The 48,683-nt window shown below is 68.0% G+C and carries 24 protein-coding genes and 2 pseudogenes; 16 read left to right on the top strand and 10 right to left on the bottom strand.

Annotation, left to right across the window (positions count from 1 at the left end):
- Positions 1 to 413: 413 nt before the first annotated feature.
- The 6 genes from AB0M45_RS30945 (at position 414) to AB0M45_RS30920 (ending at position 3,494) form a co-directional block, all read left to right on the top strand.
- Positions 414 to 1,607, top strand: a complete 1,194-nt coding sequence (locus tag AB0M45_RS30945) for a Cmx/CmrA family chloramphenicol efflux MFS transporter (RefSeq protein ID WP_364336464.1) — start codon at positions 414 to 416, stop codon at positions 1,605 to 1,607.
- Complete coding sequence (locus tag AB0M45_RS30940) at positions 1,597 to 2,601, top strand: IS481 family transposase (RefSeq protein WP_364336462.1); 1,005 nt, start codon at positions 1,597 to 1,599, stop codon at positions 2,599 to 2,601. The genes AB0M45_RS30945 and AB0M45_RS30940 overlap by 11 nt, the downstream gene beginning before the upstream one ends.
- Positions 2,602 to 2,639: 38 nt before the next feature.
- Positions 2,640 to 2,765, top strand: coding sequence for a hypothetical protein (locus AB0M45_RS30935; protein ID WP_364336460.1), 126 nt, complete (start codon positions 2,640 to 2,642; stop codon positions 2,763 to 2,765).
- Positions 2,765 to 2,947, top strand: coding sequence for a hypothetical protein (locus AB0M45_RS30930; RefSeq protein ID WP_364336458.1), 183 nt, complete (start codon positions 2,765 to 2,767; stop codon positions 2,945 to 2,947). Before AB0M45_RS30935 ends, AB0M45_RS30930 begins: the two co-directional genes overlap by 1 nt.
- Positions 2,944 to 3,096 (top strand): hypothetical protein, encoded by a 153-nt coding sequence (locus AB0M45_RS30925; protein WP_364336456.1) that lies wholly within the window; start codon positions 2,944 to 2,946, stop codon positions 3,094 to 3,096. Before AB0M45_RS30930 ends, AB0M45_RS30925 begins: the two co-directional genes overlap by 4 nt.
- 116 nt (positions 3,097 to 3,212) lie before the next feature.
- Positions 3,213 to 3,494, top strand: coding sequence for a hypothetical protein (locus AB0M45_RS30920; RefSeq protein WP_364336454.1), 282 nt, complete (start codon positions 3,213 to 3,215; stop codon positions 3,492 to 3,494).
- A gap of 239 nt (positions 3,495 to 3,733) precedes the next feature.
- Here the strand turns inward: AB0M45_RS30920 and AB0M45_RS30915 are convergent, their stop codons facing one another.
- The 4 genes and pseudogenes from AB0M45_RS30915 to AB0M45_RS30900 form a co-directional block, all read right to left on the bottom strand.
- The gene (locus AB0M45_RS30915) at positions 3,734 to 4,528 is read right to left on the bottom strand and encodes an FkbM family methyltransferase (RefSeq protein WP_364336452.1); all 795 of its coding nucleotides are present in this window, start codon (positions 4,526 to 4,528) and stop codon (positions 3,734 to 3,736) included.
- Complete coding sequence (locus AB0M45_RS30910) at positions 4,522 to 28,983, bottom strand: non-ribosomal peptide synthase/polyketide synthase (protein ID WP_364336450.1); 24,462 nt, start codon at positions 28,981 to 28,983, stop codon at positions 4,522 to 4,524. Before AB0M45_RS30910 ends, AB0M45_RS30915 begins: the two co-directional genes overlap by 7 nt.
- A 1,231-nt stretch (positions 28,984 to 30,214) precedes the next feature.
- Positions 30,215 to 31,090 carry a universal stress protein gene (locus tag AB0M45_RS30905; RefSeq protein WP_364336448.1) on the bottom strand — a complete coding sequence of 292 codons (876 nt, stop codon included), beginning with the start codon at positions 31,088 to 31,090 and terminating at the stop codon, positions 30,215 to 30,217.
- 26 nt (positions 31,091 to 31,116) lie between these two features.
- Positions 31,117 to 31,970, bottom strand: a pseudogene (locus AB0M45_RS30900) (SulP family inorganic anion transporter).
- A gap of 192 nt (positions 31,971 to 32,162) precedes the next feature.
- Between AB0M45_RS30900 and AB0M45_RS30895 the strand changes: the two are divergent.
- The 4 genes from AB0M45_RS30895 to AB0M45_RS30880 are packed head-to-tail and all read left to right on the top strand — an operon-like array spanning position 32,163 to position 34,430.
- Positions 32,163 to 32,294, top strand: a complete 132-nt coding sequence (locus AB0M45_RS30895; protein WP_364336446.1) for a hypothetical protein — start codon at positions 32,163 to 32,165, stop codon at positions 32,292 to 32,294.
- On the top strand, positions 32,278 to 33,141 hold the full coding sequence (locus AB0M45_RS30890) for a universal stress protein (RefSeq protein ID WP_364336444.1): 864 nt from the start codon (positions 32,278 to 32,280) through the stop codon (positions 33,139 to 33,141). Before AB0M45_RS30895 ends, AB0M45_RS30890 begins: the two co-directional genes overlap by 17 nt.
- Positions 33,142 to 33,189: 48 nt before the next feature.
- Positions 33,190 to 33,429 (top strand): hypothetical protein, encoded by a 240-nt coding sequence (locus AB0M45_RS30885; protein ID WP_364336442.1) that lies wholly within the window; start codon positions 33,190 to 33,192, stop codon positions 33,427 to 33,429.
- Positions 33,426 to 34,430: a hypothetical protein gene (locus AB0M45_RS30880; protein WP_364336440.1), complete on the top strand. Its 1,005-nt coding sequence runs from the start codon at positions 33,426 to 33,428 to the stop codon at positions 34,428 to 34,430. The genes AB0M45_RS30885 and AB0M45_RS30880 overlap by 4 nt, the downstream gene beginning before the upstream one ends.
- A 134-nt stretch (positions 34,431 to 34,564) precedes the next feature.
- Here AB0M45_RS30880 and AB0M45_RS30875 read toward each other — a convergent pair.
- Positions 34,565 to 34,717 (bottom strand): annotated as a pseudogene (locus AB0M45_RS30875) (ATP-binding cassette domain-containing protein); the annotation flags it as partial.
- 77 nt (positions 34,718 to 34,794) lie between these two features.
- Entirely contained in the window at positions 34,795 to 35,277 is a 483-nt protein-coding gene (locus AB0M45_RS30870) for an adenosine-specific kinase (RefSeq protein ID WP_364336438.1), read from the bottom strand.
- Positions 35,278 to 35,473: 196 nt separating this feature from the next.
- Here AB0M45_RS30870 and AB0M45_RS30865 point away from each other — a divergent pair, with 196 nt between their 5' ends.
- The 3 genes from AB0M45_RS30865 to AB0M45_RS30855 all read left to right on the top strand — a co-directional run bounded on the left by AB0M45_RS30865 (position 35,474) and on the right by AB0M45_RS30855 (position 37,335).
- Positions 35,474 to 36,358 carry a DUF302 domain-containing protein gene (locus AB0M45_RS30865; protein ID WP_364336436.1) on the top strand — a complete coding sequence of 295 codons (885 nt, stop codon included), beginning with the start codon at positions 35,474 to 35,476 and terminating at the stop codon, positions 36,356 to 36,358.
- 126 nt (positions 36,359 to 36,484) lie between these two features.
- Entirely contained in the window at positions 36,485 to 36,670 is a 186-nt protein-coding gene (locus tag AB0M45_RS30860) for a hypothetical protein (protein WP_364336434.1), read from the top strand.
- Positions 36,671 to 36,681: 11 nt separating this feature from the next.
- Complete coding sequence (locus AB0M45_RS30855; RefSeq protein ID WP_364336432.1) at positions 36,682 to 37,335, top strand: DUF2267 domain-containing protein; 654 nt, start codon at positions 36,682 to 36,684, stop codon at positions 37,333 to 37,335.
- Positions 37,336 to 37,360: 25 nt separating this feature from the next.
- Here AB0M45_RS30855 and AB0M45_RS30850 read toward each other — a convergent pair whose 3' ends face one another.
- The 3 genes from AB0M45_RS30850 to AB0M45_RS30840 are packed head-to-tail and all read right to left on the bottom strand — an operon-like array spanning position 37,361 to position 40,375.
- Complete coding sequence (locus tag AB0M45_RS30850) at positions 37,361 to 38,728, bottom strand: wax ester/triacylglycerol synthase family O-acyltransferase (protein ID WP_364336430.1); 1,368 nt, start codon at positions 38,726 to 38,728, stop codon at positions 37,361 to 37,363.
- Positions 38,729 to 38,750: 22 nt separating this feature from the next.
- Entirely contained in the window at positions 38,751 to 39,350 is a 600-nt protein-coding gene (locus AB0M45_RS30845; protein WP_364336428.1) for a hypothetical protein, read from the bottom strand.
- Positions 39,351 to 39,355: 5 nt separating this feature from the next.
- Positions 39,356 to 40,375, bottom strand: coding sequence for an NAD(P)H nitroreductase (locus tag AB0M45_RS30840; protein ID WP_364336426.1), 1,020 nt, complete (start codon positions 40,373 to 40,375; stop codon positions 39,356 to 39,358).
- A 281-nt stretch (positions 40,376 to 40,656) separates the two neighbouring features.
- Here AB0M45_RS30840 and AB0M45_RS30835 point away from each other — a divergent pair, with 281 nt between their 5' ends.
- From AB0M45_RS30835 to AB0M45_RS30825, 3 genes are all read left to right on the top strand, one after another.
- A complete protein-coding gene (locus AB0M45_RS30835; protein WP_364336424.1) occupies positions 40,657 to 41,313 on the top strand; it encodes a response regulator transcription factor in 657 nt (218 codons plus the stop codon).
- Between the two features lie 143 nt (positions 41,314 to 41,456).
- Positions 41,457 to 43,187, top strand: coding sequence for a GAF domain-containing sensor histidine kinase (locus AB0M45_RS30830; RefSeq protein WP_364336422.1), 1,731 nt, complete (start codon positions 41,457 to 41,459; stop codon positions 43,185 to 43,187).
- 75 nt (positions 43,188 to 43,262) lie between these two features.
- Positions 43,263 to 44,399, top strand: a complete 1,137-nt coding sequence (locus AB0M45_RS30825; protein ID WP_364336420.1) for an FAD-dependent oxidoreductase — start codon at positions 43,263 to 43,265, stop codon at positions 44,397 to 44,399.
- On the opposite strand, the gene AB0M45_RS30820 is transcribed toward AB0M45_RS30825, so the two are convergent.
- On the bottom strand, positions 44,389 to 48,683 hold a 4,295-nt coding region (locus AB0M45_RS30820; RefSeq protein ID WP_364336418.1), incomplete at its 5' end, for an amino acid adenylation domain-containing protein. The two genes, AB0M45_RS30825 and AB0M45_RS30820, sit on opposite strands and share 11 nt — an antisense overlap.

Here is a 48,683-nt window from a genome sequence, read left to right as displayed (position 1 = left end):
CACCGAACGAGGTAGAGTCCGAATGGTTCGAACGGAACAAGGCAGCTTGAGGAAACCAAAAACTCGCTGTCCGAAAGCTTTCCGGCTCCTCACTGACAGGCGTTCGGACTTACTCGTCTAGTTGTTGTGGGTCATGACGTTGTAGTCACCGCTTCGGTTTGAGGCGGGTGAGTTGTTAGGGTGGCGGCGTGAGTTCTCCGGAGGCGTCCAGACGGTAGCCGCTCGGCCTGTGTGCCGGGCGGCGTTGTGAGTGTGGTTCCCGCGGGTCGCCTAGCGACCGGTGGTGTTTGGGTATCTCGCAACGCCGGATGATGTCGCTTCTTACTGTCGGGTGATGGATCGCTCGATTCTGCAACCATCTCGGGTGTCGTCGTTGTGACGGTGGCGCCCTTGTTTCCGGGGAGTTTTCTCTTATGCCCGTTGTGGTATTCGTGCTGGCTGTTGCGGTGTTCGCGCAGGGCACGTCCGAATTCATGGTGTCGGGATTGCTGGAGCAGATTCCGGGCGATGTTGGTGTTTCGCTCGGTACTGCAGGTTTGCTGACCTCGCTGTTCGCGGCCGGCATGGTGTTGGGTGCGCCGGTGATGGCGATGGCGGCGGGCCGGTTGCCGGTCAGGTATTCGGTAGCTGCGTTCTTGGGGTTGTTCTGTGCCGCTCATGTCGTTGGCGCTGTCGCGACCGGGTTCGGGGTGTTGCTTGTGACTCGCGTGGTCGCGGCGGTCGCCAATGCCGGGTTCTTGGCGATCGTATTGGCCGCGCTGCCGAGGTTGGTCGGCCCGGCGGTAATCGGTCGTGCGACTTCTGTGGTGGTGTCCGGGGTGACGGTCGCGTGCATCGCCGGTGTTCCCGCAGGCACCCTGCTGGGGCAGGTGTGGGGATGGCGTTCGACGTTCTGGGCCGTTGCCGTTATCAGCGCAGCAGTGCTCGTGCCGGTGTGGGTGATGCTCGGTCGCGACGTGCGTGACGGTGATCAGCCGGACGGGCAAGCACCGTCGATGCGGCGTGAATGGTCGGTGGTGCGCCAGCGGCCAGTTCAGGTCGCCGTCGTGGCCGGAGTCCTGGTCAACGCCGCCACATTCGCCGGGTTCACCTACCTCGGCACAATCACGGTCGGCGCCTCCGGAGGTGCCCGGTGGGTTCCGCTCGTGCTGGCCTTGTTCGGTATCGGATCGTTCGCCGGTGTCACGCTCACCGGCCGCTACAGCGACAGCCATCGCCGAAGGATCATCACAGCCGGAACGGTTGTGTTCGTAGGGGTCTGGCTTCTGGCCGCGCTGACCGCGCACACGCTGATCGCGGTGATGGTCATGTCGGTGGTGGCCGGTGCGGTCGCGTTTGGTGTCGGGTCGACGTTGATCGCGACGATTGTGCAGACCGCCGCGCCGACCGCACCGCGCATCGCTGGCGCCTTGGCGACCACCGCCTTCAACATAGGGGCGGTTCTCGGGCCAGTCACCGCCGGTCTGGCCGTCGATTACACCGATCACCCTGCCACGGCGTGGTGGTGCAGCGCCGTCTTCACGACCGCTGCGGTAGGCGTAGTTATGACGGGGCACCGTCGGCGCATCGCGAGCCCGGTCGAGCAGATGCGCGCCGATGCACGCTAACGCACCGCTGTCGGTGGAAGGTCGGCGGCGATTGGTCGAGCGATGCCGGGCTCGCCCAATCGCTCACGTCGCCGCCGAGATGGGTATCTCTCGCCAGTGTGCGAGCAAGTGGGTCAACCGATTTCGCAGGTATGGGGAGCTCGGTTTGCTCGATCGGTCGTCGGTGCCGCAGCGCCAGCCCACCGCGATCACCGCACAGGCCATCGTTCGAATCGAGCAGTTGCGGCGGGAACGCAAATGGTCCGCGCAGCGCATCTCCACCGAACTCGCCGCCGAGGGGTTGTCGGTGTCGGTGTCGGTGCGTACCGTCAGCCGGCACTTGGCCCGGCTCGGGCTGAACCGGCGCCGATTCCTCGATCCCAACGGTGAATCCAACCGGCAGCCACGCCGCATCATCGCTCGTCGACCAGGACACATGGTCCACGTGGACATCAAGAAGGTGGGCCGCATCCCCGATGGCGGCGGCTGGCGAACCCACGGCAGAGGATCCGATCACGCCAAAGCGGTTGCCCGCACCAAAACCCGCGGCAGCCGCCTCGGGTACGTGTTCCTGCACACCGCGGTCGACGGCTTCTCACGTTTGGCCTACACCGAAGCGCTACCCGATGAGAAAGCCGCCACCGCTATCGGGTTCGTATTCCGGGCCAGAGCGTTCTTCGCCGCGCACGGCATCGACCGGATCGACCGGATCGTCACGGACAACGGATCATGTTACCGGGCACGAGATTTCGCGAAGGTGCTCCTCGGCGCCCGGCATCAGCGAATCACTCCTTACACGCCTCGCCACAACGGCAAGGTCGAGCGCTACAACAGGATCCTGGCCGAGGAATTTCTCTACGCCCGCCAATGGACCAGCGAAACCCACCGCACCCAGGCACTCGGGATCTGGAACATCCACTACAACTACCATCGACCACATTCGGCCGCCGAAAACCGGCCACCAGCCAGCCGCCTCCCGACCGGCGTCACCAACGTCACGGCCTCCTACACCTAGTCCATGATCCACACGCCGCCCCGGCACGCCCCTATCCGGTGGACGAGGCGCACTGGATCACGCAGGAGCACATCGACTGTGACGCGATTTCCTGCGCCGCGAAGAGCGCCGCGATCCGCGTGCTGACCGAGGCCGGACGCATGAAGCCTGCGAGGGACGTCTGATGATCGCCGTAGCAACAGCAGAAACGCGGGCCCGCTGGGAGATCACCATTGCCGACTGCACCTCGACCCCAGCCGTCGAAGGTATGGAGCATGCCCGCTACATCCTGACCGCGCACTCCGGCCACGGTGAATGCGAGCAGTACATGACTGCTCTCGCCTACGGGTCGGTGGTGTGCGCATGACCGACGACCACCACCTGGGTTTCCTGCAATCCGACGACGGCACATGGTCTGTCGTCGGCCCGGACGGATGGCCGGTCGAAATCCGCTCCTACGGCACCGTGACCACCGGCGACGGACGGGCGATCACAGCCGGGCCCCTCGCGGCCTGATCCGAAGCCCACCTAGGCCACCCGCGAACGGTGACAACGGGAAGCGACAGACGGAGAATCCATCCGAGACGCAGCTGCACGACATCCTCGCGGACATGAACCTGAGCGTGCCGTTCGTGATCGTCGACCGGTTCGACAGCCCCCAACCCGGCGACTACTACATCCAGGTTCACCTCGACGAACAAGTGGATCCGAATCAAAGGCACGGCTATATCGTCGAATTCCGGGACGGCGGACCAGATGCCCATTTTCGCGCCACCATCAGCGACGACACGCCATGTGACAGCGTGTTCTCGCCCGCATTCGACACCGTGGTGAATGCCGTCCAGGACTGGGCATTCCGGCGCGAAGGCTGGCGAACAGCGCTGGCCTGGGAACAGCTCGAGTTCGACGGTTGACCAGGCTCATCTCGACACCTACGAACTCGCCGACCCCAGAACAAGCAAACCTGGTGGCGAGATCGACCGACCCGCGTTCGCACGGCACTCGACAACGTCAACGCACCCAGCTGACCCGCCGCCGAAACAACTTGCTCCGCATGTCTTCCGCCTGAAACGACGGCCAGATTTGGTGAGTGGCGTTGCCCTGGCAGTGCAACGCCACTCAGCTGTGGGCCGGGCCCCGTGATCGGAACGAGTCAGTTGTCCGTCGACCTGACCGCATAGACCTCGTGCAGTTCGGTTCCGGCCAGGCTCGGGTCCTGCCGCGTTCGCGCGAGCAGCCCGTGCCGGCGCAACAGTTCGCAGAACTGTGCGAGACGGCCGTCCCGGTCGTGGACCTCGGCGACGACGGCGCGAATTCGTGGCCAGTCCGCTTCGGCAATACCACGCAGCACGTCCAATTCCGCCCGCTCGACATCGACCTTGAGCAATCCGATCTCGCCCGTCGGACCGTGCTCGTCCAATATCGCCGAAACAGTGGTGATCTCGACGTCCATTTGCTCACCCTCGTGCAGGCCGTCGGTGATGAGCGCGATCGCCTCGTCGTTCAGGCCGCTGTTGCGCAGATAGATCGCGGTGGCCTCGTCGTCGGCTTCGCGGTCGGCGTACAGACCCGAATTCGCCGACGCCCGCGGGTACCAGGTGAACGGCGCGAGCCCTGGCGCCGCTCCGACGGCAACCTGCAGCGGTACGCCATCAGAGACATAGGCGCCCATATTGCGCTCCAGGCAATCGAACGTCATCGGAGCCGGCTCGGCGGCGATCACCCGAACGCCAGGACAGGTGTCGGCGAACATCATCGCGCTCAGTCCGATATTCGCGCCGATATCTAGTGCGACATCCCCGGGTCGCAACCGCGCGGCGGCACGCCGATAGAACCCGTCCGTCGACATCTCGCCCCACAGCATCCGCGCCTCGGCCGGACTCGTGCAGGCTACCGTCCTGCCGTCGTCGAGCCGGAGTTGCTGGAATTGCTGGAGAGTCGTCAGCATTCGTTCATAAACCTTTCGAGGACGGGGCCAATGACGGCCAGTGCGTACGGGTGGGTCAACTCGAGATGACGTGCTTCGACGACCGTGTTGTGCAGGTCGCCGGTAATGAACGGTCGCCACGTCTGCACGACGGCGTCGTGGTCGGCGCGGTCTTTTCCTGCGGTGAAGAAGACCAGGTCTCCGTCGAAGATTTCCGGCCGGTAGTCCTGGACGATGCCGCTCGCGGTTTCGAAGCTCTCCATGACCCGATCGGCCTGGTCGGCGGTGAACATCCCGGTCGCGGTCACCTGATCGCGGATGACGGCCCACGCCTGCTCGTTGGTGTCGACTGTCACGTCGGCGCCGAGGTCGAACAGCTCGCGCCACCCGCCGAGCAGGTCTGCCATCAGTTCGCCCGGCGCTGCCTCGTCCGCGGTGGTGCTCATCGCCGCGGCCAGGGCCTCCGGTGCGCCGACGGCGCTGTCCATCATGGCCAGCGTGCCGACCTGCTCACCATCGCGCTGGAGCCGCACCGCGATGGCGTGTGCGATCGTACCGCCCAATGACCAGCCGAGCAGGTGGTACGGCCCGGTGGGTTGTACTCGGCGAATCTCCGCCACATAGCGTTCCGCCAGTTCGGCTACGGATCGCGCACGGGGTTCGCCCGCCACCACGTGGGGATCCTGCAAACCGTAGATCGGCCGATCCTTGTGCAGGTGTTCGACCAGTCCGCCGTAGAACCAGGCCAGACCGCCCGCGGGGTGCACGGCGAATACCGCGCGCCTCGGTCCGTTCGCACGCAACGGAAGCAACACTTGCAGACCGGAGCCGCCCTCCGCGCCGTCCGCTCGGCTCGCGAGCGCCATCGGCGTCGCGTCGTCGAACATCCACGGCAACGCGATCGTCACGCCGCGGGCGCGCAACTCGGTCACCACCATCGTCGCCAGCAGCGAATTGCCACCCAGGTCGAAGAATCCATCCGACGCTCCGACCCGCTGGATTCCCAGAACCTGCGCATAAACGTCGCAGATCGCTTTCTCCGTATGGGTCCGCGGCGCGGTGAACACGCTCGCCGATTCGTCGAAATCGGGCGCGGGCAGTCCTTTCCGGTCGAGCTTGCCGTTGACCGTCAACGGCAGCTCGGGCAACACCATGATCGCCGACGGCACCATGTAGCTCGTCAGGACCTGAGCGGCGGCTACCCGGACCTCGCCCGGATCGATCCGCTGTCCTTCGGCGCCCACGACGTATCCGATCAGCTGATCCACGCCGCGGTCGTGACGATGCACCGCGGCCGCGGCCTGGGCGACGTGCGGGTGGCGCAGCAGCGCCGACTCCACCTCACCCAGCTCGATCCGGAAGCCGCGCAACTGTACCTGTGCGTCGGCGCGGCCCACGTACAGCAACTCCAGTCCGTTCGCGGACTTGCGCCACCGGCCGACATCTCCCGATCTATACAACCGGGTGCCGCGCGGATCGAACGGGTTCGCCACGAAGCGTCCCGCGGTCGGCGCGGGAGCTCCGAGATAACCCCGCGAGAGTTGCCCACCGGCGACGTAGATCTCGCCGACGGCTCCGATCGGCACCGGCCGCAACCGGTCATCGAGGATGTATACCCGCAACCCCGGCAGCGCAGCCCCGATCCCTGCCGACCCGGCCTGCGTGACCTCCGAGAACGTCACATGCACGGTCGTCTCGGTGATCCCGTACATGTTCACCAAGCGCGGCGATCCTGGCGTGTGCGCGGCGAACCAACTGCTCAATCGCGACGCGTCCAGCGCTTCGCCACCGAAGACGACGTAACGCAAGGCGATAGCACCGGCAGGGCAGCCCGATTCGCGATATCTGCGCTCCGCCTCGGCGAATCCGTAGAACGCCGAAGGAGTCTGACTCAACACCGTCACGCCCTCCCGTGCCACGACCTCCACGAACGCCTCGGGCGACCTGGACGTTTCGTAGTCGACGACGACCACCTTGCCGCCGGTCAGCAACGCACCCCAGATTTCCCAGACCGCGAAATCGAAGGCGTACGAATGGAACATCGTCCACACGTCGTCGGGGCCGACATCGAACCGCTCGGCCGCGTTCGTGAACAACGTGACCGCTTCCCGATGACTGACCGTCACCCCCTTGGGGCGGCCGGTCGAGCCCGAGGTGTAGATCACGTAGGCGACGTTGCCCGCCCGCACACGCGACCCGACCGATGTGGAAACGCCCGCCGTGTCCACGCAGTCCTCGACGAACACCACCGGCGCCGCGTATCCCGGTACCGCCGAGGCGATCTCGGCCGACGTCAATACCGCCGCGGGGCCCGCGTCATCGAGGACGAACCGCAAGCGCTCCGGCGGGTACGCCACATCCAGCGGCAGATATCCCGCACCCGCTCGCAAAACGCCGAGCAGGCCGACGATCAGTTCGATCGAGCGCGGCAGCGCCACGGCCACCAGTGCTTCCGGTCCCACACCGTGCTCGACGAGCCGAGCGGCCACCGCGTCGGCGCGCCGATCCAGCTCCGCGAAGGTCATCCTCGACTGCCCATCGGTCACGGCGACCGCGTCCGGCTGTGCGGCGGCCCTGGCCGCGAACAGCTCCGCGAGCGTCGTCTCCGGGACCGCGACGCCATCGTCGCCGGACGCGTCGAGCAATTCGCGCCGCTGCACCGGACCCACGAGGTCGATATCGCCGATGGCGACCTCCGGGTTCGCGGTCACCTCCTCGAGGACCCGCACGTACGACTGCGCGAACCGGGTCATCGTCTCTGCCACGAAAAGATCGGTGGCATAGGTCAGCCTGCCCGCGATGCCGTCCGGACGACCCTGGTCGCCGAGCCGCTCGACGAGTTTCACGTTCAGGTCGGCCTGCGCCGGCTCGAACCCGTTCTCCACCGGCTCGATGGTGAGCCCCGGCAGCTCCAACGTGGCCTTGCCGAGGTTCTGGACGTCGATCGTCACCTGATACAGCGGAAGATGCGCGGTCGACCGTGGCGGATTCACCGCCTCGACCACCTGCTCGAAGGGCACATCCGCGTGTGCGAACGCGGCCAGGTCCGTTTCGCGGGTGGCGGCGAGCAATTCGGTGAACGACTGCCGCGACGACACCCGCGACCGCAGCACCAGCGTGTTGACGAACATGCCGATCAGATCGTCGAGTTCGCGTTCCCCGCGGCCGGCCACCGGGGTGCCCACCGCGACGTCGTCGACGCCGGCCAACCTGGACAGCAAAACGCTCAACGCGGCGTGCAGGACCATGAACACCGTCGCGTTCGACTGGCGTGCGATCGCGCCGACGCGCGCGTGCACCGCAGCGGGGATGTCGAAATCCACTGTGCTGCCGCGCATGGACGCCGCCGGCGGCCTTGGCATGTCGGTCGGCAACTCGAGCAGCTCGGGCAGCCCGCCGAGGGTGTCCGTCCAGAAGCGCAACTGCTGGGACATGACCGAGTCCGGATCGTGCTCGTCGCCGAGCACTTCGCGCTGCCAGAGAGCGTAGTCCGCGTACTGGACCGGAAGGACCGGCCACAACGGCTGCGTCCCTTGCCTGCTCGCCTGGTAGGCCAGCGCCACGTCCCGCGCGAGCGGCATCATGGACTGTCCGTCGGCGCAGATGTGGTGCACGGCGATGACCAGAACGTGTTCCGTGGCATCGAGTTGGAACAGCTCGATGCGCAGCGGCGGCGCCTGTGTCACGTCGAAGCTCGCCGAGACCGCGGCGACCGCCCGCCGCATGAGCTGTCCTTCGTCGATCCGGACCGCCGTGAGTGCGGGTACGACCTCGTCGGCGCAGACCGTGACCTGATGCGGTGTTCCGTCGGTCATCGGGAACTTGGTCCGCAGCGATTCGTGCCGGTCGACGACCAGTTCGCACGCGCGCTGCAACGCGTCGAGGTCCATTTCGCCTTTCAACCGGATCACCAGCGGGATGTTGTACGCGCCGATGGAAGTGTCCAGCTGATTGAGGAACCACATCCGCTGCTGTGCCAGGGACAAGGGCACCAGCGCGGGCCGAGTGCGTGGCTGCAGCCGCACCCGCGCCCGCCGCTCGGAACTCGCCAGACGCGCGGCGAGCTCGGCGACGGTCGATGCTTCGAACAGGTCCCGGACGCTGATGCGCACGCCGAGCGCCGTACCCAACTGGGCGGTGACCCGCGTCGCCGACAGTGAGTTGCCGCCGAGGTCGAAGAAGTTGTCGGCTGCTCCGACCCGTTCGACGCCCAGAACAGTGGCGAATACGTCCGCGACGCGTCGCTCGGCGTCGGTCCGCGGCGCGATCCACTCCCGGCCCTCGGAGAATTCCGGTGTGGGGAGCGCCAGGCGATCGAGCTTGCCGGTCCGGGTGAGCGGGAGTTCGCCGAGGACCATGCAGGCGTCGGGCACCATGTGCGCGGGCAACCGCAGCCGCGCCGCGCTCCTGACCTCATGCGGATCCACCTCCTCGTCACCGACGAGGTAGCCGACGAGCCGATCGATGCCGCGCTCGTCCTTCCGCAACACGACGACGGCGTGTTCCACTCCCGGATGTCCGGCGAGGACAGCTTCGATTTCACCCAGTTCGATGCGTTGACCACGGATCTTGACTTGGAAATCGCTACGGCCGAGGTATTCCACCGTGTGCTCGGGCGTCCAGCGCGCGAGGTCGCCGGTGCGGTACATGCGCGAGCCCGCTGCACCGAACGGATTCGCCACGAACGCACCCGCCGTCACCGCGGGCCGGTTCACGTACCCGCGGGCCAGTTGCACGCCTGCGAGGTACAACTCCCCCACAACGCCGACCGGCACCGGCCGCAACCACGCGTCCAACACGACGGCCTCGACGCCACCGATCGGACCACCGATCGTCACGACACCACCGGGATGCAGTGGATCACTGATCCCGGCCAGGATCGTCGCTTCGGTCGGCCCGTACCCGTTCAGCAGTTGCCTGCCCGGAGCCCATACGGCGACCGTTTCCGGCGTCACCGCCTCGCCTCCGGCGATCAGCACCTGCAACGATTCCAGTCCTTCGGGCGACATCGTCGCCAGCACGCTCGGTGTGATGAACGCGTGCGAAACCCGCTGCGCCCGAATCAATTCCGCGAACTCGGGGCCGCCGAATACATCCGGCGGCGGCAACACCAGCACAGCACCGTTCGCATGGGCGAGCAGCACCTCGTGAACCACCACGTCGAAGCCTGGAGCGGCCGCTTGCAATACTCGCGAGCCGCTGTCCACGCCGAACCGCGCACGCTGTACGGCGGCGAAATTCGCCAAGCCCGCATGGGTTACCGCGACGCCCTTCGGCGTTCCGGTCGACCCCGAGGTGTAAAGGACGTACGCGGTATCCCGGACGTGCGCAGGCCGTACCCGCTCCCCGTCGGTCACCGCGGCCGACGACCGCGCCGCGATCGACATCTCGGTGTCCGGGTCGTCGAGAACCAGTGGCCGGACCAGGTCCGGCAGCAGTTCCCGGGACGCGTCGACCGTGAGCGCGACCCGCACCTCGGAGTCCGCGACCATGTGCAGGACGCGCTCGGCCGGATTCCGCGGATCGACCGGCAGGAACGCCGCGCCCGCCTTGGTCACCGCCCACATGCCGACCACGAATTCCACCGACCTGGCCATCGCGAGCGCGACCTGATCGCCAGGGCCAACACCCCAGTCGATCAACTGTCGCGCGACACGATTCGACCAGGCGTCCAATTCGGCGTAGGACAGCGTGCGCTCGCCCGAAACCACCGCTGCCGCATCGGGGTTCACGGTCACGCCAGCGGACAGCAGCTCCGCGAGCACGCGCGGTGCCTCGGCAGGACCGCCCGAAGCGGGCACCAGATCACGCCGCTCGCCGACGGACAACAGATCGACCGCACCCAGCCGCGACCGCGGATCGGTCGTGACGGCTCTCAGCACCGTCTCCAGCCGCGCGGCCAGGCCGGACGCCGTCCGGTCATCGATGCGGGCCCGCTGGTAGCGGATCCTGACGTGCAACTCGTCGGTCTGGTGCGCCTGGACGGTGATCGGGTAATGCGCGGCGTCGCTTCCGTCCGACGAGACCACCCGCATGCCGTCGATGTCCGCGTCGCCGAGCCCGCTGCTGTCGACCGGATACGATTCGAAGACGACCAGGGTGTCGAACAGCTGGGCGGTGCCCGCGGCCGACAGGATCTGGGACAGTTCGACGTCGTGATGGTCGAGCAGGCGGGTGTTGTCGGCCTGCAACCGGTTCAGCGCGTCCTCGATGGTCCGGTCCCGGCGCACGTGCGCGGCGACCGGAATCGTGTTGATGAACAGGCCGATCATCGACTCGACGCCCGGCAGGTCGGCGGGACGCCCCGAGACGGTGCTACCGAACATCACGCGTTCGGTGCCGAGCAGGTTCCCCAGGACCACGGCCCAGGCGAACTGCACGATTGTCGCCATCGTGACCGCTCGTGCCCGAGCGAATTCCACCAACCCGGCCGTGACGGCGCGATCGAGCACGACCTCGAGGTCGATCGGGATGTCGACCGTCGTATCGGTGCGCGAATCGGCGACCAGCGTCGGTTCGGTGAAGTCGCGCAGCACGTCGCGCCACACCTCGACACCGGTGGACAACTCACGCCGATTCAGCCATTCCAGGTACGTGCGATACGACGCGGCGGCGGGCAACAGGTCGGCCCGGGCGCCGACCGCGTACAAACCGATCAGCTCACGCCACAGCAGCGGCAGCGACCAGCCGTCCAGCAGCAGGTGGTGCGCGGTCAGCACCAGCCGGAACTCTTGCGGCGCCACCGCGATGAGCAGGAACCGCAGCAGCGGCGGATCGGCGGGATCGAACGGAACCGCCCGCTCGGCCGCGATCAGCTCTTCCGGTGTCATCGTGCTGCCGGTCAGGTCGATTCTTCGCCACGGCACAGCGGTCGCGGCGGGAACGACCTGCGCGGGAACGCCGTCGGCCGTCCGGACGAAGGCGGCGCGCAGGTTGGCATGCCGCGCGAGCAGCGCTGCCGCCGACCGTTCGAGCCGGTCCTCGTCTACTACACCGGACAGACCGAGCACCGATTGCGCGGTGTAGACATCGATTTCGCCTGCGGCGAGTTCGGCGTGGAAGAGCAGCCCCGCCTGCAGCGGCGCCAGTGACCATACGTCGGTCATGGTCCCGTACCGGTCGGCGAACGCGTCCAGGTCGGACTGCGTGACGTCCACGAGCGGAACGTCGGCGCGGGAGAATCCCCAGTCGTCGTCCGTCCGGGCCGCCGCCGCGATCCCGGTGACGGCCTCGACCCATTCATCGACGAGTTCGGCCACCTCATCGTGATCGAGCAACCGCGAGGTGTATCCGACGTGCGCCGACAGCCGCGGTCCGGCCGCCGTGTCCAGGATGTTCACGTCGATCGTGACCACCGCCGCCGCGGGCATGTCCGGATCGAACGCGGCCCGTCGGTCGAACTGCTCGTCGGTCGGAATCCAGGCGACGTCGGACAATGTCGCGAGATCGACGCCGACTCGGCCCAGATTGTTGAAACTGATCTGCGGCTCCGGCGCTGCGGCGAGCCCGTCGGCCGTCTCGGCGTTGAGGTAGCGCAGCAGGCCGTAGCCGATGCCCTTGTCGGGGATGTCGCGCAGCTGGTCTTTCACGGATTTCACCGCCGCGCGCGGGTCCGCCGCCTCGATGCCGCTCAGATCCAACGCCACCGGGTAGGTGTTGGTGAACCAGCCCACCGTGCGGGACAGATCTGCTCCCTCGGCGATCTGCTCCGCGCGCCCATGGCCTTCCAGCAGAACTTTCATGCCCGCGTGGGTGATGCCGCGCCGGCTGCGCCAGCGAGTCAGCGCCACGGTCAGACCGGCCAGCAGCGCGTCGTCGACGCTGCCGCGTACCGCCGTGGGCACCGCGTCGAGCAACGCCGAGGTCACGTCCGTCGGGATGGACACCGTCAGATGGCGCACGGTGGCCTGGGTGTCGACGGCGGGATCCAATGCCGCGCGGCCGAGCAGCGGATCGTCCGCCGCAGTCATCCGCTGCCACAGCTCGAGCTCATCGACGCGGTCCGCGGCCGCGTCGGCCAACGCGTGCGCCCAGCGGCGCATCGAGGTGCCCTGCGCGGGCAGCTCGACCGCCCGTCCCTGGACGACCAGCTGCCAGGCGGCGGCGAAATCGGGGATCAGGATCCGCCAGGACACCGCGTCTACCGCCAGGTGGTGGATCACGATGAGGGCGCGGGCATCGGCGTCCACACCCGATTCCGGGAGCAGGCACACGACCTGCAGCATCCTGCCCTCGGCCGGGTCGAGGCAGCCGGAGGCCTCGGCAAGTGCCTTTTCCAGTACGGCGGTGAACCCGTCGCTGCCCGGCGTTTCGTCCGTACGGAAGGTGCGGGTCAGCACCGAACCGGCGGCGTCGACGGTGCTCGCGGGCAGTACCTCGAGCCGTTGTGCGCGCAGCCGCGAGCGCAGCAGGTCGTGCTGGTCGAGCACGGCCTGCACGGTCGAGGTCACGTCCTCGACGCGCGCGTCACCCGGCAAGCGGACCAGCATCGACTGGGCGAATCGTGGTGCCGCACCGAGCCGCTCGGTGAACCAGGAAACGACCGGCGTGAACGGTATTTCGCCCACGCCGCCCCCGGGCAGTTCCTCCAGCGAGACCCGTTCCGCGGCGTCGGCCACGCGGGCCAGAGCCCGAACGGTCTTGTGCTCGAAGATGTCCCGAGCAGTGACGATGACGCCGGCCGACTTCAGCCGGGAGGCCAACTGGATCGACAGGATGGAATCACCACCGAGTGCGAAGAACGAGGTGGTCACCCCCACCGAGGCTATGCCGAGCACGTCCGCGAACGCGGCCGCGATCGTGCGCTCCAGGTCGGTCTCCGCCGCGACGGCATCCTCTCCCGCGGGCTGGAACACCGGTTCGGGCAGCGCTTTCCGATCCACCTTGCCGGTTGAGGTGATCGGCATGCGGTCGAGCACGGTGACCGTCGACGGCACCATGTGCGCGGGCAATGCCGCGGCGACGTGATCGAGCACGGCACTCGGTTCGACGACCGTTCCCGGTTCCGGCACGATGTACGCGGCGAGCAGCGGCTGCCCGCCGGGTCCGCGGCGGCTCACGGTCACCGCGGCGGACACCCGCGAATGGGTGAGCAGCGCGGCGTCGATCTCGCCGAGCTCGATGCGCTGGCCGCGAATCTTGACCTGGAAGTCGCTGCGGCCGACGTATTCCAGTGCAGGCCGCTGGTTCCAGCGGACGATGTCGCCGGTGCGGTACATCCGGGAACCGGGCCCACCGTAGGGATTCGCCACGAACGCGGCCGCCGTCGCGCCGCGCCGGTTCAGGTATCCCCGCGCCAGCTGATCACCCGACAGGTACAACTCCCCTGCGACCCCAACCGGCACCGGACGCAACCGCGCGTCCAGAACCATGGCTTCGGCACCCCGGATCGGGCCGCCGATGGTGATCGGATCGGCAGGCCGCACCGGGTCGCTCATCGTGATCACGATCGTGGTCTCGGTCGGACCGTAGACGTTGTGCAGCTGTCGTCCCGACGCCCAGGCGGCGATCAGGTCCGCGGGCACCATCTCGCCGCCGACCGCCAGCATTCGCAGCGACTCGAGACCGGCAGGCGACATCGTCGCCAGCACACTCGGTGTCAGGAACGCGTGCGACACCTGATGCCTGCGGATCAACTCGGCCAGGTCCGGGCCGCCGAACACGTCCGGCGGCGACACGACCAGCGACGCGCAGGCGTAGTGCGCCATCAACGCTTCGAGCAGGACCGCGTCGAAGGCGGGCGAAGCTACCTGCAGCACGCGCGAGGTGGTGTCCACCCGATAACGCTCGCGCTGCTCGGCCGCGAAATTCGCCAGCCCCTCGTGGGTGACCACGACGCCCTTCGGCGTTCCCGTCGATCCGGACGTATAGATCACATACGCCGCGTCCTGAACTCGCAGCGCGCGAGCGCGATCCGCGTCCGTGACCGGATGGCCGGACCGAGTGCCGATCTCGGCGGCCGAACGCGGATCATCGAGCACCAGCCATGCGACACCGTCCGGCAGCGACGCGCGTGCGGCCGCGAGCGTGATCCCGGCCTCGACACCGGAATCGTGGACCATGTGCGCGATTCGCTCGAGCGGATACCGCAGATCCACCGGGACGAACGTCGCGCCGGTCTTCGCTATCGCCCACATCGCGACGTGGTAGTCGACCGACCGCGGCACGGCCAGCGCGATGCACACTCCCGGCCGCGCACCTCGAGCGAGCAGCTGACGGGCGAGCCGGTTGGCCCGCTGGTCGAGCGCCCCGTAGGTGAGCGTCTCGTCGTCGCCGATCAGTGCGATCGCCGAGGGGGCGGCCGCCACGGCCGACGCCAGCAGATCGGGCAGCAAGCAAGGCTGCGCGGCGTCGCCGCCCTTCGCCGGGACCAGCTGCTCGGTCTCCTCCGCGCTCAGTAGCCCGATCGCGCCGATCGGGCGGGCCGGATCGGAGGTGACCGCTTCGAGCACACGGACGAACCTCTGCGCCATCGACATCGCGGTGGATTCGACGAAAAGATCGGTGGCGTAAATGATTTCGCCGTCGATACCAGCGGGTCGAGCGTCGTCGACACGCTCGGTCAGCAACACCGTGAGGTCGGCCTTCGCCTGCGCGATGCCGGGATCGAGGAGTTCGACCCCGACGCCGGGCAGCTCGAACCGGGCCGTACGGGTGTTCTGCAACCCGAACATCACTTGGTACAGCGGCGAATACGCCGTCGAACGCGGACGGCCGAGGACGTCGACCAGCCGCTCATAGGGCAGGTCCGCGTGCGCGAGCGCTTCCAGGTCGACGTCGCGTACCTCGGTCAGCAGTTCCCGGAACGAGTGGTCGTCGTGGACCCGCGTACGCAACACCACCGTGTTGACGAACATGCCGACCAGATCGTCCAGCTCCGGCCTGCCGCGACCGGCGACGGGAGTGCCCACCGAGATGTCGTCGCTGTGCGCGGTGCGCGCCAAGAGAATCGCCAATGCCGCATGCAGTACGACGAACACGGTGACGCCCTCGCGGTGTGCCAGCCGCAGGATGTCGTCGTGCAGCCGCGCGGGCAATTCGAAGCGGATGTTGCCGCCGGCCGTCGAGATGGTGGCGGGTCGCGGCCGATCCGTCGGCAAGCCGAGCAGTTCCGGTGCGTCGCCGAGAACCTCGCTCCAGTAGTGGATCTGGCGCGCGATCAGCGACGCCGGATCGTCCTCGGCGCCCAGCATCTCCCGCTGCCACATCGCGTAGTCGGCGTATTGCACGGGCAACGATTCCCACCCCGGCGCCCCGCCGCTCACCCGCGCCCGGTAGGCGGCGAACACGTCCCGGGCGAGCGGAGCCATCGACGAGCCGTCGGCCGCGATGTGATGAACGACGAGCACCAGCACGTGATCGTCGGCCGCGGCGCGGTACAGCCGCGCCCGCACCGGCACCGACTCCGCGATATCGAAGCCTGTTCCGACGGCGGTGCCGATGCGGTCGGCCAGCTCTCTTTCGCCGCCGACCGGCTCCGGGTCGAACACCACGTCCGCGCGCATCTCCGCGGCATCCTGCACGAGCTGGCAGGGCTCGCCGCCGACCGCCGGATACACCGTCCGCAACGGCTCGTGCCGGGTCGCCACGTCGAGGAACGCCGCGCGCAGCGCCTCGATGTCCAGCGGGCCGGTCAACCGGGCGGCGAAGCAGATGTTGTATGCCGCCGAGGCCGTGTCGAACTGGTTGAGGAACCACATCCGTCGTTGCGCTGCCGCCAGCGGGATGGCCGCCGGGCGTGGCCGCGGCGTGAGCGGTACAACCGCGGAACCGGTTCGCGTCGCGATACGTTCGGCCAGTCCGGCGATCGTCGGCGCGTCGAAAATGTCGCGGATGCCGACATCGACGCCGACGGCAGCCTGGGCTCGCGCCGCGAGCTGAGCCGCGGAGAGCGAGTTGACCCCGATCTCGAAGACGTTCGCCGTCACGCTCACCCTATCAGCTCCGGTGAGCTCCGCGACCAGACGCGCGAGCACCGCTTCGCGGTCGGTGCGCGGCGAGACGAAGGCCTCGCCGATGTCGAACACCGGCTGTGGCAGCGCCGCGCGGTCGAGCTTGCCGTTCGCGCTGAGCGGCATCGCATCGAGCACCTGCACGCCGTCCGGAACCAGGTAGGGCGGCAGCGTCCGGGTGAGCTGGTCACGTATCGCGCGGCCATCGATCACCGCGCCCGGCGTCAGCGTCACGTAGCCGACGATTCGTTCCGCCGTCGCGATCGCCACCGCACGCGCGACCTGTGGAATCGCATGCAGTGCCGCTTCGATGTCACCCGGTTCGACGCGCTGGCCGCGCACCTTGACCTGGAAGTCGCTGCGGCCCAAGTACTCCAGCTCCCCGGATTCGCGCCACCGCACCAGGTCGCCGGTGCGATACAGCCGCTCGCCCGCCGCACCGAACGGGTGCGCGACAAAGGAGCCGCACGTGAGGTCGGCACGCCCGTGATAGCCGCGGGCCAACTGCACGCCTGAGACGAACAGTTCGCCGACGACACCGACCGGCACCGGTCGCAGCCGCGAGTCCAGGACATAAACCGTCATCCCGGCCACCGGTGCACCGATCGGGACCGTCGTGGTCGCCGCGTCCGGCGAGCACGGCTGAGCCGTCACGACCTCCGCCTCCGCCGGTCCGTACCAGTTCACCAGGTCCGCGTTCCCGAACACGCGCGCCGCGGCATCGACGGTCCGTTGCGCCAGCGCCTCACCCGCGACGAATACCCGCCGGACCGTTGGCAACTGCACGTCCGTGGACTCGACGAGAACATCCAGCATCGACGGAACGAAGTGCACCGTGGTGATCTGGTCCCGCTCGATGACGTCGGCCAGGTACGCCGGGTCGCGATGCCCGCCGGGCTCGGCGACGACGATGTGCGCGCCGGTCTGCAACGGCCAGAACAACTCCCACACGGCGATATCGAAGGTGATCGGAGTTTTGTGCAGCACAGCGTCGGACGCGCCGTGGGGCCACTGCGCCTGCGCCCACGCCAACTGGCTCATGGTCGCGGCATGGGTCAGCGCGACGCCCTTCGGTACGCCGGTGGAGCCGGAGGTGAACAGCACGTAGGCGATGTTGTCCGGCCGCAGCGGCGCACGCCGCTCCGCGTCCACGATCGGCCCCTCGGGCAGACCGGCGACGTCCAGCCGATCGATCGGAACGGACGCACAGGTGCCGGGCAGAGCCTCGCCATCAGTGGATGTGGTGAGCACCACCAGCGGCTGCGCCGTGCTCAGCACGTTCGCGATCCGCGCGCTCGGGTGATCCGGATCGATGGGCAGGAACGCAGCTCCCGCTTTCACCACCGCGTACAGCGCCGTGACCAGCTCGATCGACCGGCGGATGGCGACCGCCACAACGGTTTCCGGCCCCGCACCACGTGCGATCAGCCACCGGGCCAAACGATTGACCTGCGTGTCGAAGTCCCGGTAAGTTGCCGCACTTCCGCCGGGAAGGCAAAGCGCCGGACTGTCCGGGGTGCGCGCGACCTGTTCGTCGAATGCGTCGACCAGCGTCCGGCCGGGTGCGGCGGAGCCTCCGGTGTCATTCCATCGCTCCAGCACCCGCCGCCGTTCCGCATCGTCGAGCAGGTCGATCGCACCGACGGTCGACTCGGCGTCGGTCGCGGCGGCGTCCAGGATCCGGATGAATCGCTCGGCGAAGCGCCGGACGGAGTCCTCGTCGAAGAGGTCCGTGGCATAGGTCAGGCGCAACGTCATGCCGGTCGGCTCGTTGTGCGTGCCGTGGCCTTCGGTCATCATGAGCAGCAGGTCGTAGATCGCGGCACGCTCGCCGGGGTCCACGCTCTCGACGGTGAGATCCGGAAGTTCCACGCGCGCTTGCGCCATGTTCTGGTAGGCGAGCAGCACCTGGAACAACGGCGTGTGCGCGGTCGACCGTGCCGGGTTCAGCGCGTCCACCAACTGCTCGAACGGAACGGTGGCGTGGTCGAAGGCCTCGATGTCGGTGCGCCGCACCTGGTCCAGCAGACTCAGGAAGGTCTGGTCGAGGGTGATCCGGGTGCGCATCACCAACGTGTTGACGAACATTCCGACCAGGTTGTCCAGCGACCGGTCGCCACGACCCGCGTGTGGCACACCGATGGTCACGTCGTCGCTGCCGGACAGGCGCGACAGCAACACCGCCAGTGCCGTGTGCACCACCATGAAGGTGGTCGCTCCGGCTCGGCGCGCCAGCGCCTCGACCCGCCCCTGCAGTTCGCCGGGAATCGCCACATGGATCACCGCGCCGTGCTGGGTCTGCTCGATCGGCCGCGGCCGGTCGGTCGGCAGCTCGATCAGATCCGGTATCCCCGCGAGCTGGGTTCGCCAATAGGCGATGTCGCGGGCGACGTACGAATCCGGGTCGTCGGCGGAGCCGAGCACCTCGCGCTGCCAGAGGGCGTAATCGGCGAATTGCACGGCCAGCGGCGCCCAGTCCGGCGCGTGTCCGCCCGACCGCGCCCGGTAGGCCGTCACCAGATCCGCGGCCAGCGGCGCCACCGAAAAGCCGTCGCAGCTGATGTGATGCGCGGCCAGCGCGACCGTCCATGCCTCGTCCGACAGCTGGTACAGCGCTATGCGCACCGGCACGCCCCTCGCCACGTCGAAACCGGCGCTGGAGAACTCCGCCAGCAGCCGGGACAAGTCACGCTCGCCGACCGGCTGCGGCGTGAGATCGAAGGTGGCGAGGACCTCGGCCGCGTCCAGCACGACCTGGGCCGGCGTGCCGTCGACAGCCGGATACACCGTCCGCAGGCTCTCGTGCCGCTCGACGACATCAGTGATGGCCGCCGTCAGTGCCTCGAGGTCGAGCACACCTTCGAGGCGAATCGCCAGCGGCACAACGTATCCCGGCGCATCCGGATCGAACTGGTTGAGGAACCACATCCGGGTTTGCGCGTGCGACAGCGGAATACGATCCGGGCGCGGTTTCCGGACCGGCGCGGGAAGGCTCGGCACCGCACGCAATCGCGCGATGCGCTCGGCGAGGTCGGCGATGGTCGGCGCCTCGAAGATGACGCGGACCGGGATGGAGACGTCGAGAACGTCGCCGATGCGGCTCAGCGCGCGAGTCGCGATGAGTGAATTGCCGCCCAGGTCGAAGAAATTGCCGTCGGCGCCGATCTCCGGCCGGTCGAACAGCTCCCCGAAGACCGCGGCGATGGTCTGTTCGACGAGCCCTCGCGGCGCGCGGTACTCGGTCTGGTCATCGCTCGGGTCCGGTGCGGGCAGCGCTCGATAGTCGACCTTGCCGTTCGCGGTGAGCGGGATCGAGTCGATCCGGAGCACCGATGACGGCACCATGTAGGCGGGCAGCCGGTCCAGCAGGAAGGCCCGGACCTGCTTGGCGTCCAATGCCTCTCCAGCGACCATGTAGGCCACCAAGCGCTGATGGCCGCCGTCGGTGCGTACCTGCGCGACGGCCGCGCTCACCTGCTCGTGCGCGACCAGCGCTGCCTCGATGTCGCCGAGTTCGATTCGCAGGCCCCGCACCTTCACCTGGGTGTCGGCGCGGCCGACATAGCGCAGGCTGCCACCGGCGTCCCAGCGAACCAGGTCGCCGGTGCGGTACAGGCGGGAACCGCTCGCGTCGCCGAAGGGGTCCGCGACGAACGTCGCCGCTGTCAGACCGGGACGTTCGTGGTATCCGCGGGCCAACTGAACGCCGCCCAGGTACAACTCGCCGGTCACGCCGATCGGAACCGGATGCAGCCGCGAGTCCAGCACGTGGACGACCACGTTCGCCTCGGGTACACCCACCGGCACCGCGACACCGTCGACCGCGTCGATGCGGTGGGCGGTCACGCTGACCGCGGCCTCGGTCGGTCCGTACAAGTTGTCGATCCGCGCGTCGCTGAGATCCTTGAAGCGCCGGACGGTCTCGGCCGGAAGAGCCTCACCGATGCACAGCACCCGCCGCAGCTCTGGGAACTCGTGCCCAGCGGCCACCTCGAGGAAAGCCGAAAGCAAGGACGGCACGAAATCAGCAGTTGTCACGCCATGTTCGGCCATCAGCCGGGCAACGGCGCGGGGGTCGCGCTGCGCGTCGGGACCCGCGACAACCAGCGCCGCGCCACAGGTGGACGCGGAGAACAGTTCCCAGACCGACAGGTCGAAGGTGACCGGCGTCCGCAGCAGCATGATGTCGTCGCCGCCGAGCCGGTAGTGCTCCCGCATCCACCGGAGCTGATTCACGACCGCGGCATGCGGTACCGACACACCCTTCGGCACGCCTGTCGAGCCGGAGGTGTAGATGACGTACGCCAGGTCGTCCGGATGCAGCGGCCTGGTCCGATCGGCGTCCGTCACCGGCGACGCATCGGTGCACTCGGCCCTGAGCCCGTCGAGCGCCCATACCGGCACGTCATCGGGCAGATTCGCCCGGTCTGCCGGACGGGTGAGGACCGCAATCGGCCGCGCGGCGGTGAGGACCGCACGCACACGCTCGACCGGATGATCCGGATCCAGCGGCAGGTAGGCCGCGCCCGCCGCATGGATCGCATACAGGGTGACCAGCAGATCGACCGAGCGATGCATCGCGACGGCCACCACGGCGTCCGGGCCGGCACCGCGTCCGATCAACGTTCGGGCCAGCGAGTTCACCCGTGCCGCGAACTCGTGGTAGCTGAGCCGAGCGCCACCTTCGGCGTCGACTACCGCCGTGCTATCCGGTGTGGCCGCCGCCTGCACGGCGAACAAGTCCGCGATCGTCATCGGCGGCGCCTGCGTCGTGACGCCGGTCGAATAGGCGGCCAGCTCGCTGGCTTCGGCCGCGGTCAGCAGATCGATGTCGCCGACGGCGCGGGCGGGATCCTCGACGACCGCGCGCAGCAGCAGCAGGTAGCGGTCGAACATCGAGGTGATCGTCGTTTCGTCGAACAAGTCTGTCGCGTAACCGAATTCGACCGCCATCTCGCCCGGTTCACCGTCCGGCTCCAGGGTGTCGACGAGATTGAGGTGCACGTCGTATTTGGCCACACTCGGATCGACCATCCGGGTCGACACCGTCAGGCCCTCGAACTCCACGGTGGGAATCTCGATGTTCTGGAACGAGAAGCCGACCTGCGTCAACGGTGCGTGCGCCGTCGTGCGCGGCGGATTGAGCACCTCGACCAAGCGCTCGAACGGGATGTCGGCGTTCTCGAACGCGGCCAGGTCGGTCGCCCGGACCTGATCCAGGATCCGGAGGAAGGACGCGCCGGGCTCGATCTGGGTCCGCAGCACCAGTGTGTTGACGAACATGCCGACCAGGCCGTCGAGTCCGGGCTCGCCGCGACCGGCGATCGGTGTGCCGACCGCGATGTCACCGGCGCCGGAAAGCCGCGCCAGCAGCGCCGCGTACGCCGCGTGCATCACCATGAAGACGGTGGCGTCATGGCGACGGGCCAGCGCGACGACCGCACGATGGAGTTCGGCGGGCAGGGTCGTCGACACTGTCGCGCCGCGGAACGACTGCTTCGCCGGCCGTAGACGGTCGGTGGGCAGGTCGAGTACCTCGGGCAGATCGGCGAGCGCGCCGAGCCAATACTCGGTCTGGGCGACGGTCGGACTGTGTGGGTCGTCCTCGCTGCCGAGCAACTTCCGTTGCCACAACGTGTAATCCGCGTACTGCACGGGCAGCGGCGTCCACTGCGGCGCCTGGTGCCGAACGCGGGCCTTGTACGCGGTCATCAGATCCGCGGCGAGCGGTGCGAGCGACGACCCGTCGAAGCTGATGTGATGGACGACGAGCACCAGTGTGTGGTCGTCGGGTGCGCTGCGCAGCAACGCGATCCGGAACGGCACCGCGGAGGTGACGTCGAATCCGGCCGTCACCTCCGCGGCGATGCGCGCCTCGATCTCGGCCGGTGCGACCGGAACCGGCGTCAGCCGGGGCAGCGCCGTCTCCAGCGAGACGATAACCTGGTGCGGTCCGCTGTCGCTGTCCGGGTAGACGGTGCGGAGCGATTCGTGGCGTTCCAGCACATCCGCGATCGTCGCCTGCATGGCGGCCACGTCGAGATCGCCCGACATCCGGACGACCAGCGGAATGTTGTATACCGCCGAGGTCGTGTCGAATTGGTTGAGAAACCACATCCGAGCCTGCGCGGGCGAGAGCGGGATCCGGTCCGGTCGGTCCTGTGGGACGAGCGGTTCCCGTCCCGCCGCCTCGGCGGTGCGCAAGCGCTCCGCCAATGCCCCGACGGTCGGCGTCTCGAAGACAGCGCGCAGCGGCACCTCGACGCCGAACGCGGCGCTCAGTCGCGCCGCCGCGCGGGTAGCCGACAGCGAGTTACCGCCGATATCGAAGAAGTTGTCCAGAACGCCGACGCGATCGATGCCGAGAACGTCCGCGCAGATATCGGCGACAATCCGCTCGGCCGCGTTGCGCGGAGCGACGAACTCGGTGGCCGGTGCGAACTCCGGTTCCGGCAACGCCCGTCGATCGACCTTGCCCACCGATGACAACGGGAGCGTGTCGAGCACCATCACCGTGTCCGGGACCATGTGGGACGGCAACCGTTGCGCGGCGTATTTCAGCAGCTCCGCCGTATCGACAGCGTCGTCAGCCGGCACCACGTAGGCGGCCAGTCGCGATCCGCCGTCGGTGTTGACGCCCACCGCCACCGCCGTCGCCACCGTGGGATGTCCGGCCAGGACAGCCTCGATTTCGCCGAGTTCGATCCGTTGCCCGCGGATCTTCACCTGGAAGTCGGTGCGCCCCAGGTACTCCAGGGTGTGGTCGGCGGTCCAGCGCGCCAAGTCGCCGGTGCCGTACATGCGCGTACCGGCCGGACCGTAGGGATTGGCGACGAACGTGACGGCCGTGGCGGCGGGGCGGTTGAGGTAGCCACGCGACAACTGCACGCCCGAGACGTACAACTGACCGGTCACACCGACCGGGACGGGCCGCAGCCGGGCATCCAGCACCACCGCGTCGATACCGCGGATCGGGCCGCCGATCGTGACCGGGTCGCCGACACACAGCGGATCACTGATCGCGACCATGATCGTGGTTTCGGTGGGCCCGTACCCGTTGTGCAGCCGCCGTCCCGGCGCCCACACCGCCACCGTCTCGGCCGACACCGCCTCGCCGCCCGCCACCAGCACCTGCAAGGAATCCAACCCGGCGGGCGACATCGTCGCCAGCACACTCGGCGTCACGAACGCATGTGACACCTGCTGCGCGCGAATCAACGCCGCCAGCTCGGCCCCGGCGAATACCTCCGGCGGCGACACCACCAACGCCGCGCCGTTCGCGTGGGCCATCAGCAACTCGAGCATCACGGCGTCGAAGCCAGGAGCCGCCACCTGCAATACCCGCGACCGGTCATCGACCCGATATCGTTCCCGCTGCTCGATGGCGAAATTCGACAAGCCCTCATGCGTGACCGCCACACCCTTCGGCATGCCCGTCGACCCCGACGTGTACAGCACGTACGCCGTATCGAGGATGCGGCAGGGCCGCAGGCGATCCGCGTCGGTCACTGCAGCGGAGGACTGCGCCGCGACGAAAGCGTCTACCCCCGGGTCATCGAGGACCAGCTGCCGCACATGCCCGGGAAGCAGGCAGCGTGCGGCGTCGACCGTAATCGCGACTTCCACGTCGGAGTCGGCGACCATATGCGCCACCCGCTCGCTCGGGTACCGCGGGTCGACCGGCACGAACGCGGCGCCGGCTTTGGCCACCGACCACACCCCGACCACGAACTCCACCGACCGCCCCATCGCCAGCGCGACCTGGTCCCCCGGACCCACTCCCCACTCGATCAACACCCGCGCAACACGATTCGACCAATCGTCCAACTCCCCGTACGACACCACACGCTCCCCTGACACCACCGCGGGCGCACTCCGGTCCCCCACCGAGAACACCTCCGCCAACACCCGCGGAGTCTCCGCACGCCCACCCGACGCCGGGACCAACCCCAACCGCTCCATCCCCGACAACAGATCGACATCCCCCACCCGCGCCCGTGGATTCGACACGAACGTATCGAGGGCCCGATTCAATCGCGCGGCCAGCTCCTCGACCGTTTCCCGATCGAACAGATCGGTGGCGTAGTTGATCCGCAGTGCGACGTCGCCACCGCCTGCGGTGTTCTCCGCGACGGTGACGATGATGTCCACCTTCGCCGGTTCGGCCCCCGGATCGAGGAGATCGACCGTGAGTTCGGACAGTTCCAAGCTCGCACGGTCCATGTTCTCGAAGGCGAGGTACACCTGGCACAGTGGCGCGTACGCCATCGACCGCTTCGGGTGCAGTTCCTCCACGACGCGCTCGTAAGGCAGGTCGCTGTTGGCGAAAGCATCGACGTCGGTGTCTTTGACTCGCGCCAGCAACGCGATGAACTGCTCATCGGAACGCACCTCGGTGCGCAGCGGCACGGTATTGACGAACATGCCGACCAGCGGCTCGAGCGCCCGCTCGCCACGACCCGCGACCGGGGTACCGATGGTGATGTCCGCCGAACCCGACATACGGGCCAGCAGCACGGCCAACGCGGAATGGACGACCATGAAGGTCGTGACGTTGGCCGTGCGGGCCAGCCGCTCGATTCCGGCGAAGGTCTCGGCCGGGATCACGGTGTCCGCGATGTCGCCGAGCATGGATTGGCGGGCCGGGCGCGGGCGATCCGCGGGCAGCTCCAGCACCGGCGGCATGCCCGCCAGTTGCTGTGTCCAGTACCGCAACTGGCGTGCCGCGAGCGAATCCGGGTCGCCCGCGTCGCCCAGCAGGCGGCGATGCCAGATGCTGTAGTCGGCGTACTGCACGGTCAAGGGCTGCCAGTCGGGTGTCTTGCCCTCCGCCCTCGCCTCGTAGGCGATCGCGACGTCAGCCGCGAGTGGCCGCAGCGACGACCCGTCGCAGCAGATGTGGTGCAGGACGACGACGAGCACATGCCGTCGCCGGTCGGCGGTCGCCAGCAGCGCGACCCGGATCGGCGGGCGTCCACGCAAGTCGGTTCCGACCGAGGCCAGCTCGCGAATCCGGTGCGCGATGTCGTCGGGGTCGGTCGGCTGCGGGGTCAGATCGAGATCGGCGACGACCTGTTCCGCGGGCACGATGACCTGTGTCCCCGCACCGTGCACGGCGGGATAGCAGGTGCGCAGCGACTCGTGCCGATCGATCACGTCCGTCAGCGCCGCGCGCAGCGCCTCGGCGTTGAGACGTCCGGACAGCTGCACCACGAGGGGAATGTTGTAGGCCGCCGACTCCGGATCGGCCTGATTGACCAGCCACATCCGGTTCTGTGCCGGTGCCAGCGGGATGGGCTCGGGTCTCGGCGCCGCCTTCAGGACGGGCCGGTCGGAGCGGTGCCCGTCCTCGAGCTGCGCGGCGAGTTCGGCGACCGTCGGCTTGAGGAACAGGTCACGCACCGATACGTCGCACCGGGTGACCTCCGCGATGCGCACGGCGGCGCTGGTCGCGGTGATCGAATTGCCGCCGAGTTCGAAGAAGCTGTCCAGCACCCCCACCCGCTCCGTGCCGAGCACCTCGGCGAACACGTCGGCGATCGACTCCTCGACCACCGTGCGCGGTGCGACATACGCCGCGGCGGAATCGAATACCGGCTCGGGCAGCGCCCGGTAGTCCACTTTGCCGTTGACCGTCAGCGGCACCGCGTCGATCACGACGATGCTCGACGGCACCATGTACTCCGGCAGCATTGCACCGACGTGCGCGCGGAGGACGTCGGCCCCGCACGTGGCATCGTCGGCGGCCACGACGTAGCCGACGAGCCGGGCCGCCTCCGTGCCGGGGAGATGGACGACCACCACCGCGGCCGAGACAGTGTTGTGCGTGAGCAGAGCGTTGCGGATCTCGTCCAGCTCGATCCGGAAGCCGCGCAACTGCACCTGATGGTCGGCGCGGCCGCGATATTCCAACTCGCCCTGGTGATTCCACCGCGCGACGTCGCCGCTGCGATAGAGGCGTTCACCCGCCGTGCCGAACGGATTGGCGACGAAACGCCCCGCGGTCAGCGATGGACGGTTGAGATAGCCGCGAGCGAGTTGGTCTCCCGCGACATAGATCTCGCCCCAGGCGCCCAGCGGGCACGGACGCAAGCGGTCGTCGAGGACATACGTCCGCAAACCCGGCAGCGCCGGACCGACCGTGCTCGGCGCGCCCGGCACCGCGATGTCCGGGGTCAGATCGGTGTAGGTGACGAAGACAGTCGTTTCCGTGATCCCGTAGCTGTTGGCCAGCACGGGCAGGTTCGGATTGTGTTCGTACCAGTCGGCCAGCCCGGCCGGGTTCAGCGCTTCGCCCGACAGGATGACCAATCGCAGGTCGAGCTCCCCCTCCGGCGCACCGGAATGCGCGTACCGCTGGTGGGCGGCTGCGAACTGGTAGAACGCCGACGGTGTCTGGCTGAAAACAGTCACCTTCTCGCGTGCCGCCAAGCGCACGACGTCGTCGGGTGAACGCGTGGTGAGGCTGTCCACCACGACGATGCGGCCGCCGGTGACCAGCGCACCGAAGATTTCCCAGACCGAGTAGTCGAAGGCGAACGAGTGGAACAACGTCCACACGTCCTCGGACCGGATTCCGATCGCGGCACACGAGTTCACCAAGTAGGTCGCGACGGCGCGATGGGTGATCGACACGCCCTTCGGCCGACCGGTCGATCCGGACGTGTAGATCACATAGGCCAGGTGGCCGGGACGCAGCGGGCTCTTCCGATCGGCATCGGTGATCGCAGCCGCGGCATCGTCGCCGGTAGCGGAAAGGTCGTCGAACAGCACCACGCGGCCGGGATCGCCGGGCACCTGCGCACGCATGCTCCGAGTCGTGACCACGGCGATCGGACCGGCGTCGTTCAGCACGTATTCGAGCCGGTCGGCCGGGTGGGCCACATCCAGCGGAAGATACCCGGCGCCCGATTTCAGCACGCCGAGCACGGCGACGATCAGATCCGCGTCGCGTGGCATCGCGATGGCCACCAGCGATTCCGGTCCCGCCCCGAGCGCCATGAGCCTGCGGGCGAATCGGTTCGACCGCTCGTCCAGCTGGCGGTAGGTGAGGGCGGTCTCGCCGGACGTGACGGCCACGGCGGACGGCGTGGCGGCCGCCTGTCGCGCGAGCAGATCGACCAATGTCGCGGAAGGGGATTCGCCGTCGCGCCCCGCGAGTTCCTCGACGATCCGCAGTTCTTCGGCCCGGCCCACGAGCTGGATGTCGGCGACGCGCGTGTCCAGCGGCGACTCCATCAGCCGGGACAGGAAGTCGATGAACCGGTGCGTATGCGATTCGAGTTCGCCCTGTCCGTACAGGTTCGCGTTGCCGTGCAACTCGATGAGCAGGGGCGCATCGGCGCCGGAGCGGTACAGGTTCAGCTGCAAGTCGTCGAGCGCGCCGGAGGTCAATGCGCGGTAACGGCCCGCGGCCGCGCCGAGGCGAATCTCCGAGTCGAAGAACAGGATGTTGACGATCGGGCCGAACGAGTTGGCGGACGCGTCCAGCGCGTCCGAGTCGCGGCGCAGATCTTCGAACCGGTAGAGCTGGTGCCGCATTGCCGAGACCAGCTCGGACACCGACGCCCGGACCACGTCTTCCACGGTGGTCGTGGCATCGACGGCGAACCGGATCGGCACCATGTTCGCCAGCATCGCGGCGGCATTGCGCAGGCGCTTGGTCACGCGCCCGCTCACCGGCATCGACAGCACCACGTCGTCGGTGCCGGTCATCCGGGAGAGGAACGCGGCGAACGCGGCGATGACCACTTGGGCGGCAGAGGCTTCCATCTCCTCGGCGAACCGGTCGAGCATGTCGGACACCCTCGACGGGAGTTGCAGGCCGGCGACGCGATCGACTTTGGTGGACCGCGCGGTGCGGCCGGACAGGCTCACCGGGATCGGCAGGTCCGCGACCTTGTCGAGCCAGTACGCCCTATCGGTCTCGAACCGAGCGCTGGCGCGGTAGGAGCGTTCCGCCTCGATGATGTCGCTCAGGCTGGCCGCGACCAGCGGCGTCGGCGGCCTGCCCTCCAGGATGGCGTTGTAGTGCTCGGCCATCCGGGAGACGACGTTGAACGCGCCGTAACCGTCCACCACGAGATGGTGGGCGCGTCCGTACCAGAAGTAGTGGTCGTCGCCGACCTTGATCAATCGCGTCGCGGTGAGCCGGTCCCGGCTCAGGTCGACCGCCTTCGTGTTGTAGTCGCGGCGCATCCATTCCATCGCCGCCGCGACCGGATCGTCCGCGTCACTGAAGTCAAGCACAGGCTCGTCGTAGACGATGCCGCGGTCGACGAATTGATAAGGGCGACCGTCGTGCTCGACTACCCGTACCACCAAGGATTCGGTTTCATGCCCGGCGTCGTTCACCGCCTTTGCGAACGCGTCGACATCTACCGGGCCCTCGACCTCGACATAGTGCGCGATGTTGACAGCCGGTCCGCCGGGCATGTGGTCGGCGAGCCACATGCCGTACTGCGCCCTCGAGAGTGGAATCAGCCCCAGATCGCCGTCGGCGGTTCCGTCTGACTTCAAATTCATCGCGTGACCCCTTATTCATACCCGGACGCGCGCGAACGCAGCGGAAGCACGCCGGCTCACCGCATCCGAAATCTGCCTTTTATATGCACTTTGTCTACTTCGAAGCGGCGCTACCCCTGCTCTTCAACGCGCCGGTCAGATACCGCGTACAGCTCGATCCATGCGCGCCCGGAATCCCAACCGGGCCCCGCGGAGACTTCTACGGCGACTCCCACACCTCCCGTTCATCGGCATTTCTCACGCCTCAAAATCTGAAAACAAGACTTTTGAACATGCGGTGAAGCAGGAACTATCAGGTGGTACAAGCTATCTGGCAGCAGTCTGGCTCAGTGTAGTCATATCGACCGCCCAACTTCGTGTGCGAGCCGGGCGTTTCGATGTCGATTCGAGCGGGGTGACCGCGACGCATCCGCTCGACTCGACCGTGCCGCATCCATATCGTTCTCGGCACCGGCCGTGATACAAGCAGATCTACCGTGGTCAACCCGGTGATCGGGGATGGTACATCCTACGTTCGGATCGAAACCGGCCCCGGATGGGCGGCCTCCGCCTCGGGGAATCGGTACCGATCGGTCTGCACGCCGCGGTGCCGCACTCCGACACGCCCTGCTGCGATAAGGCGTGCATAGTGCCGCCTATGGCAATAGGCTGGCAACTACGATTGATTCGTACGATCCGGATGGAAAGTCGTTTTCCGTTCCTATCCGGCGCTTCCCGATTTCGGCTCCATTCCTCGACACGGTATCGACGGTGTGTGGGAAAGTCTTAGTCCGTAGCAATAGTTTTCGATAATGGCACGCCCGGTTTATCGAATTGCCTTTTCGAGCGCACGCGATCGACAGTGTCACCGGCCTACCCGGATCCCGGACGCGGTAGGGCTTGTGCCGCAGCGGTATCCGCGATCAACCCCGGTCCACCGGGCGCGCATACGCTGGTCGAGAACGGGAACCGGGGCGGCGCCGCCCAGTCACCGATGAGACTTGGTGGACCAGCCCATCAACAGCCGACGTTGAGAGCGCCCTGGCGACGGAAAATGAGCAGCATGTCAGCCAGATCGAGCGTCGGCCATGATGCAACGAGTAATACCCGCAAGGTATCTCGGCCATCGATCAGGATGCGCCGATCGCATCCGATACGTGCGGCAAGAGTTCTCCGGACAATAATTCGCCGAAATCGGCGAGGCGTTTCGCGGGAGGGGGCACCCCCCCAGGTCGACCTGAGGGTTCCATGGTCACCGCGAACGAACCACCAGCATGGGCACCTCCACCGAGTGCAGCAGCGCATTGCTCGTCGACCCGAGCACCATGCTGGCGAATCCACCTCGACCGTGCGTGCCGACCACCACCAGCTGCGCGTTCGCCGACTGATCAAGCAGGGATCGCGCTGGACGGTCCGCCGTGAGGATGCGCCGCACGGCGACGTCCGGATAGCGATCGGTCCAGCCCGCGAGGCTCTCGGCGAGCACCGCCTGCGCGGATTCACGCGCGCCGTCCCATCCGCGGACCGGCACGTCCAGTCCGCTGCTGTCGCTCCAGGCGTGCAGGGCAACCACGTCGACTTTCCGCCGAGACGCCTCCTCGAACGCGAGCTCGATCGCGGGGACACTGTTGCTGGTTCCGTCGACGCCGACGAGTACCGGATGCCGGGCCGTTACGGCGTCGATCGCGGCGGTGCCATGGATTACCGCTGCCGGGCAGTGCGCGTGGTGTGTTGTCGCGGTACTCACCGAACCGAGCAGGCCCCGCTGGAAAGCGCCGAGTCCGCGGCTGCCGACCACCAGCATCCGCGCCCGCGCCGACCGCTCGATGAGCAGCGGGATGATCAGTTCGAAGGTCAGCTCGGTGGTGATGGCAGGTTCCTCGCCGGGGGCGGCCGTCCGCGCCACGCGCGTGGCCTCGGTGAGGATGCGTTCGCCGTCGTCGCGCAACCACTCCAAGTCGGACTCCCCCAGCGATATGCCCGGCCCGAAACGGGTCCGGATCGCCATCGAGGTGACGATGTGCAGCGCGCGGTGATGCAAGGCGGCTTCGACGGCCGCCCACGAGACCGCTTGATACGAGCTGGGCGAGCCGTCCACGGCCGCGAGGATGGGAAAGGTGACTGCCATTGAGTGCGAGGCGGTTTCGGTGACATTCATGGCATGTCCGCGTGGTAGGCCGCGACCGCGGTTGGCAGCGTCGGGTACAGGTGCGCCTCGCCGATCTTCGCCGTCAGCCCCGAAGCGTCCAGGTTGTCGCGTAAATCCTGTTTGACGCGCGCCATCGCGAAGACGATCCCGCGCTCGGACAGTTCGGCCCGGAGTTGTTCGACCGCGTCCAGCGCGGTCAGGTCGACTTCCACGTTCGCTTCGGCGTTGAGCACGAACCACCGCACGGGAGTTTCTCCGCGACGGCTCCAGGAGTCCACCGCCGCCAGCGCCCGCCGGCGGAAATCCTCGGCGTTGGCGAAGCACAGCGGGGCGTCATAGCTTTCTCGATGAACGACCGCAGTTCCGCGAGCCTGGATTCGCCGTCGACCGGCACCCCGGTCACCGACTCGAGCTGGCTCACGATCATGATCCCGGCAGTACCCGCCAGGTACCCGACCAGAACCGGTTTCGACAGCAGATCCGCCAGCACACCCAACCGGGCGGCCGCACCGGCCAGACACAGCGCGCCGACCAGCAGCGCGAGCACCGCCGCCAGTGCGGCGTACCGACCGGGGTCGCCCAGCGCGAGCGGAGCCAGCGCGACGGCGGTGAGCAGCGCGGTGGTCGACTCCGGTCCTACCGAGAGCTGTCGCGATGTCGCCAGCAGGGTGTAGATCGCCAGCGGGCCCAACGTCGCCCACAATCCCGCCACCGGCGGCAGTCCCGCGACGGTCGCGTAGGCCATGACCTGCGGAATGAGATACGCGGCCACAGTGACGCCGGCGAGCAGGTCCGACCGCAGCCATGCCCGCTGGTAACCCTCGAATTGCCGGATTCCCGGGACCGAACGTGCCAGCACCGTTCCAGCATCGCCTACTGGCCGCCGAGACGGCGGCCGAACTCGGACTCGGTCCGGCAATCGGCAGTACGGCGACGGGGCGAAGGTCCCACGGCAAGCGTCGGTTGGGCCCTGTGCGCTCGTTTCCCGCCGCCGTAGCGTCGTAATCCTCCGGTCTCACCGCGCACCGCGCACCGCGCGGAGGAGAAGGTCATGCGCGCACGAGTTGGCCAAGAGTCGATGGTCGGCAATACCGCCCTCGTCGCGGAAGCCGTCGCGCACGGACCTGCCATGGTCGCCCACGAGGACCAACAGAAAGCGAAAACACATGTTCGCCAGCAGTAATCCCCCCGTCCTCGTCGGCGTCGACGGCTCGCTGACCGCGCTCGCCGCCGTGCGCTGGGCCGCTACCTATGCGGCCAACCGGCGCGTTCCGCTGCACATCGTCTACGCGATCGGCGCCCCGATCGACTTCGGACCCGGCATCGGGGTGCCCCAGTTCGACTACGACAGGTACCAGCAGGAGGGCCGGGAAGCGCTCGACGCCGCCCGCGCATCCGCCGCGGCGACCAGCGCCCCGGTCGGCGAGCTGGACATCACTACCGATCTTGTGGAGGCGCCACCGATTCCGGTCCTGCGCGACCGATCCAAGACCGCACGCCTGCTCGTCATCGGCACCCACGGGCTCGGCGTCTTCAACCGCAGCATTCTGGGCTCGGTGGGCACGGCGCTGGCCCGGCACGCCGTATGCCCGGTCACGGTTGTCCCGGAGAAGGCCGATGGCTTCGACGGACCGGTGGTTGTCGGCGTCGACGGCTCGCGGTGCAGCGCCGACGCCATCGGGATCGCGTTCGACGAGGCCGCGCACCGCGGCGCCGAGCTGGTCGCGGTGCACACCTGGTCGGAGTTCTTCCGCTACATCTCGCGGGCCGAAATGCGGGAAGAGGCCGAGGAATTGCTCTCCCAGAGCCTGGCCGGGTACGCCGAGAGGTATCCGGAGGTGCGGGTGCGGCGCGTCGTCGTCGAAGATCGCCCCGCCAAGCGACTGCTCGACGAGGGTGAGAATGCGCAACTGATCGTCGTCGGCAGCCACGGGCGTGGCGGTTTCGCCGGGATGACCCTCGGCTCGGTCAGCCAGGCCGTGCTGCACGGGGCGAAAGTACCGGTGATCATCGCCAGGTCGGCGAGCTGATCCCGGCAGGGGTTGCAGAAGGTCGATACTGCCGGCCATCACACCGCGGTGAATCCCCTCCGTGGTGGTGCCGTCCCGCATGTCGGCGACGTCGCTCCCCGCCTGGTCACCCTGCTCGTGATGGAACCGGGAAGCCTGGTGATGGAACGGAAGATGTTGCGCGGCATCGAAAGCCGTGCCGAGCGACGCGGCTGGGAACACCGGCCGCCCGAAGTGACCAAGGACCCTTTCGCCCAGGCGGAAGGCCCGTATACGCACGTCCACGCACCGAGAACACTCGAAATATGACCGCCAATGACGCGCCGGCCATCCCGGTACCCGATCACCCGACGATTCTGGCGGCGCTACGCCTGGCCGCCCGTGCGCCGTCGGTGCACAACACCCAGCCATGGCGCTGGATCCTGGACGGCACCCGCCTGCACCTGCACACCGACGCCGACCGGCTGCTGACCTCGACCGACCCGCTCGGCCGCCAGCTGGTGATCAGCTGCGGCACCATGCTGCACCACGTTCGCACCGTCTTCGCCGACCGGGGCTGGCACACCGACACGGTACGCATACCCAACCCGCAGCGGCCCGATCATCTCGCGACGATCGAGTTCCGGCCGTGGCCGGACCCACCCGAGGGAGTCCACCCTCGCGCGCTCGCCATCGACCAGCGGCGCACCGACCGGCTGCCCTTGGACGAACCGGAGGGGTTCGCCGACATCCTGCCCCGGATACGCATGCTCAGCTCACCCCACGAGGTCGAACTCGATGTGCTCGACGAAAGCGCCCGGCCACGCCTGGCCGCCGCGTCCAGCCAGACCGGTGCCCTACGCGGCAACGACCTGCTGTATCAGACCGAATTGGAATGGTGGGCCGGGCATCCGGACACCGCTGAAGGCGTGCCGCCGTCCGCGCTGGTGTCGGACGCAGAGTTCGCGCGCGTCGGTGTCGGACGCGTCTTTCCCTCCGCCCCGCACTCGACGCGCCGCGCGCAGCTCGAAGACCGCGCGCGGCTGGTGGTGCTGAGTACCGGCGGCGACTCGGTCACCCGCTGGCTGCATACCGGCGAGGCACTGTCAGCCGTACTGCTGGAATGCACCGCGGCCGGACTGGCGACCTGCGCGCTGACCCATATCACCGAACTTCCGACCGGCCGGAGGCTGCTGACCGGCTTGATCCCCCGCCCAGCCACGCCGCAGGTGGTGATCCGCGTCGGAACCGCGCCCGAGGACAGCGAGATGATCCCACCCACCCCTCGCCGACCACTCACCGATATTCTCACCGTCCTCAACAACCACTGAGTCGAGACCGGGATCAGTACCCCGCATCACGGCGGCGGAATCCGGCCAGACCGACCGCCAGGCCCGCCGCCGCTATCGCGATGATCGCGAGAATCGGTGCGGCGGTGATGGTTTCGAATGGCGTTCGCGGGGGGCAGCACCCGGATCGTCGTTGTCTTGCCTGAGCCGTTCGGACCGAGAAATCCGTGTATCGCACCGGTGTGCACGGTCAGCTCCAGACCGTCGAGCGCCCGCGCGGCGCCGAAGGATTTCGTCAGACCGGCGATGGAGATCGCGGGCTCGGCCATCGCGGCATTCCTCTGTTCCCACTCCGCCGTCCCCGCGAGTTCGGTACCAGCGTGCGGTGCAACCGGCGGCGCTTCTGCTACAGCTTGTAGCCGATCCGGCGGAGCAGCTGCCTGCGGTCTTCCTCGTCGTCCGCGCTTTCCACCCCCAGCGGGGACGCGCCGTCGATCACACCGACTATGCCCCTGCCCAGCTCGGTCTCCGCGATCAGCACCTCGACCGAATTGGCGGTGGCACAGAATATCCCGCACACCTCGGGAACGTGCCGCACCGCATTGAGCACATTGACCGGGTATCCCTCGCGCAGGAACACGATGAACGAGTGTCCCGCGCCGACCGCGACGGCGTTCTTCGTGGCGAGCTCGACCAGATCATCGTCGTTGCCGGAGCGACGGACCAGCCGCGGCCCGGATGCCTCGCAGAACGCCAGCCCGAAGCGCAGATGCGGACCGATCCCCACCAGTGCCTCGTGCAGGTCTTCCACGGTCTTGATGAAGTGGGACTGCCCGATGATCACGTTGAGATCGTCCGGTTTGTCGATGCGCACCGCAGTCAACTCCATCCGAACATCGTGCGACTGGGCGCGTCGTGTCCGTCAGGGCAATTGGTCCCAGCGGCACGGGATCTTCGGCTCTGGCGGCGCCCGGCGGCTGCTCGCACCCGGCACGGCGGTAATGCCCACCATCGCGGGACCTTCGCCCCTGTGCAGTGGCAACCGGCGCGGCGCACGCTCATCACACGAGACCGAGGAGGCTTCGATGGAGTACCGGGTGGCCCTGGTGGAGTCGGCACCCGAGACGGTGCTGCGGGTGCCACGGGAGATTCGTCCGAACCCGAATCTGCTCGGCGAGGACATCGTCGACGGAATGCGGGAACTGACCGAGATCGCCCAACGCGCCGGATTGACCGCCAGCGGCGCGCCGACGATCACATTTCACCAAGAGCTGCCCGCCGACGAGGCGATCGCGGTGGATTTCGGCGTACCGGTGGAACCAGCGCCCAAGCTCGGCCCGAGTTCCGGGGCGGAAGTGGTCGTGGTTCCGGGAACGCTCGTCGCCCGCACCTGCCACCGCGGCAGCTACCGCGATCTCGGCGCGGCCTATACGGCGTTGCGGGCATGGCTGCACAACTCCGGCTATCGGACGACCGGCCCGCCGACCGAGGCGTACTTGATCGGTCCCGACGAAGTGGCCGATCCGCGGATGCTGCTCACGGAGATCCGTTTGCCGGTGGCTCCGGCACCGGCCATGGCCATACATCTCGACGCGCCGTTCGACGTAGCCGTGCGCCGCACCCGGGACGCCCTGCGACATCACGGGCTCAGCGTGATCGCCGATGTCGACGTTCAGGCCACACTGCGCGAGCAGATCGGCGAGCAGATCGAGAACTACCTGCTCCTCGGTGTCTGCGATCCCCGGCTCACCTATCGCGCGCTGACCGCGGACCGCCAGGCCGCGCTGCTGCTGTCCTGCACGGTGGTGGTGCGTTCCGTCGACACCGGCACGCTGGTCGAGGCCACCGATCCCGAGCTGCTGGTGCGCGTGACCACGCAGCCGGCGTTGCGCCCGGTCGCCGTGGATGCGCGTCGGTTACTCACCGCCGCGCTGGAGAGTCTCCGCGATTCGGCGCAGGCGTCGGCGTGACCGACCCCGTTACGCCGAACCGGTGCTCAGCGGAGTCGCGCGGCGTGACCAGCGGTGACGATGGTCCCACCGGCACGGGCACGAGGCCTCTCACCCGACCGAACAGACGCGAGCAAGCTCTTCGATATGCCGTGCAGGCCATGGATCTCCTACCCGCCGCCGTCGACTACGTGCGCCCACCGCGACGAACTCACCGGCCGCGACGTCTGGTTGTTCAGCGTCGGGCCCGGTGCGGCGCTCGGCGGCTGGACGGAGACCATCGCCGAGAGTCTGCGGCTGCCGACGGCACCCTCCATCTCGACTCATCCGTGAAAGGCGAACCCATGAGTTATCACCGTGATCCCCTCGCCCCCGCGGTCCACACCGCACACGAGTGGCTGCGCGCTGTCGCCGACGGACTCGGCACCGAGGACCGCCCCTTCGCGCACCGGGCCCTGCGCGCCTGGCTGCACTCGGTGCGTGACCGTATCGGCGTCAGTGCGGCGGCGCACCTGAGCGCCCAGCTGCCCGAACTGTTGCGCGGGATCTTCTATGAGGGCTGGGTTCCCGCTCACGTCCCCGTCCGGCACGATGTGCAGTCGTTCCTCAGCCAGTTCGCCGCCGAGGCAGGCGTTTCGCGCGACGAAGCGGTCGCACTCGCCGGCGCGGTCACCGACTCGCTCAGCGATCTGTTCTCCCCCGGGCAACTCGACCACGTCTTCGCGCTGCTGCCGGAGAATCTGCGGTCCATCCTGCGCGGTTCGGACCTGGCCAGCACGTTGACGGCGGCCGCTGTCACTCAACCGGAACCGTCTCGCTTCGACGACTTCGACAACCGGCTGCGAGCGCTGTCGGACGCCGTGGCGGCGCTGGTTCGCGGCCTCGAGGAACCGCTCGGCGGCGAGGCGCACAACGCCGCGCGGGTCTCCGCGGCTCAGCAGGCCCATCGGATCCTGCTCGCCGAAGGGCTGACCGGCTCCGCCGCGTCCACACGCTGAGATCGGGCCGAGTCGCGGTCGGTGTTCACTCCCTGGCCGCCTCGGGCCGGGGCAGCCGCCGTACCTCGGCGTGTTCCCGTAGTCGCTGGATCTCTCGCCCGATTCCGTCGGCGATCACGGCGATATCGGGTGCGGTGTCGTAGTCTCCGGTGATGCCGAAGGTCAGGCGGTCCGCGTAACTGAGGATCGCGATCGCGGTGCGCACCCGCATGGCGATCGGCACGGCCGGTAGCAACTCCAGGACCTTCCGCCCGCGGATGGTGAGTTGGTGGCGTGGGCCGGGCACGTTGGTCGCGAGCGCGCCGACACTCCGCTGGGGAAAGCGCGCCAGCAGCCGAATGCCCCAAGCCATGGGTGCGAAGGGCAACCGCCCCGCCAGCTCGAGCATCGAACTCTCGGCCCGGGCCTCACCTCTCGACTTGTGCTTCGTCATCCGGGCGCGAATAACGTCCAAGCGCTCGACCGGATCGGCCACATTGACCGGCAGGAATGGCAGCATCGCCGAAACGCGATTGTCGAGCGTGTATTTCCCCTCCGTGGACCGCATCGACACCGGAACGAGAATGCGCAACTTGTCGGGGGTCGGCCGCTCGTTCCGGCTGAGCAAAAGGTCACGGTACGCGGCGGCGACGGCTGCCAAGACGACATCGTTGACGGTGGCGCCGAACGCCCTGCCGATCTCCCGGACCTCCGGCAGCGCGGCCCGTGCGACAACGTAGCGGCGCTGCCGTCCGATGGGGCCGTTGAGGGAGCACTGAGCGGTCGGCGAAACCGCGGCCACAGCCAAGGGGGCCAGGCTGCGCGCCACGCCTATGAGGTATCGCGGCACGATAACCGGCAGTCGTATGCCTTGGCGAGCCACGCCCAGCCACTCCATCGCGGTACGGACCCGGGACTCGGGCGCGGCCTCGTCGGTCTCCGGCGCGACCGGATCGCAGAGGTTCTCGAAGACAGAGATGCCCGACACGCCGTCGACCAGGCTGTGATGCGCTTTGACGATCAGCGCCCACCGGTCCCCGGCCAGGTGTTCGACCACCATGCACTGCCACAGCGGGTGATCACGATCGAGCCGCTCCTCCAGTTCGGAGGCGACGAGTTCGCACAGCGCCGACTCGTCGCCGGGTGCGGGCAACGCGGTCCATCGGATGTGGCGGGCGAGATCGAAATTCGGGTCGTCCTCCCACACCGGCGTGGTCAGGTCGAGCGGCGCCCTGCGCACCTTCTGCCGGAGGCGGACATTCTGTTTCACGCCCCTGGCGAGCACGCCGATGAGCTCGTCTCTACTCGGTGGCGCTCCGGAAATGAGCGCCACGGCGCCGATCCCGAGACTGATATGACGGTCGGCGTCCTCCAGTTCGATGAAGCCCGAATCGAGGGGGCGTAGTTCTGTCATCGTGCATGCTCCGGGTGCGTCACTACGTGTCCTTGCCGATCGGCCTGCTCATTCGCCGCCACTCGGACTCCCAGGCCGCGCTGCGGATCCGGCCCAGCAGCCAGCTCGTAGTGAGCATCAGAGCTATTGCGGCACAACCTATCCCGGCCAGCGTGGCCAAGCCGGTCAGTATTCCGGACCACGCCGCGTCGGAAGACGGCCGCGGCGGCGCGGTCACTGTTTCGTCCGGGCCGAGCCAAACCGTGACACGGCTGCCGAGTTCGGTCGTACCGGGAACCTCCACGGTCGCGCTGTGTTCGCGGCCGCCGCGGGTCCAGTGCACGGGTGCTGCGCGCTGTTCTTGGATGCCCTCGTATCGGGCCGCCGTCACCCTCCGCACCGGTTCGCCCGCCACGGTGGCCGTCACCGCGACTTTCTCCGCGTTCTCGGTGCGGATCCGCTCGACCGCGGACGTGTAACCGGCCGTCCCGGCCGCGCCCGCCACCGGGACGGCGAGCAGTACCACCGCCGCGGCCAGCAGTCGCACCAGTGCCTCCCACCGGTCCGAGGCGCGCATGAGCGGATTGACGCTCCATGGCCGTGATCGCCATAGACGGACCACCGCCGACGGATACTGCGACACCTCGATCACCTCTTTCGAGCACCCGCGTCGGAGACGACCGCGTCCAGCGGATGCAGCACTTCGTCGAGCGGGCGGCGCGCAGTGGCGGGCACGGGGCCCGCCCCTTCTTCCGCCCATCCGATCCGGACGACGATGTGCGGGTAACCGCTCTCGCCGAGAACATTCGTCCGGATCCGGTTTCGGGTGCCGGTCAGCTCCAGCGGTTCGGTCAACGGGCACGTGGCCAGACCGAGTGTCGTGGCGGTCAGCAACACCGCGCTGGCCGCCTCGCCTGCCCGCAATCGCGACAAGCGATCATCTCCGGGCGTACTGAGCACGATCAGGCGGTCGGCGGCGTCGACATCGCCGATAACCGTCTGCGGCAGCCCCGGATTCGAGAACGGCCGCACGGCCGGATCGGCGGCCAGCAGCACCGCGTGCCGCCCGGGTGCGCTGTGCCTGCCGCTCCACTGGGCCAGTTCCAGGCCGTAGGAGAAGTCGCGGGTATGTTCCCAGGCCGCCTGCTCGAATGCCCGCAGCAACTGGGTCCGAGCAGGTTCGGCATCGATGCAGCGCGCGCGAACTCCGTGCCCCGCACCGGCGGCGACGGTCTCGACGTAGGCGACGGGCACCGGCCGGGCGGCGTAACGCCGGCGATCGGTGTGTCGCCGGTGGATGGCTCCTGCCATCCGGACCGCTTCGGGAGTGGTGGTGGCGGCGTGGAATTCGACGACAGCCAGATGCCGCGGCTCGGCCGGATCCGGCAGCCGATGGATCACCGTCTCCCACCCGAGTCCGCGCGCCGCGACCCGCAGATGGTGCAGTGCCGCCCCACAACTCAGCAGCAGATCGCGACCGTCCGGGTCGGTGTGCGGCAGCCATCGGCTCTCGTCGGCATAGAGATGCACGGTGCTGTCACCGATTCGCCACAACCATGGCTGGGTGTTGTGCACCGATGGCGCCCGCACCGCCGAAGCCAGCGCGGAGTGAAGCGTGTCGCGGTCGGGGTGTGCACGCGACATCGCGGGCGCGTTGAACTGAGCCACGATATGCACCTCCCAGCTGACTACACCGGCTTGGTCCTGCATTCAGCATCGCGCGATGCGGCGGCGCAGATAGCAGTCGAAGGTCACCGAATGCGGGGCCCTCCGGCCACGGAACGGCCCACGCGGACGGGGCGACCGCCGCGGCACCGCCACGAAACGCCGGGGCTGCCGGTCGCTGATGTGACGAGCGGTGGTCCGGAAGGGGACCTTGGTCCTTACCAAGAGGGCCACTGCCATGCGTAGTCTCGACCCCACCACTTCTTCCCGGATTGGACACCACGATGATCACGGTGTTTCTGGTCGACGACCACGAGATAGTCCGCCGCGGCCTGGTCGATCTCCTCTCGGCGGACCCGGAGCTGTCGGTCGTCGGCGAGGCGGGCGATGTCGCGCAGGCCCTCGCCCGCATCCCGGCGCTGCGGCCGGACGTCGCCGTCCTCGACGTGCGCCTGCCGGACGGCAACGGCATCGAACTCTGCCGCGACCTGCTGTCCAAACTCGACGATCTGCGGTGCCTGATCCTCACCTCGTTCACCGACGAACAAGCCATGCTCGACGCCATCCTCGCGGGCGCCAGCGGCTACGTGGTCAAGGACATCAAAGGCATGGAGCTGGCGAAGGCCATCAAGGAAGTCGGAGCAGGACGCTCCCTGCTCGACAACCGCGCCGCCGCCGCCCTGATGCAACGGCTGCGCGCGAACACCCAGCAAGACGGCCCCTTGGCCGGACTCACCGAGCAGGAGCGCAAACTGCTCGACCTCCTCGGTGAGGGACTGACCAACCGGCAGATCGCACAGCGCATGTTCCTGGCGGAGAAGACGGTCAAGAACTACGTCTCCCGGCTGCTGGCCAAGCTCGGTCTGGAACGGCGCACCCAAGCAGCCGTCTACGCGTCGAAACTGCGCGCGCGGTCATCCGGGTCCACCGCCGATTTCTGATCTTCGCTGCACCCACCGAGCCGTCCCTCGCGCGGCAAGCGAGCCCGCGTCCGAATTGCCGAACGTTCACTTCGAGCAGTGCGTGAAATAATCTTGTTCTATGGCCACCTGCCATGCGCAGCCCGGGACTCGGAGCAGTCGACATGACCGATGACGCGCTGACCGATACCTACTCGGTGCGCGACACGCTGTCGCAGCTACGGCTTCGGGAACTGCTGGCCGAAGTCAAGGATCGCATCGAGCAGATCATCGACGCTCGCGATCGGATGGACGGCCTGATCGAGGCGATGCTGTCGGTCACCTCCGGCCTCGACCTCGATCGCACCCTGCGCACGATCGTGCATACGGCCACCTCGCTCGTCGACGCCCGCTACGGCGCGCTCGGCGTCCGCGGCCATGACCAGCAACTCACCCAGTTCATCTACGAAGGCATCGATGCACCGACCAGGAAACGGATCGGTGATCTCCCTCAGGGCCACGGTGTGCTCGGGCTGCTGTTCAGCCAGCCCAAACCGATCCGCCTGGACAACCTCGCGGACCATCCGTCCTCGGTCGGGTTCCCCGCGCACCATCCGCCGATGCGCACCTTCCTCGGCGTCCCCGTCCGCATTCGCGACCAGGTCTTCGGCAACCTGTACCTGACGGAGAAGGCCAACGGCCAGCCGTTCACCGAGGACGACGAGGTCATCGTGCGAGCGTTGGCGGCGGCGGCAGGTATCGCCATCGACAACGCGCACCTCTACGAATCCGCGCGCACCCGGCAGGCCTGGATCGAGGCCACTCGCGACATCACGACCGAATTCCTCGCGGGCACCGCGTCCAACCAGGTCTTGGCGCATCTCGTCGACGCGACCCGCCGGCTCACCCGCTCGGAGCGCGCGTTTCTCGCTGTCGTCCCGGACCCCGAGAGCGGGGCGGACGACATCACCGAACTGCTGATCACGCACGTCGCGGGCACCGAAGAGCGCCAGCGGCCGGGGAAGCTGCCCTTCGGAGACGCCACGATCGGCGAGGCGTTCCGGCAGCGTGCGCCACAGCGCCTCGACGACTCACGCCGCGCCGATCTCGGCAAGATCTTCCCGGACGCGGGACCGGCGCTGGTCCTGCCCATGCAGACATCCGACTCCACCGTCGGTGTGCTGGTAGCGCTGCGTTCGGTGGAGTCGGCACCGTACGACGACGAGACCCTCGCGTTGACCGCGGCCTTCACCAACCAGGCGGCGCTGGCGATGCAATTGGCCGACGCGCAACGACGCATGCGTGAACTGGACATTCTGTCCGACCGCGACCGCATCGCCCGTGACCTGCACGACCATGTCATCCAGCGGCTGTTCGCCGTCGGCCTCAACCTGCAGGGCACCGTGCCCCGCTCACGCGTGCCGGAAGTGCGGGAACGGCTTACCGAGGCGATCAACGACCTGCAGGACGTCGTCCAGGAGATCCGGACCTCGATCTTCGATCTGCACGGCGGCAACGGCCACAGCGCGCGACTCCGGCAGCGTATCGAGGAGGCGATCCGGCAGCAGACCTACGCCAGCCCGATCCGCACCTCCGTTCACATCGCTGGCCCGCTCTCGGTGATCGAGCCCGAGCTGGCCGACCACGCGGAAGCCGTGGTGCGGGAGGCGGTCAGCAACGCTGTCCGGCACTCCGGCGCCCAGTCGGTCTCGGTCGAAATCGCGGTCGCCGATGACCTGACGATCCTCGTCGAGGACGACGGATGCGGAATACCGGAGAATGTCACCCCCAGCGGTTTGACGAACCTGGCCCGGCGCGCCGAGGAGTTGGACGGGACCTTCACGATCGGCTCCGGCACCGGCCCGGAGGGAAACACGGCCGGGACTCGATTGTGCTGGAAGGTCCCCCTGCGCTGAGCATCGGCTCGGCGAGCACTGGGCAACATACTCGTTCGCTCGCGGATGCGGTGTACCCGGGTGAAGAATGGTCGTATGCGAACCGTGCTCATTCTCGGTGCCGGGTTCGGGGGATTGGAGTTGGCCGCCCGCCTGTCGGGTTCGCTGGCCGACGAAGTCAGAGTCGTCCTGGTAGACCGGAACGATTCCTTCACCTTCGGCTTCGCCAAGCTGGAGATCCTGTTCCGGGACGTACCGCCGGAGGCTGTTCGTGTCCCGTACGCCGACCTCGCCCATCCGGGTGTCGAGTTCCGCCAAGAGGAGGTCACCGCGATCGACCCGCGGACCCGTCACGTCGTGACCGACCGATCCGAATACGATCCGGACATTCTCGTCGTCGCGCTCGGCGCCGACTACGACCCCGCCGCGACCCCGGGGTTCGGCGAGGACGGGTACGAGTACTACTCGATCGAGGGCGCCTGCCGGTTGCGGGACCGGCTCGACAGTTTCGACGGCGGGGACGTGATCCTCGCGATTCTGAGCGTCCCTTTCAAGTGCCCGCCCGCGCCCTATGAGGGTGCGATGCTCCTGCACGAGATGCTGACCCGGCGCGGGGTGCGCGACCGCACCCGCATGCGGGTGATCACCCCGATGGATTCGCCGATCCCGGTGTCGCCGGACACCTCCGCTGCCATCGTCGAGGCGCTGACCCGACGCGACATCGAATATTCCCCCGGGCACCGAGTCCACGCCCTCGATCCGAACCGGCACATGGCGGTCACCCGTACCGGCGATCTCCCCTACGACCTGTTCATCGGCATCCCGAAGCACCGCGTTCCGGCCGTCGTCGAAGCATCGGGGCTGACCGTGGGCGGGACGGACGGCTGGATCGCCGTCGACCCGCGCACCCTCGAAACGCCGTATCCGGACGTCTACGCCATAGGCGACTGCGCCGATGCCCCGGTCCCGCGCGCGGGCGTCTTCGCCGAGGACGCCGCCCGAACGGTCGCGGCGGGCATCGCAGCGAAGCTGCGTGGCTCGACGCCGTCCGAGAAGTACCTGGGCCGGGGCGTGTGCCATATCGAGTTCGGAGGCGGGCTGGTCGGCAAAGTCGACGCCGATTTCCTCTCCGGTCCGGCGCCGGTGGCGCCGTTTTCCGCGCCCTCGGCGGAGCTCGCGCGAGAGAAGGCCGACTCGGCCGCCGCCCGGCTCGACCGCTGGTTCAGCCGCTGATCGCGCGGCCTTCCGCCTCGCCGTCTCGCCACGCCTTTGTGAGCACGTCGGCGATCTCAGCCAGCCCGGATGCCACGGTCATCCGCCAATGCGTCGTCGATACGGCGTGGTTGTACACCGTGCCGTCGACGATCTCACTCCAGATCGACGCGCCGACGCAGCCGGTCGGGTCGTCCAAGGCGGCGGTGAAGTAGATGACATCACCCCGGTACACCGGCGGCCGGTACGCGGTGCGCAGGGCCACGGAGTGCACCGCCGCGTCCAGGATCCGGGTGACCCGGTCGGCGCCGAAGGAGGCGAACGGTTCGGGCAGTTCGGTGAACATCTGCGGGAGCGTGGACCAATCCACCTCGGCGACGTTGCCCAGATCCCCGGCCGCTTCACCGAGCAGACCGCCGATCAGCTCGGCCACCGGCACCTGACCGGCGTCGCTGGTCGGCGTGCCGGGCGGATCGGCCATGTAGCTGTCCATCACCGCCAAAAGGGCCACGGATTCGTCCTCGCACTGCAGCTGGACCGCCATTTCGTGCGCGATGACACCGCCGAAGGACCAACCCAGCAGGTGGTATGGGCCCTCCGGTTGGACCTGGCGGATCAGTTCGATATACCGGGCCGCCCAGTCCTGGATCGACTCCGGCATCACCGCCTCAGCGGTGGCCAGCACCGGGGTTTGCAGGCCGTAGAGGGGCCGGTCCGGATCGAGGTAGGCGGCCAACCCGGCATAAGACCAGGAAATCCCGGAAACCGGATGCACGCAGAACAGTGGCGCGGCCGAACCCCCCGGCCGCAGCGGCAACAACATCTCGAACGCCGCCTCGGTCTCCACACCGCCGCCGCCCGCCCGGCGCGCCAGATCCGCCACCAACTCACCAGGAGTTGGCGCGGTGAACACCCGCATCACCGGCACCTTCGTGCCCAACACACTCGACAGCCGAGTGGTCAGCTTCGCCGCGATCAGCGAGTTCCCACCGTGCTCGAAGAAGTTGTCGTCCATGCCGAACCGGTCGGCGCCCAGCACCTCCGCGAAGGCCCCGGCCACGATCTCCTCGACGGGGGTGGCGGGGGCGCGGAATTCCCGCTCCTGGAATTGCGGGGCGGGCAGTGCACGACGGTCGAGTTTGCCGTTGACTGTCAACGGCATGGTGTCGATCACGACGATGGCGGCGGGAACCATGTAGCCGGTCAGGAACTCGCTGACCTGGTTGCGGAGTTCGGTCGGGTCCGGCCGCGCACCTGGCTTGGGCAGGACGTATCCGATGAGTTGATCGCCGAGTATGACATCGGTGCGGACCAGCGCGACGGCCTGGCTGACGCCGGGGCAGCGCAGCAGTGCCGCTTCGACTTCCCCGAGTTCGATCCGGAAACCACGCAACTGCACCTGCTGATCACCCCGCCCGCTGTAGGCCAGCCCGGGCTCACCGCCGGACCGGGTCCAGCGCGCGATGTCCCCCGACCGGTACATCCGGGACCCGGGCGGCCCGAAGGGATTCGCCACGAACCGCGTCGCGGTCAAACCCGGCCGCCCCAAGTACCCGCGGGACAGCTGACTCCCGTCGACATAGATCTCACCGGGAGTGCCGAAAGGTGCGGGACGCAAGCGGATGTCGAGCACATGGGTGTCCAGCCCGGGCAGTGCCCGGCCGATGAGGCTTGTCGGACTATCCACCACGTGTTCATCGAGCGGCAGGAACGACACGTGCACGGTGGTCTCGGTGATGCCGTACATATTCACCAACCGCGGCGCGTCGGCGGGATGACGCTCGTACCAGCTCCGCAGGTGGCGCAGATCCAGCGCCTCGCCACCGAAGATCATGTACCGCAGCGCGAATTCTCCGGTCGTGGCCGAAGCCCCTCGGTCGGCCTCCACGAGTTGGCGGAACGCCGACGGGGTCTGGTTCAGCACCGTCACCTTCTCCCGGATGAGCAACTCGCGCAACAGCTCCGGTGAACGCGAGGTCGCGTAATCGACGACCACCACACTGCCGCCGGTCGTCAGCGCGCACCACAACTCCCACACCGAGAAATCGAACGCGAAGGAATGGAACAACGTCCACACATCACGCTCGTCGAACCCGAACAACGGTTGCGTGTCAGCGAATAGCTCGACCACATTCCGGTGTGTGACCCCGACACCCTTCGGCACTCCGGTGGAGCCGGAGGTATAGATGACGTACGCGAGGTTGTCCGGCCGAAGCGGCGCCACCCGCTCGGCGTCGGTCACCGGATCGTCGGCGAACTCCCCCGTCTGCTCCAGCAACACCACCGGCAGCTCGATATCGGGCAGGGCCGAGCGTTCCGCCGACGTGGTCAACACACATACCGGAGCAGCATCCGCCAGCACACCCATCACACGCTGCCTCGGATAGCTCAGATCGATCGGCAGGTACGCCGCACCGGCCATGAGCACACCCAGCAAGGCGACCGGCAGCTCCTGGCTACGTGATACGGACACGGCCACAAGGGATTCCGGCCCGGCGCCAGCTGCGATCAGTGCACGGGCAACCTGGTTCGCGCGCCGGTGCAAACCGTCGAAGCTCAGCGACGCGTCGCCGCATCGGATGGCCACCGCATCCGGTCTGCGTAGCGCCTGCTCCCCGACCAACTCGGGCAGTGTCGCAGCAGGCGCGGACGTGCCTGGAATCCCCGACTGCGCCGGGCTGACCTGGCTTGATCGCGCAGCGGCCTGACCACCGGCAAGGACATCCGCAACCTCGCCTTCGTCGAGAATGTCGATGTCCCACACCAGGACCGAGGGCTTACCCGTCGCCGCGGCCACGATGCGTTCGAAGCGGCGACCGAAGGCCTGAACGGTGGATTCGTCGAAAAGATCCGTGGCGTAAGTGAATGTCACGGCCAACTCCGCATGGTCACCGTCCTCGCCGACCCGGGGTTCGACGATCACCTGGAGATCGAACTTGGCCGTGATCGCGCCATTGTCGAGTGCGGTGACCGTCAGATCCGGCAGCTCGAGCGTGGGCTGCTCGAGGTTCTGGAACGAGAGCATCACGTTGAACAGCGGGTTGTGCGCTCCGTTGCGCGCCGGGTCGATCTCCTCGACGACTCGTTCGAAAGGTATGTCGGCGTTGGTGAATGCCGAAAGAGCCGTCTTCCTGGAGCGGTCGACCAGGTCGTGGAAGGTTGCCGCGGGATCGACTGCGACGCGCAGGGCGAGTGTGTTGACGAACATCCCGACCAGATCGTCCAGAGCTCGTTCGCCGCGACCGGCGATGGGGGTGCCGATCACGATGTCGGTGCCGCCGGACAGCCGCCCGAGCAGCGCCGCGAGGGCGGCGTGGACCGCCATGAACAACGTCGCGTTGTGGTCACGTGCGATCTGGCCTAGTCGTTCATGGACATGCGCCGGAATGGTGACGGTGGTCGACGCGCCGCGCATCGACGGCGTCGACCGGTGCGGGCGATCCATCGGCAGCTCCGGCGGTCCGGCCAGACCGGCCAGTTGGTCGCGCCAATACGACAGCTGCTGTGCGGCAACGGAATCCTCGTCGGCCGCGGTGCCGATGGTGGTGTGCTGCCAGAGGGCGAAGTCGGCGTACTGCACCGGCAGTGGCGACCAGTCCGGCGCACCGCCGTCGGTGCGGGCGAGGTAGGCGGTCACCAGATCGCGGGCCAGGGGCGCGAGCGACGCCCCGTCGGCGGAAATATGGTGCACCACGAGGACGAACAGGTGTTCGTCGCCGGAGCTGAACAGCCGCAGCCGGACAGGTACGGACGCGGTCACGTCGAAACCGGTGGACATCAGCTCGGTCACCATGGCCGTGACGTCGGTGGTGTCGTGTTCGACCACCAGCCCCTCGGGCAGTACCGCGTCGGTCGGCAGGATCTCCTGATACGGCAGCCCGTCGGAGTCGGCCGGGAAACGCGTGCGCAGCACCTCGTGGCGTTCCAGCACGTCGGCGACCGCCAAGCGCAGCGCGGGCAGGTCGAGGGCGCCGGTCAGCCGCAGGGCGAAGGGCATGTTGTAAGCGGGCGAGTCCGGGTCGATGCGGTTGAGCAACCACATCCGCTGTTGTGCCAGCGACAGCGGGATGTGATCGGGCCGGATCGAACGGACCAGTGGCGGACGGGAATCCACGCCGCCGGGAACGACCCGGGCGGCGAGTGCGGCGACCCGCGGCGCCTCGAACAAGTCACGGACCGTGACGTGGGAGTTCAGTACCTCGTTGACGCGGGCAACCACCCGGGTTGCGAGGAGTGAGTTGCCGCCGAGGGCGAAGAAGTCGTCCTCGGCGCCGACCCGCTCGACACCGAGCAGGTCGGCGAACA

It is taken from the genome of Nocardia sp. NPDC051787 (assembly GCF_040681325.1).
Classification (GTDB): domain Bacteria; phylum Actinomycetota; class Actinomycetes; order Mycobacteriales; family Mycobacteriaceae; genus Nocardia.
This window is presented reverse-complemented; position numbering and strand designations above follow the sequence as displayed.

Coding starts and splice junctions, on each gene's coding strand:
- AB0M45_RS30895 (WP_364336446.1), top strand. CDS start 32,163: ATGCGCGCACGAGTTGGCCAAGAGTCGATGGTCGGCAATACCGCCCTC.
- AB0M45_RS30865 (WP_364336436.1), top strand. CDS start 35,474: ATGGAGTACCGGGTGGCCCTGGTGGAGTCGGCACCCGAGACGGTGCTG.
- AB0M45_RS30880 (WP_364336440.1), top strand. CDS start 33,426: ATGACCGCCAATGACGCGCCGGCCATCCCGGTACCCGATCACCCGACG.
- AB0M45_RS30890 (WP_364336444.1), top strand. CDS start 32,278: ATGTTCGCCAGCAGTAATCCCCCCGTCCTCGTCGGCGTCGACGGCTCG.
- AB0M45_RS30835 (WP_364336424.1), top strand. CDS start 40,657: ATGATCACGGTGTTTCTGGTCGACGACCACGAGATAGTCCGCCGCGGC.
- AB0M45_RS30860 (WP_364336434.1), top strand. CDS start 36,485: ATGCCGTGCAGGCCATGGATCTCCTACCCGCCGCCGTCGACTACGTGC.
- AB0M45_RS30940 (WP_364336462.1), top strand. CDS start 1,597: ATGCACGCTAACGCACCGCTGTCGGTGGAAGGTCGGCGGCGATTGGTC.
- AB0M45_RS30925 (WP_364336456.1), top strand. CDS start 2,944: ATGACCGACGACCACCACCTGGGTTTCCTGCAATCCGACGACGGCACA.
- AB0M45_RS30915 (WP_364336452.1), bottom strand. CDS start 4,528: ATGCTGACGACTCTCCAGCAATTCCAGCAACTCCGGCTCGACGACGGC.
- AB0M45_RS30830 (WP_364336422.1), top strand. CDS start 41,457: ATGACCGATGACGCGCTGACCGATACCTACTCGGTGCGCGACACGCTG.
- AB0M45_RS30855 (WP_364336432.1), top strand. CDS start 36,682: ATGAGTTATCACCGTGATCCCCTCGCCCCCGCGGTCCACACCGCACAC.
- AB0M45_RS30910 (WP_364336450.1), bottom strand. CDS start 28,983: ATGAATTTGAAGTCAGACGGAACCGCCGACGGCGATCTGGGGCTGATT.
- AB0M45_RS30905 (WP_364336448.1), bottom strand. CDS start 31,090: ATGGCAGTCACCTTTCCCATCCTCGCGGCCGTGGACGGCTCGCCCAGC.
- AB0M45_RS30870 (WP_364336438.1), bottom strand. CDS start 35,277: ATGGAGTTGACTGCGGTGCGCATCGACAAACCGGACGATCTCAACGTG.
- AB0M45_RS30825 (WP_364336420.1), top strand. CDS start 43,263: ATGCGAACCGTGCTCATTCTCGGTGCCGGGTTCGGGGGATTGGAGTTG.
- AB0M45_RS30850 (WP_364336430.1), bottom strand. CDS start 38,728: ATGACAGAACTACGCCCCCTCGATTCGGGCTTCATCGAACTGGAGGAC.
- AB0M45_RS30930 (WP_364336458.1), top strand. CDS start 2,765: ATGATCGCCGTAGCAACAGCAGAAACGCGGGCCCGCTGGGAGATCACC.
- AB0M45_RS30945 (WP_364336464.1), top strand. CDS start 414: ATGCCCGTTGTGGTATTCGTGCTGGCTGTTGCGGTGTTCGCGCAGGGC.